This is a genomic window from Streptomyces stoeckheimensis (assembly GCF_045822005.1).
Taxonomy (GTDB): Bacteria; Actinomycetota; Actinomycetes; order Streptomycetales; family Streptomycetaceae; genus Streptomyces; species Streptomyces stoeckheimensis.
Map to the genome: position 1 here is coordinate 5315715 of NZ_CP169550.1, position 56453 is coordinate 5372167.

Annotated in this window: 52 protein-coding genes, 1 tRNA gene and 1 pseudogene (1 of these 54 only partly in view); 38 read left to right on the top strand and 16 right to left on the bottom strand. The window is 70.8% G+C overall.

Going from position 1 to position 56453, the window contains the following annotated elements; translation table 11 throughout:
- Window positions 1-32: 32 nt before the first annotated feature.
- The 8 genes from pflA (at window position 33) to ACE1OC_RS24310 (ending at window position 7724) form a co-directional block, all read left to right on the top strand.
- Window positions 33-875, top strand: a complete 843-nt coding sequence (pflA, locus tag ACE1OC_RS24275; protein WP_407838789.1) for a pyruvate formate-lyase-activating protein — start codon at window positions 33-35, stop codon at window positions 873-875.
- 105 nt (window positions 876-980) lie between these two features.
- Window positions 981-2075: an MFS transporter gene (locus ACE1OC_RS24280; RefSeq protein WP_407838790.1), complete on the top strand. Its 1095-nt coding sequence runs from the start codon at window positions 981-983 to the stop codon at window positions 2073-2075.
- Window positions 2072-4402: a molybdopterin oxidoreductase family protein gene (locus tag ACE1OC_RS24285; protein ID WP_407838791.1), complete on the top strand. Its 2331-nt coding sequence runs from the start codon at window positions 2072-2074 to the stop codon at window positions 4400-4402. The genes ACE1OC_RS24280 and ACE1OC_RS24285 overlap by 4 nt, the downstream gene beginning before the upstream one ends.
- A gap of 6 nt (window positions 4403-4408) precedes the next feature.
- Entirely contained in the window at window positions 4409-5008 is a 600-nt protein-coding gene (locus ACE1OC_RS24290) for a 4Fe-4S dicluster domain-containing protein (protein ID WP_243335392.1), read from the top strand.
- A complete protein-coding gene (locus ACE1OC_RS24295; RefSeq protein ID WP_407838792.1) occupies window positions 5005-5676 on the top strand; it encodes a ubiquinol-cytochrome c reductase iron-sulfur subunit in 672 nt (223 codons plus the stop codon). The genes ACE1OC_RS24290 and ACE1OC_RS24295 overlap by 4 nt, the downstream gene beginning before the upstream one ends.
- Window positions 5673-6041 carry a DUF6755 family protein gene (locus ACE1OC_RS24300; RefSeq protein WP_250737566.1) on the top strand — a complete coding sequence of 123 codons (369 nt, stop codon included), beginning with the start codon at window positions 5673-5675 and terminating at the stop codon, window positions 6039-6041. Before ACE1OC_RS24295 ends, ACE1OC_RS24300 begins: the two co-directional genes overlap by 4 nt.
- 2 nt (window positions 6042-6043) lie before the next feature.
- Window positions 6044-7471, top strand: a complete 1428-nt coding sequence (locus tag ACE1OC_RS24305) for a NarK family nitrate/nitrite MFS transporter (RefSeq protein ID WP_382976811.1) — start codon at window positions 6044-6046, stop codon at window positions 7469-7471.
- 37 nt (window positions 7472-7508) lie between these two features.
- Window positions 7509-7724 carry a hypothetical protein gene (locus tag ACE1OC_RS24310; RefSeq protein WP_407841665.1) on the top strand — a complete coding sequence of 72 codons (216 nt, stop codon included), beginning with the start codon at window positions 7509-7511 and terminating at the stop codon, window positions 7722-7724.
- A 54-nt stretch (window positions 7725-7778) separates the two neighbouring features.
- Here ACE1OC_RS24310 and mscL read toward each other — a convergent pair.
- From mscL to ACE1OC_RS24350, 8 genes and pseudogenes are all read right to left on the bottom strand, one after another.
- A pseudogene (gene mscL, locus ACE1OC_RS24315) lies at window positions 7779-8240 on the bottom strand (large conductance mechanosensitive channel protein MscL); the annotation flags it as partial.
- Between the two features lie 120 nt (window positions 8241-8360).
- Window positions 8361-8927 (bottom strand): hypothetical protein, encoded by a 567-nt coding sequence (locus ACE1OC_RS24320; RefSeq protein ID WP_407838793.1) that lies wholly within the window; start codon window positions 8925-8927, stop codon window positions 8361-8363.
- A 139-nt stretch (window positions 8928-9066) separates the two neighbouring features.
- Window positions 9067-9819, bottom strand: coding sequence for an orotidine-5'-phosphate decarboxylase (gene pyrF / locus ACE1OC_RS24325; protein ID WP_407838794.1), 753 nt, complete (start codon window positions 9817-9819; stop codon window positions 9067-9069).
- Window positions 9820-9836: 17 nt separating this feature from the next.
- Window positions 9837-10394, bottom strand: coding sequence for a carboxymuconolactone decarboxylase family protein (locus ACE1OC_RS24330; protein WP_407838795.1), 558 nt, complete (start codon window positions 10392-10394; stop codon window positions 9837-9839).
- Window positions 10395-10513: 119 nt separating this feature from the next.
- The gene (locus ACE1OC_RS24335; RefSeq protein WP_250737550.1) at window positions 10514-11347 is read right to left on the bottom strand and encodes an S-methyl-5'-thioadenosine phosphorylase; all 834 of its coding nucleotides are present in this window, start codon (window positions 11345-11347) and stop codon (window positions 10514-10516) included.
- A gap of 90 nt (window positions 11348-11437) precedes the next feature.
- On the bottom strand, window positions 11438-11746 hold the full coding sequence (locus tag ACE1OC_RS24340; protein WP_407838796.1) for an FmdB family zinc ribbon protein: 309 nt from the start codon (window positions 11744-11746) through the stop codon (window positions 11438-11440).
- Between the two features lie 67 nt (window positions 11747-11813).
- Window positions 11814-13154, bottom strand: a complete 1341-nt coding sequence (locus tag ACE1OC_RS24345) for an MFS transporter (RefSeq protein ID WP_407838797.1) — start codon at window positions 13152-13154, stop codon at window positions 11814-11816.
- Between the two features lie 376 nt (window positions 13155-13530).
- Window positions 13531-15024, bottom strand: a complete 1494-nt coding sequence (locus ACE1OC_RS24350) for a potassium/proton antiporter (RefSeq protein WP_407838798.1) — start codon at window positions 15022-15024, stop codon at window positions 13531-13533.
- A gap of 308 nt (window positions 15025-15332) precedes the next feature.
- Between ACE1OC_RS24350 and ACE1OC_RS24355 the strand changes: the two genes are divergently transcribed.
- Window positions 15333-18167, top strand: a complete 2835-nt coding sequence (locus ACE1OC_RS24355) for a penicillin acylase family protein (protein WP_407838799.1) — start codon at window positions 15333-15335, stop codon at window positions 18165-18167.
- A 9-nt stretch (window positions 18168-18176) separates the two neighbouring features.
- Here the strand turns inward: ACE1OC_RS24355 and ACE1OC_RS24360 are convergent, their stop codons facing one another.
- The gene (locus ACE1OC_RS24360; RefSeq protein ID WP_407838800.1) at window positions 18177-18788 is read right to left on the bottom strand and encodes a 5-formyltetrahydrofolate cyclo-ligase; all 612 of its coding nucleotides are present in this window, start codon (window positions 18786-18788) and stop codon (window positions 18177-18179) included.
- 92 nt (window positions 18789-18880) lie between these two features.
- Here ACE1OC_RS24360 and galU point away from each other — a divergent pair, with 92 nt between their 5' ends.
- The 7 genes from galU to ACE1OC_RS24395 all read left to right on the top strand — a co-directional run bounded on the left by galU (window position 18881) and on the right by ACE1OC_RS24395 (window position 24262).
- Entirely contained in the window at window positions 18881-19783 is a 903-nt protein-coding gene (gene galU / locus ACE1OC_RS24365; RefSeq protein ID WP_274553115.1) for a UTP--glucose-1-phosphate uridylyltransferase GalU, read from the top strand.
- A 4-nt stretch (window positions 19784-19787) separates the two neighbouring features.
- The gene (gene glp / locus ACE1OC_RS24370) at window positions 19788-21131 is read left to right on the top strand and encodes a gephyrin-like molybdotransferase Glp (protein WP_407838801.1); all 1344 of its coding nucleotides are present in this window, start codon (window positions 19788-19790) and stop codon (window positions 21129-21131) included.
- A gap of 73 nt (window positions 21132-21204) precedes the next feature.
- The gene (moaC, locus tag ACE1OC_RS24375; RefSeq protein WP_243335354.1) at window positions 21205-21708 is read left to right on the top strand and encodes a cyclic pyranopterin monophosphate synthase MoaC; all 504 of its coding nucleotides are present in this window, start codon (window positions 21205-21207) and stop codon (window positions 21706-21708) included.
- Window positions 21709-21764: 56 nt separating this feature from the next.
- Window positions 21765-22289, top strand: coding sequence for a MogA/MoaB family molybdenum cofactor biosynthesis protein (locus ACE1OC_RS24380; RefSeq protein ID WP_407841666.1), 525 nt, complete (start codon window positions 21765-21767; stop codon window positions 22287-22289).
- A 17-nt stretch (window positions 22290-22306) separates the two neighbouring features.
- Window positions 22307-22936 (top strand): GNAT family N-acetyltransferase, encoded by a 630-nt coding sequence (locus tag ACE1OC_RS24385; RefSeq protein WP_250737533.1) that lies wholly within the window; start codon window positions 22307-22309, stop codon window positions 22934-22936.
- Between the two features lie 157 nt (window positions 22937-23093).
- On the top strand, window positions 23094-24110 hold the full coding sequence (locus ACE1OC_RS24390; protein WP_407838802.1) for a hypothetical protein: 1017 nt from the start codon (window positions 23094-23096) through the stop codon (window positions 24108-24110).
- 78 nt (window positions 24111-24188) lie between these two features.
- A tRNA-Ala gene (locus ACE1OC_RS24395) sits at window positions 24189-24262 on the top strand.
- A 134-nt stretch (window positions 24263-24396) separates the two neighbouring features.
- Here the strand turns inward: ACE1OC_RS24395 and ACE1OC_RS24400 are convergent.
- Window positions 24397-25815: a cellulose binding domain-containing protein gene (locus tag ACE1OC_RS24400; RefSeq protein ID WP_407838803.1), complete on the bottom strand. Its 1419-nt coding sequence runs from the start codon at window positions 25813-25815 to the stop codon at window positions 24397-24399.
- Between the two features lie 442 nt (window positions 25816-26257).
- Here ACE1OC_RS24400 and ACE1OC_RS24405 point away from each other — a divergent pair, with 442 nt between their 5' ends.
- A complete protein-coding gene (locus tag ACE1OC_RS24405) occupies window positions 26258-27529 on the top strand; it encodes a nucleotide sugar dehydrogenase (RefSeq protein ID WP_407838804.1) in 1272 nt (423 codons plus the stop codon).
- Window positions 27526-29367, top strand: a complete 1842-nt coding sequence (locus tag ACE1OC_RS24410; RefSeq protein WP_407838805.1) for a glycosyltransferase — start codon at window positions 27526-27528, stop codon at window positions 29365-29367. Before ACE1OC_RS24405 ends, ACE1OC_RS24410 begins: the two co-directional genes overlap by 4 nt.
- 80 nt (window positions 29368-29447) lie before the next feature.
- Here ACE1OC_RS24410 and ACE1OC_RS24415 read toward each other — a convergent pair whose 3' ends face one another.
- Together ACE1OC_RS24415 and ACE1OC_RS24420 are read right to left on the bottom strand one after the other, a co-directional pair.
- Window positions 29448-30887: a polysaccharide deacetylase family protein gene (locus ACE1OC_RS24415; RefSeq protein WP_407838806.1), complete on the bottom strand. Its 1440-nt coding sequence runs from the start codon at window positions 30885-30887 to the stop codon at window positions 29448-29450.
- A 142-nt stretch (window positions 30888-31029) separates the two neighbouring features.
- Entirely contained in the window at window positions 31030-31530 is a 501-nt protein-coding gene (locus ACE1OC_RS24420; RefSeq protein WP_407838807.1) for a GNAT family N-acetyltransferase, read from the bottom strand.
- 38 nt (window positions 31531-31568) lie between these two features.
- Here ACE1OC_RS24420 and ACE1OC_RS24425 point away from each other — a divergent pair, with 38 nt between their 5' ends.
- A complete protein-coding gene (locus tag ACE1OC_RS24425) occupies window positions 31569-32372 on the top strand; it encodes an exodeoxyribonuclease III (protein WP_407838808.1) in 804 nt (267 codons plus the stop codon).
- On the opposite strand, the gene ACE1OC_RS24430 is transcribed toward ACE1OC_RS24425, so the two are convergent.
- Entirely contained in the window at window positions 32354-33031 is a 678-nt protein-coding gene (locus ACE1OC_RS24430; RefSeq protein WP_407838809.1) for a MerR family transcriptional regulator, read from the bottom strand. The two genes, ACE1OC_RS24425 and ACE1OC_RS24430, sit on opposite strands and share 19 nt — an antisense overlap.
- Window positions 33032-33250: 219 nt before the next feature.
- On the opposite strand from ACE1OC_RS24430, the gene ACE1OC_RS24435 reads away from it, so the two are divergent.
- The 4 genes from ACE1OC_RS24435 (at window position 33251) to ACE1OC_RS24450 (ending at window position 36899) form a co-directional block, all read left to right on the top strand.
- Window positions 33251-34828 (top strand): flavin-containing monooxygenase, encoded by a 1578-nt coding sequence (locus tag ACE1OC_RS24435; RefSeq protein ID WP_407838810.1) that lies wholly within the window; start codon window positions 33251-33253, stop codon window positions 34826-34828.
- Complete coding sequence (locus ACE1OC_RS24440; protein WP_407838811.1) at window positions 34825-35772, top strand: alpha/beta fold hydrolase; 948 nt, start codon at window positions 34825-34827, stop codon at window positions 35770-35772. The genes ACE1OC_RS24435 and ACE1OC_RS24440 overlap by 4 nt, the downstream gene beginning before the upstream one ends.
- Window positions 35769-36653 carry an SDR family oxidoreductase gene (locus ACE1OC_RS24445; RefSeq protein ID WP_407838812.1) on the top strand — a complete coding sequence of 295 codons (885 nt, stop codon included), beginning with the start codon at window positions 35769-35771 and terminating at the stop codon, window positions 36651-36653. Before ACE1OC_RS24440 ends, ACE1OC_RS24445 begins: the two co-directional genes overlap by 4 nt.
- A 78-nt stretch (window positions 36654-36731) precedes the next feature.
- Window positions 36732-36899 carry a hypothetical protein gene (locus tag ACE1OC_RS24450; RefSeq protein WP_407838813.1) on the top strand — a complete coding sequence of 56 codons (168 nt, stop codon included), beginning with the start codon at window positions 36732-36734 and terminating at the stop codon, window positions 36897-36899.
- 68 nt (window positions 36900-36967) lie between these two features.
- Here the strand turns inward: ACE1OC_RS24450 and ACE1OC_RS24455 are convergent, their stop codons facing one another.
- The gene (locus ACE1OC_RS24455) at window positions 36968-40276 is read right to left on the bottom strand and encodes a S41 family peptidase (protein WP_407838814.1); all 3309 of its coding nucleotides are present in this window, start codon (window positions 40274-40276) and stop codon (window positions 36968-36970) included.
- A 209-nt stretch (window positions 40277-40485) separates the two neighbouring features.
- Between ACE1OC_RS24455 and ACE1OC_RS24460 the strand changes: the two genes are divergently transcribed.
- Together ACE1OC_RS24460 and ACE1OC_RS24465 are read left to right on the top strand one after the other, a co-directional pair.
- On the top strand, window positions 40486-41076 hold the full coding sequence (locus ACE1OC_RS24460) for a TetR/AcrR family transcriptional regulator (RefSeq protein ID WP_407838815.1): 591 nt from the start codon (window positions 40486-40488) through the stop codon (window positions 41074-41076).
- Window positions 41077-41235: 159 nt separating this feature from the next.
- Window positions 41236-43443, top strand: coding sequence for an MMPL family transporter (locus ACE1OC_RS24465; RefSeq protein WP_407838816.1), 2208 nt, complete (start codon window positions 41236-41238; stop codon window positions 43441-43443).
- A 97-nt stretch (window positions 43444-43540) separates the two neighbouring features.
- On the opposite strand, the gene ACE1OC_RS24470 is transcribed toward ACE1OC_RS24465, so the two are convergent.
- A complete protein-coding gene (locus ACE1OC_RS24470; protein WP_407838817.1) occupies window positions 43541-43993 on the bottom strand; it encodes an SsgA family sporulation/cell division regulator in 453 nt (150 codons plus the stop codon).
- 195 nt (window positions 43994-44188) lie between these two features.
- Here ACE1OC_RS24470 and ACE1OC_RS24475 point away from each other — a divergent pair, with 195 nt between their 5' ends.
- From ACE1OC_RS24475 to ACE1OC_RS24495, 5 genes are read left to right on the top strand one after another with little or no spacing between them, the layout of a single operon-like run.
- A complete protein-coding gene (locus ACE1OC_RS24475; RefSeq protein WP_407838818.1) occupies window positions 44189-45244 on the top strand; it encodes an energy-coupling factor ABC transporter permease in 1056 nt (351 codons plus the stop codon).
- A gap of 1 nt (window position 45245) precedes the next feature.
- On the top strand, window positions 45246-46007 hold the full coding sequence (gene cbiQ / locus ACE1OC_RS24480; RefSeq protein ID WP_407838819.1) for a cobalt ECF transporter T component CbiQ: 762 nt from the start codon (window positions 45246-45248) through the stop codon (window positions 46005-46007).
- Window positions 45995-46777 (top strand): energy-coupling factor ABC transporter ATP-binding protein, encoded by a 783-nt coding sequence (locus ACE1OC_RS24485; RefSeq protein ID WP_407838820.1) that lies wholly within the window; start codon window positions 45995-45997, stop codon window positions 46775-46777. Before cbiQ ends, ACE1OC_RS24485 begins: the two co-directional genes overlap by 13 nt.
- A 28-nt stretch (window positions 46778-46805) precedes the next feature.
- Window positions 46806-47963 (top strand): serine hydrolase domain-containing protein, encoded by a 1158-nt coding sequence (locus ACE1OC_RS24490; protein WP_407838821.1) that lies wholly within the window; start codon window positions 46806-46808, stop codon window positions 47961-47963.
- A gap of 55 nt (window positions 47964-48018) precedes the next feature.
- Window positions 48019-48498, top strand: a complete 480-nt coding sequence (locus ACE1OC_RS24495; RefSeq protein WP_407838822.1) for a YbaK/EbsC family protein — start codon at window positions 48019-48021, stop codon at window positions 48496-48498.
- A gap of 29 nt (window positions 48499-48527) precedes the next feature.
- Here ACE1OC_RS24495 and ACE1OC_RS24500 read toward each other — a convergent pair whose 3' ends face one another.
- A complete protein-coding gene (locus ACE1OC_RS24500) occupies window positions 48528-49247 on the bottom strand; it encodes a 4'-phosphopantetheinyl transferase family protein (RefSeq protein ID WP_407838823.1) in 720 nt (239 codons plus the stop codon).
- A gap of 113 nt (window positions 49248-49360) precedes the next feature.
- Here ACE1OC_RS24500 and fabG point away from each other — a divergent pair, with 113 nt between their 5' ends.
- From fabG to sbnA, 8 genes are all read left to right on the top strand, one after another.
- Complete coding sequence (gene fabG, locus ACE1OC_RS24505; RefSeq protein WP_407838824.1) at window positions 49361-50107, top strand: 3-oxoacyl-[acyl-carrier-protein] reductase; 747 nt, start codon at window positions 49361-49363, stop codon at window positions 50105-50107.
- Window positions 50104-50871 (top strand): thioesterase II family protein, encoded by a 768-nt coding sequence (locus ACE1OC_RS24510; protein WP_407838825.1) that lies wholly within the window; start codon window positions 50104-50106, stop codon window positions 50869-50871. Before fabG ends, ACE1OC_RS24510 begins: the two co-directional genes overlap by 4 nt.
- A 37-nt stretch (window positions 50872-50908) precedes the next feature.
- Window positions 50909-51844, top strand: coding sequence for a TauD/TfdA family dioxygenase (locus ACE1OC_RS24515; protein ID WP_407838826.1), 936 nt, complete (start codon window positions 50909-50911; stop codon window positions 51842-51844).
- Between the two features lie 130 nt (window positions 51845-51974).
- Entirely contained in the window at window positions 51975-52889 is a 915-nt protein-coding gene (locus ACE1OC_RS24520; protein WP_407841667.1) for a TauD/TfdA family dioxygenase, read from the top strand.
- Between the two features lie 40 nt (window positions 52890-52929).
- The gene (locus ACE1OC_RS24525) at window positions 52930-53886 is read left to right on the top strand and encodes a beta-ketoacyl-ACP synthase III (protein ID WP_274553091.1); all 957 of its coding nucleotides are present in this window, start codon (window positions 52930-52932) and stop codon (window positions 53884-53886) included.
- A gap of 83 nt (window positions 53887-53969) precedes the next feature.
- Window positions 53970-54215 (top strand): acyl carrier protein, encoded by a 246-nt coding sequence (locus ACE1OC_RS24530; protein WP_274553090.1) that lies wholly within the window; start codon window positions 53970-53972, stop codon window positions 54213-54215.
- A 3-nt stretch (window positions 54216-54218) separates the two neighbouring features.
- Complete coding sequence (locus ACE1OC_RS24535; RefSeq protein WP_407838827.1) at window positions 54219-55616, top strand: condensation domain-containing protein; 1398 nt, start codon at window positions 54219-54221, stop codon at window positions 55614-55616.
- Window positions 55613-56453, top strand: partial view of a 2,3-diaminopropionate biosynthesis protein SbnA gene (gene sbnA, locus ACE1OC_RS24540; RefSeq protein WP_407838828.1) — the 5' portion only. The gene runs 173 nt beyond the window's last position; 841 of the gene's 1014 nt are visible here — the first part of the coding sequence; its start codon is at window positions 55613-55615; its stop codon lies off the right edge, out of view. The genes ACE1OC_RS24535 and sbnA overlap by 4 nt, the downstream gene beginning before the upstream one ends.

Sequence of the window (56453 nt, forward strand, 5' to 3'; positions counted from 1 at the left end):
GCCCACGGAATCTGGAAGCTGGAGCACCTGCCATGACCGTCCTCTTCGGTACGAGCCTCCCCGTCGGCCACGCCAACGCGATCAGCGTGGGCCCCGGCCAGCTCAGCGCCGGCCAGACGCCCGCCGCCGCCGCGACCCAGCGGCCGAGCGAGGGCACGGTGCACTCCTGGGACCTGTCCACCGGGGTCGACGGCCCCGGGACCCGGTTCGTGACCTTCCTGTCCGGCTGCCCGCTGACCTGCCTGTACTGCCACAACCCCGACACCATGCGGATGCGCAACGGCAAGCGCACCTCGGCCGACGACGTCATCGCAGAGGCCCGCAAGTACACCAAGTTCATCGCCGCCTCCGGGGGCGGTGCCACCATCTCGGGCGGCGAACCGCTGCTCCAGCCCGTCTTCGCCGGCGAACTGCTGCACCGGATGAAGAACGACCTCGGACTGCACACCGCGCTGGACACCTCCGGTTTCCTCGGCGCCCGCGCCACCGACGCGCTGCTGCGCGACGTGGACCTGGTCCTGCTCGACATCAAGTCCTGGGACCGCGAGACGTACAAGAAGGTGACCGGCCGCCCGCTGGAGCCCACCCTCGACTTCGCCCGCCGCCTCGCCGACCTCGGCAAGGAGGTGCACCTGCGGTTCGTGCTGGTGCCGGGACTGACCGACGCCCGGGAGAACGTCGAGGGCGTCGCCGCCTTCGCCGGGACCCTCGGCAACGTCTCGAGGGTCGACGTCCTGCCCTTCCACAAGCTCGGCGAGAGCAAGTGGGAGGCGCTCGACATGAAGTTCACCCTCCACGACACGCCGTCGCCGACCGCCGGACAGGTCGCCGAGGCGAAGGCGGTATTCGCCGCGCAGGGACTGCACGCGGTCTGAGGGTCGGGGGCCCGCGCGCGGGCCCGCCCGAGCCTTCACTCGAACGGCGCACCGGTACGCTCCATATAACGGGCCAAATCGGTACAGACCACCTAGCGTGGTGCTGTGTCCGAGCCCTCAGATGTCATCGACGCCGCGCCGCCCCCACCGGCGCCCGAGACCCCGCCGCCGGCCGGGCGGTCCGTCACCGCACGGGCCACCCTGGCCGGCACCGTCGTCTCGCTCCTGCTCATCGTCGCGATCGTGCTCGGCAGCAGACTGTTGCGGGACTTCGACTCGGCCCTGCTTCCCTACGCCGTCGCCACCGTCTTCCTGGCCTTCGGCGTGGCCTACCGGTACACCGTGTGGGTCTCGGCCCCCGGCGCGCGCCGCCTGTTCAAAAAGGGCTTCGGCAGCTTCTTCTCGGCAGACAACTTCCGCAAGGCGCCCACCGCCGTGCCGAAGATGATCGCCACCTACCTCGGCTTCCAGAAGTTCCTCGGTGCCCGCTCGCGCCCCCGCTGGATCGCCCACCAGCTGATGTTCTGGGGCTGCCTGCTCGCTGCGGCGATCACCTTCCCGCTGACCTGGGGCTGGTTCACCTTCACAGGCGACAGCGCGACGGGCCCCGGGTACGAGATGCGGATCTGGGGCATCAAGGTCCTCGGATTCAACTCCCTCAACATCCTGGGCTGGCTGATGTTCCACGGCCTGGACATCGCGGCCGTCCTCGTCATCCCCGGAGCCTCGTACTTCCTGTACCGGCGGATGAGGGACCGCGGGGCCATGACCGGCCAGCGCTTCGCCTACGACCTGCTGCCGCTGATCTGCCTGATCGTCATCTCCGTGACCGGTCTGCTGCTGACCTTCTCCTCGATCTTCCTGCACGGCGGCGGATACGAGTTCCTCGCGATCCTGCACATGGTGTCGGTGGTGTTCACCCTCATCTACATCCCGTTCGGGAAGTTCTTCCACATCGTCCAGCGCCCGGCCGCCGTCGGCATGCAGCTCTTCAAGTACACGGCCCGCCAGGACGAGCAGGTCTTCCTCTGCAAGCGCTGCGAGGAGCCCATCGACACCACCCCGTACGTCGAGAACCTGCGCGGCACCATGCAGGACCTCAACCTCGACTTCAACGCCTTCGTCGAATACTGCCCGCGCTGCAAGCGGGTCCTGCGCGGCAACGCCTACCTGAGCCACGTCAAGAAAGGGTTCAAGTGACCGCGACCGACCCCGCCAAGGCCGCGTCCCGGCCCGTACGCGTCTCCATCGACCCCTCCATCGCACCGCCCGGCACCCGCAACTTCCGCGACGCCGGGGGCATCCCCGCCGACCAGTGGCACGCCGACCAGAACGGCGAGACCCTGGTCCCCACCCACTGCTGCTTCTGCGGGGTGCAGTGCGGGATGTACCTGCGCGTGGACAAGGGCGGCAAGGTCTTCGGCGTGGAGCCCCGCAACCACGACATCAACCGGATGCGGCTGTGCCCCAAGGGCATCAACGCCTACCAGCAGGTCAACCACCCCGACCGGCTGACCGCCCCGCTGATGCGGCGCTCCCGGGACGAGGAGTTCAAGGAGTGCTCCTGGGACGAGGCCCTGGACTTCACCGTCTCCGAGATCCGGCGCATCCAGGCGGCCCACGGCAACGACGCCTTCGGGCTGCTCGGCGGGGCCAGCCTGTTCTCCGAGAAGACCTACCTGGTCGGCAAGTTCGCCCGGGTCGCGCTGAAGACCAAGCACGTCGACTACAACGGCCGCCTGTGCATGGTCAGCGCCGCCGGAGCCAACAAGCTCGCCTTCGGCATCGACCGGGCCGGAAACCCCTTCTCCGACATCCTCCTCACCGACTGCCTGCTCATCGCCGGGTCGAACGTGGGGGAGTGCTTCCCCGTGATGACCCAGTACCTATGGGGTGCACGGGACCGCGGCGCCTCGCTGATCGTGATCGACCCGCGCGAGACGGCCATCGCCCGCACCGCCGACATCCACGTCGCGATCAAGCCGGGCACCGACTCGGCCTTCTTCAACGCCGTGCTGAACGTGGTCATCGCCGAAGGCCTCACCGACGAGGCCTACATCGCCGCGAACACCACCGGCTGGGACGAGGTCAAGAAGACCGTCGCCGAGTACCCGCCGTCCCGGTCCGCGGAGATCTGCGGGGTACCGGCCTCGCAGATCGTCCAGGTGGCACGCGTCTTCGCCGGCGCGGACAAGGCCATGGCCTGGCACGCCCGCGGCATCGAGCACCACTCCCAGGGCGTCGAGAACTGCCTGTCCGTCATCAACCTCTGCGTGGCCACCGGCCACATCGGCAAGCCCGGCGCCGGCTACGGCACCATCACCGGCCAGGGCAACGGTCAGGGCGGCCGCGAGCACGGCCAGAAGTCCGACCTGCTGCCCGGCGGCCGCTCCATCACCAATCCGGAGCACCGCAAGCAGATCTGCCAGATCTGGGGCATCGAGGAGTCCGAACTCCCCGGCGCCGGCACCTCCATGATGGAGATGGTCTGGCAGATGCAGCGGAGGGAGATCCGCGGCCTCATCGGCATCTGCAACAACCCGTTCGTCTCCCTCCCCAACTACGCGGTGGTCAAGGACGGCTACGACACCGCCGAGTTCCACGCCCAGTTCGACTTCTTCCTCTCCGAGACCGCGGCCAACGCCCATGTGGTCTTCCCCGTCACCACCTGGGCCGAGGACGAGGGTGTGATGGCCAACGCCGAGGCCCGCGTGGTCAAGCACAACAAGGCCCAGGAGCCCCCGGCCGGAGTGCGCACCGACACCTGGGTCATCTGCGAGCTCGCGCGACGGCTCGGCGCCGGGAAGCACTTCGACTTCCCCGGCTCCCGCGAGGTGTTCGAGGAGCTGCGCGTCGCCTCCGCCGGCACGGTCAACGACTACTACGGCATCACCTACGACCGCCTCGACGAGACCGGCGGGATCGTCTGGCCCTGCCCCTCCACCGAGCACCCGGGCACCCCCCGGCTGTTCGAGGACGGCCGGACCTACCACCCCGACGGCAAGATCCACATGCAGGTCGTGGAATGGCATCCGCCCATGGACGCCTACACCGAGGAGTACCCCCTCTCCCTCACCACCGGCCGCACCGTCGCGCACTTCCTCTCCGGCAACCAGACCCGCCGCCTCGGCGCCCTCGTCGAGCAGACCCCCCGCCCCTGGGTGGAGGTCCACCCCTCGCACGGCTTCCGCAACGGCGAGCCGGTCCGGGTCGTCACCCGGCGCGGCAGCGAGGTGTTCCCGGCCCTGGTCACCGAGGCGATCCGCCCCGACACCGTCTTCATCCCGTACCACTGGCCCGTCCCGACGGCCGCGAACGCCCTGACCATCGACGCCCTCGACCCCCGCTCGAAGATCCCCGAGTACAAGGTCTGCGCCGCCCGGATCGAGGCCGCCGAGCGGGTCGACGAGGTGCCCGCGCCGCCCACCCCGCCGGGCCGTGAGGCCTATCCGGAGGCCCAGGTCTCCCGCACCGACCCCCTGCCCCCCACGTCCCCGCAGGGCCGTGGCACGGCAGAGAGGAGCTGACCCGCCATGATGGGCCGCACGATCTTCATCGACCCGGGTCGCTGCATCGGCTGCCAGGCGTGCGTCTCGGCGTGCCGCGAGTGCGATTCGCACCGCGGCAAATCGATGATCCACCTGGACTACACCGAACCCGGCATGTCCGTCGCCTCCCTCCCCAGCGTCTGCATGCACTGCGAGGACCCGGTCGCGCCCTGCGCCGAGGTCTGTCCCGCCGACGCGATCCTGGTGACCGCCGACGGGGTGGTCCAGCAGGCCGACACCACCCGCTGCATCGGCTGCTCCAACTGCGTCAACGCCTGCCCCTTCGGCATCCCGAAGATCGACCTCCAGGCGAAGCTGCAGATGAAGTGCAACCTCTGCTACGACCGCACCGCCTACGGCCTCGCCCCGATGTGCGCGACCGTCTGCCCGACCGGGGCCCTCTTCTACGGAACCCTCGAAGAGCTCCAGGCCGAGCGCCCCGGCGTCCAGGTGGCCGACTCCTTCGTCTTCGGCGACGTCGTCGTCCAGACCGGCGTGGCCATGGTCGTCCCCGCCGACAAGGTCCAGTGGCCCGTCCCCGGCGGCCTGCCCGTCGTCGAGATCAACGGAAGGGACGTCCGATGAGCGTCACCGAGCAGCCCCCTCCACACCCAGGTCCGGCACCCGACGGCGGAGCGGCCGCCGACGCCGCGATCGAGCAGCTGCGCGACCGGATCAGCGCCGACTCCCTCACCACCCGCCGGGACTACCTGCGGATCGTCGCCACCGTCTCCGGAGGCCTGGCCATCGGCGGTGTCGGCGTCGCCGCCGGCATCCTGCACCGGCACGGGGACAACGAGGGCCTGCCCGATCCGAAGAAGGTCGCCGACCGGCTGGCACCCGGCGAGTCCGTGGCCTTCCGGTTCCCCGGCGAGGACGACCGGGCCCTGGCGGTGCGCCTCGGGGACGGCTCCCTCGTGGGCTACTCCGCCGTCTGTACCCACCTGGCCTGCGGCGTGCTGTGGCGCAAGGACCGCGGCCCCGACGGGGAGCTGTACTGCCCTTGCCACGAGGGTGTCTTCGACGCCCGCACCGGCGAGGTGACGGCCGGTCCGCCGCCGCGCCCGCTGCCGAGGATCTACCTGACCGAGCAGGCCGACGGCAGCGTCTGGGCCGTCGCCACCGCCCGGTCGGGCGAGCCGGCCAAGGACGCGCTCTGCCGGCAGTTCGGCGACTCCCACCCCGTGGAGTCCGCCCGCCTGGGCTGCCCCGGCTCGGCCAGGGCGGGATCCACCGAGAGGAGGCCGACATGAGCGAGACACCGCTGCCGCCCCGCCCGGAGTACCACCCGGGCAGTGCCCAGCCGAGGCTCAACCGCCCGGTGCAGGAGAGGTACCCGCAGATCCGCTCCACCAGCGGGTACGGGGACCCCCGGATCCGGAGCACGGGCCCGGGCCCGGGAGCCGGCACCGAGCAGGAGCCCGAGCGCTCCTCACGGCTCAACGCACGCCTCGCCCTGGCCCTCACGGTCGTGATCGGCCAGCTCTGGGCGCTCACCGTGACCGTCAACGAGTGGATGAAGGGAAACACCGGCACGGCCTGGTGGGGAGCGGGATTCCTGATCCTGTCCTTCCTCGTCGTGATCGGACTGTGGCTCCTCGACCCGAAGGACCGATGACCATGTCGATACCCACGCCGACTTCGTCGGCGCCGCGCAGCCACCGCGCAGAGAGCTACAAGCCCGGGGCCACCATCGCCGACTGGCGGCCGGAGGACGAGGGCTTCTGGCAGTCCAAAGGCCACCGGGTCGCCCAGCGCAACCTCTGGGTCTCGATCCCGGCCCTGATGCTCGGCTTCGTGGTCTGGCAGGTCTGGTCGGTGACCGTGGTCAGGCTGAACGACGTCGGCTTCGGCTTCTCGAAGTCGCAGCTGTTCTGGCTGACCGCCATCCCCGGCATCACCGGCGGCACCTTCCGGATCCTCTACACCTTCATCGGGCCGATGTTCGGCGAGCGGAAGTTCACCGCCTTCAGCACGATCATCCTGATCGCGCCGATGCTGTGGCTGGGCTTCGCGCTCCAGGACACCGGTACGCCGTACTGGGAGCTGGCCCTGATCGCGGCCGTGTGCGGCATCGGCGGCGCGAACTTCGCCTCCTCGATGGCGAACATCGGCTTCTTCTTCCCCAAGCGGGAGAAGGGCAGTGCCAACGGCCTCAACGGCGGCCTCGGCAACCTCGGCGTGAGCGTGGTCCAGCTGATCGCCCCGCTGGTCGTCACCGCGGCCGTCCTGGGCGCCCCGGCGGGCGGACCCCAGCACGACGCGAAGAAGAACACCGACGTCTGGTTGCAGAACGGCGCCTTCCTGTGGGTGCCGCTGCTGGTCATCATGGCGCTCGCCGCCTGGTTCCTGATGAACGACCTGAAGGTGGCCGCGGCCCCCTTCAGCCAGCAGAAGATCATCTTCAAGCGCAAGCACAACTGGCTGATGACCTGGCTGTACGTCGGAACCTTCGGGTCCTTCATCGGCTTCGCGGCCGCCCTGCCGCTGCTGATCAAGAACAACTTCGAGGGGCAGGGCTACCAGGCCACCACCTACGCCTGGATCGGCCCGTTCATCGGGGCCCTCACGCGCTGGGGCGGCGGCTGGCTCTCGGACAAGATCGGCGGAGCCAGGGTCACCATCCTGTCCTTCATCGGCATGGCGGCGGCCCTCGTCGTGGTGATCTTCGCGCTGCCGTCCGGTGGACAGGAGGGCGACTTCTGGCCCTTCTACATCGGCTTCCTGGTGGCCTTCGCCTTCTCCGGCCTGGGCAACGGCTCGACCTTCCGGCAGATCCCGGTGATCTTCCGGGACCACCACATGAAGCAGGCCGAGGGCAAGGGCCCCGAGGCGCAGGCCGCGGCGCTCAAGCAGTCGGAGATGGAGTCGGGCGCCGTCACCGGCTTCTCCTCGGCCATCGCGGCCTACGGCTTCTTCTTCATCCCCGCGATGTTCGCGGCCATGGCCGTGACCAACGCACTGTGGATCTTCATCGGCTTCTACGCGACGTGCCTGGTGGTGTGCTGGTGGTTCTACGCCCGCAAGGGCGCCGAGGCTCCCAGCTGAGCGGGGCCGGCGGCGGGGGCGGCCGTACCCTGGAGGCATGAGCGACGCCCCCGCCACCGACCCGCACGCACCGAAGACCGACCCGGAATCCCAGCCGAAGTCGCGGCCGAAGCCGCGCCTGGACTTCGGCGACCCGCTGGACCAGCAGTCCTCGGACGACACCGACCGGGGCTGGGGCGAGCGGCCGCCCGCCGGCGGAAGCGCGGCCGACCTGGCCCGCTTCCTCGACGAGAAGCCTCCGCACCACGTCTGACCGCAGGGCCCGCCTAGAGCCGGGGCTCGGAGCGTCGGAGTGGACGTTCCCGCCACCCGCGCCGCGCTGGGCGATCAGCTCGTCGCGGATCTCCTTGAGGACCACCAGCTCGGTGATCTCCATGGTCTCCTGGACGCCTTCCTTCGCCTTGCGGCGCTGCTCCACCTTGGCGAGGTACTTCGCCATCGGCAGGACCATCAGGAAGTAGACGACCGCGGCGGTGATCAGGAAGGTCAGCGCGGCGTTGAGCACCGAGCCCCAGAGGAGCTCCACGCCCGTCGGCTTGCCGTCCGCGCCGATCCCGCAGGGGTCCTTGATGCAGCTCTTGTAGGCGTCCAGACTCTGCGTGCCGACGAGGCCGATCACCGGGCTGATCAGGCCCTTCACGACGGAGTTCACGATGTTCGTGAACGCGGCACCGATGACCACGGCGACCGCCAGGTCGACCACGTTGCCGCGCATCAGGAAGGCCTTGAAGCCTGCCAGGATGCTCTCCTTCTTCTTCTCGCTCACCACTGAGCCTTTCTTCGCATCTGCCGAACATGGAGCCAACGGTTCCGAAAGCTACGGCAGTTTGGGCCCGGGGTGTCCAATCGACCCCCACCTCGAGGTGACTTGACTGCACGTTCGTGCGATTCAACACAACGTCACCGCCAGTCGGGACACGGTCCCCGCTCCCACGAGAGCCCGCGCGGTGTCCCGGGGCACGGACAGCACCACCAGCGCCCCGCCGTCCCCAACGCCCGGCTCCGGAGCGGGTACTTCGGCGACCCGGGCCCCCGCCGCCACCACCCGGGGCGGCCCGCCGCGCTCCGCCGCGACCACGTCCACCCGGTCCCCGGGGCGCAGCAGCCGTACGGTCGCCGCGTCCGCGATCCGCACCGGCGCCGACACCAGCCGCACCGCCGCCGGAGGGGGCTGTGCCGGCGGAGGTGCGGAGCCGCGCGAGGCACGCGCCTCGGTGCCGCCCACGGCCAGCACGGCCGCCACGACGGCCAGCCCGGCCGCGGCCCCGCGCCGCCGGCGCCGCACCGCCCTGCGCAGCCGGTCCCCGGCCCGCCCCACGCGGAGCGGGGCGAAGAGGGGAACGGAGCGTGCCGGGGGACACGGAGCGGAAGGGGAGGGGCGGGGGACGGGGGAGGTGCGGGCGGGGGTGTGGACGTGGGGTGAGGAGAAGGAGGGGACGCGGGAGTGCGCGGTCATGAGGGCCACCACCAGACGGAGCGAGATCCGATGCCCGGACCCGGCGCCCGGACACCCCACACGATCCGCCGCCCCGCCGGATCCCGCTCGGACCTGTGGACCGTCCCCAGCTTGTGGATATCTCCCTCACCCGCAGGAGTTACAAGGGCCGCCCGGCCCCGATCCGCCGCAGTGCCGCCACCGGATCCGCCGCCCGGGTGACCGACCGTCCCACCACGACGTGCGAGGCCCCGGCCGCGAAGGCGGCCCACGGGGTATCGGAGCGGGCGTGCCCGCCGGTCTGAGCGCCCGTCGGCGTACCGGTCTGCGCACCCGTCGGCGTACCGGTCTCCGCGCCCGTCTCCCCACCCGGCAGCGTCACCCCCGGCGTGACGATCAGCCGGTCCGACCCCAGCAGCTTCCGCAGCGGGCCGGCCTCCCGGGGTGATCCGACGACCCCGTCGCATCCGGCATCCGCCGCCAGCCGGGCCAGCCGCAGCACCTGCGCGTCGGTGCCCGCGCCGATCCCGATGTCGGCGAGGTCGCTCCCGGTCATGCTCGTGACCACCGTCAGCGCGAGCACCCGTAGCCCGGGGAACTCCCGGGCGGCGTCCACGGCGGCCGTCATGATGCCCGTACCGCCCATGGAGTGCACGGTCACCATGGACGCGCCCAGGGCGCCCGCGGCGCGGACGGCGCCGGCCACGGAGTTCGGGATCTCGAAGAGCTTCAGGTCGAGGAAGACCTCGTGGCCCTGATCGACGAGCCCGCGCACGAGGTCCGGCCCGGCGGCGGTCAGGAGCTCCAGGCCCACCTTGTAGAAGCCGCAGGCGCTCCCGAGGCGCGCCACGAGGGCTTCGGCGGCCCGCCGGTCGTCGAAGTCGAGGGCGACGATCACCTGTCTGCTGTCCATGGCCCCCATGATCGGGGTCAGCGCTCGGCGGGGATCTCGCAGGACTCCTTGAAGCCCTGGCTGGTCAGGCCGAAGGCGCTGTTGACGCGCGAGCGCATGTTCTCCAGCGCGACCATGGCGGTGAGTTCGACGAAGGCGGCCTCGCCGAGGCGCTCGATCAGTTCGGCGGCGAGTTCGTCCGTGACGGCCGGCTCGGTCTCGGTCATGGCCTCGGCGTATTCCATGACGAGCAGTTCCAGCTCAGTGAAGGCCTCCCTGGCCTCGCGCCACACCGGAACCTTCTCGACCTTCTCCGGGGCGATCCCCTTCTCCTGGCCCTCCCAGTACCCGAAGTCCATGCACCACGAGCAGTTCATGCGGGCGGCGGCGGCCATCACCGCGAGGTGCTTCAGGCCGCCGTCGAGGGCGTTCCACTTCGCCGCCTGCTGTTCGAGGCGCACGTAGGTGAACAGCACGCGCCCGTTGTGCCCGTAGGCCAGTCCCGGTTCGAGGACCTTGCCGTAGGCGCGGCGCGAGTACCAGGCGCCGAAGCGGTTGAGGAGGGTGCGGGGCGGGGTGAGCGAGATGCGTGCCATGGCGGGTGCCTCCTGGAGCCGGGTCCGGCCGGGCGCCTTTCGCCCGGCCTTCACCAACTGAGACCGGCAGGCCCCGCGAAACGTGACACCGTCCGGAAACTTCTTCTGCGGCAGCTCGGCTACGGCAGCTCGATGCCCAGGTCCCAGCCGTCGTGCGCGTGGGTGCACAGGCAGTCGCGGGACTCCGTCGGGGGCAGGGCGGCCACCGCGTCGAAGAGGACCTCGCGCAGCCGCCCGACGTTCTCGCCGAAGACCTTGAGGACCTCCGTGTGGGAGACCCCGTCGCCCGTCTCCGCGCCCGCGTCCAGGTCCGTGACCAGCGCCATCGAGGTGTAGCAGAGCCCCAGCTCGCGCGCGAGGATCGCCTCGGGGTGGCCCGTCATGCCGACCACCGACCAGCCGGCCGCGGCGTGCCACTGCGATTCGGCGCGGGTCGAGAAGCGGGGCCCCTCGATGACGACCATGGTGCCGCCGTCCACCGGCTCCCAGTCCCGCCCGCGCGCCGCGGCCAGTGCCACCGAGCGGCCCACCGGGCAGTAGGGGTCGGCGAAGGTGGTGTGCACGACGTTGGGGACCGAGCCGTCCGGGAGGGGCTCCCCGTCGAAGAAGGTCTGGGCGCGGGACTTCGTACGGTCGACCAGCTGGTCGGGAACGAGCAGCGTCCCCGGGCCGTACTCGGGACGCAGGCCGCCGACCGCGCAGGGGCCCAGCACCTGGCGCACGCCCACGGAGCGCAGCGCCCACAGGTTGGCCCGGTAGTTGATCTTGTTCGGGGGAACGGTGTGGCTACGGCCGTGCCGGGGCAGGAAGGCCACGGTCCGGCCGGCGAGCTCGCCGAGGTAGAGGGAGTCGCTGGGGGGCCCGTAAGGCGTCTCCACCTGGATCTCGGAGACGTCCTCCAGGAAGGAGTAGAAGCCCGATCCGCCGATGACACCGATCTCTGCATTCGCCATGCCGCCACCCTAACGGGGCATGCCGAAGGCCCCGCTGTCCCGTGGGGACTTGCAGAGCCTCGGATGGAGCCGGGTGGAGCCTGGAGCGCGTCAGGCGGCCGACGAGCTCGACGACGACGAGGAGGTCGAGGTCGAGGACGACGAAGCCGAGGACGAGGACGCAGCCGGGGTGGCGGCCGGCGTCGACGAGGGCTTCGAGGCAGGGGTGCTGCTCGACGAAGCGCCGCGGCTGTCGTTCCGGTAGAAACCGGATCCCTTGAAGACGATGCCGACCGCGGAGAACACCTTCTTCAGGCGTCCGTCACAGCTCGGGCACACGGTCAGCGCGTCATCGGTGAACTTCTGCACGGCCTCAAGGCCCTCACCGCACTCGGTGCACTGGTACTGGTAGGTCGGCACGAATTTCCTCCTGGCACTCTCACTCAATGAGTGCTAACGACGCTCCATGGTGACGTATTCCGGCGGATCAGTCCACCGTCACCGGCACGCGGTGACCCAGACCACGCTCGTTCACACCCGCGGCGGGTGCCGCGGAGGTGGCCGAAGCGGCCGGCTTGGACGAGCTGACGATCCGGCTCGGGGCCTTCGGGGCCAGCTTCGCACGCAGCGCCAGCAGGATGGCCAGGGCGAGGGCGGTGGCCACCATGGGCACGAGGAACCCGTACGAGGACCCGTGCGCGTCCGTCAGACGGCCGGCCAGGGTCACGGCACCGGCCTGCCCGAAGGCGACGCCTCCGGTGAGCCAGGTGAAGGCCTCGGTCCGCGAGGCGGCCGGGACCAGCTGCTCGATCATGGTGTAGCCGGTGATCAGCGCGGGGGCGATGCACAGACCGACGACCAGGCCGAGCGCGCCGAGCAGGATCATCGAGTTCGCGGCCCACAGGACCGAGGCGGCCGCGGTGAGGCCGATGTAGCCGAGGATCAGGCGGCGGCGCGGGCCGATCTTCCAGGCGATCGCACCGCAGGCGATGCCCGCGATCATGTTGCCCGCGGCGAAGACGCCGTAGAGCAGACCGTTGGCGCCCGGGTTGCCGATCTCCTCGGAGAAGGCGGCGAGCGAGACCTGCATGCCGCCGAAGACGGCGCCGATGCCGATGAAGGCGACGATCAGGACGCGCAGGCCGTGGAACGACAGGGCCGGGGCGTGCTTCTCGCCGTGCGCCGGGCGGGCGACGGGCTTGGGCTGCGTGGCGCGCTGGGCGGCGAAGAGCAGGCCGCCGATCAGGGTCAGCGCGGCCTCGGTGACCAGACCGGCCGCCGGGTTGATGCCGGTGCACAGCGCGGTGGCGAGCACCGGGCCGACGACGAAGGTGAACTCGTCGGTGACGGACTCGAACGCGGCGGCGGTGGGCAGCAGCGGGGAGCCCTCGAGCTTGGCCGCCCAGCGGGACCGGACCATGGGTCCGACCTGCGGGACGGATGCACCGGCGGGGACGGCCGCCAGTGCGAGCGCCCAGACGGGCGCACCCAGCAGCGCGAACGCCACCAGGGAGCTGACGGCGGTGGCGTGTACGAGGGCCACCGGGACCAGGACGGCGCTCTGGCCGTGGCGGTCGATGAGCTTGCCCATGACCGGGGCGAACACGGCCATGGAGATACCGGTGAAGGCGGCGACGATGCCGGCGCTTCCGTAAGAACCGGTGGTGTGCTGGACCAGCAGCAGGATGCTGATCGTCAGCATGCCGAAGGGGAGTCGCGCGGCGAATCCCGGGAGAACGAAGCCGAGGGCGCCGGGCGTGCGCAGGAGCTGCCCGTAGCCGGGTCGGGTGGACGTGGCGGACTTGTCGGTCGTGACCGCGGATGTCACGGCCTGGCCTTTCCGCTGCCTGGTAGAACTCCCCGTCTGCGGACGATGCGGCGCCTTGTGAGCGATCGCACCCGTACATGTGGGAGCCCCGAGAGCTGTCCTCTTGCGCAAAACCGAGTGATACCTGGGCGCCCACTGCGGGAGGGTGCCACGGCCGCTTTGCGGTCGCGCCAGCTCTGCGTCAGGCAGAGTTGGTTCGATGTGTTGTTCCTTAATCGTACAGGTAGATCGACCGATACACCCTGTGATTCGGGCTACAAGGCGTGTCTTCACCTGCGATTAACTGGAATTTCGCATTCAAGCCCCACTCAAACAGGGGTGAATGTGGACAAAAGTCATCGAAAATACTGAATTAGAGCGACGCTCTAACGGCGCTCTAGCCCTTCCTGGGGCGCTTCGCAGGGCCCTGGTCCCCGCCCGTCCCCAGCCAGCCCGCCAGCTTGCCGCCCCGGGCCACCGCCCGCAGCCGCGCCTCCGCCGCGTCCCGCACCGGGTCCGTGGCCACCACCAGCAGCTCGTCCCCGCGCCGCAGCACGGTCGACGGCGCCGGTACGAAGCTGCGCGCGTCCCGTACGACCAGCGTGACGGAAGCCCCCGGCGGCAGCCGCAGCTCGCTCACCTCGACGCCGTGCATCCGCGAGGCGGGCGGGATCGCGAAGGACAGCAGGTGCCCGCGCAGCTTCTCCAGCGGCGCCGACTCGATCCCGAGGTCGGAGGCGGTCTCGTCGCTGTTGCCCAGCTTCAGCTTGCGCGCGAGCCACGGCAGGGTCGGCCCCTGGACCAGGGTGTAGACGACGACCAGGACGAAGACGATGTTGAAGACCCGCTCGCTGCCCTCGATCCCGGACACCATGGGGATGGTCGCCAGGATGATGGGCACGGCCCCGCGCAGGCCCGCCCAGGACATGAGCGCCTGCTCCTGCCAGGGCAGCCGGAAGGGCAGCAGGGAGACGAAGACCTCCAGCGGCCGGGCCACCATCGTCAGCACCAGCCCGATGATCACCGCCGGCCAGAAGTCGTGCACCAGCTCGTGCGGGGTGACCAGCAGGCCCAGCAGGACGAACATGCCGATCTGGGCGATCCAGCCGAGCCCGTCCGCGAATCCCCGGGTGGCGGGCCAGTGGGGGAGCTTCGCGTTCCCGAGCACCATCGCCGCCAGGTACACCGCGAGGAAGCCGGAGCCGTGCGCCATGGCGCCGGCCGCGTAGGCGGTGATCGCGATCGCCATCACCGCGATCGGGTAGAGGCCCGAGGCGGGCAGTGCCACGTGCCGCAGCCCGTACGAGCCCAGGAAGCCCACCGCCAGGCCGATGGCGACGCCGATCGCCAGCTCCAGCGCGATCTTGCCTATGAGGACGTACCACTCGTCGACCGGTCCGACGGTCGCGAAGGCCACGACCAGGATGACGACGGGAGCGTCGTTGAAGCCGGACTCGGCCTCCAGCACACCCGTGACCCGGGAGGGGAGCGGGACCTTGCGCAGGACCGAGAAGACGGCCGCGGCGTCGGTCGAGGAGACGACCGCGCCGATCAGCAGGGCCTGCCGCCATTCGAGTCCGACCAGGTAGTGCGCGCCCGCCGCGGTCACGCTCACGCTGACGGCGACGCCGACCAGCGACAGCACGATCGCGGCCGGCAGGGCCGGCTTGATCTCTTTCCACTTCGTGCCCAGACCACCCTCGGCGAGGATCACCACGAGCGCGGCATAGCCGATCACCTGGGTCAGCTCGGCGTTGTCGAACACGACGTTGCCGATGCCGTCCTGGCCTATCGCAACACCTATGCCGAGGTAAATGAGCAGGCTGGGGAGGCCGCTGCGCGAAGAGACGCGTACCGCCGCCACGGCGACGAGCAGCACGAGCGAGCACACCAGCAGGAGCTCATTCAGCGTGTGGACAGTCAGCGGGCGGCCCTTTCCTCGACGTGCCTGCGATGACGGAACGAGGCGCGTCGGACTGACGCATCGTTCCGGCAGGGGCACGGACGGCAAGTACTTCGTTACCTTACCTAATCTTTGACGCGCCCTTTACTCGATAGCCACATTGTGAAACGCCTGAGGGGCTCTGTCCTCATGACCTGTCGTCATGAGCTCGACCCCTGACGGATCAACGCACCCGGTCCTGCGCCTATGGTTGCTCCCAGCACTCCCAGGACCACCCTGCCCCTCTAAGGACAGCGATGCCCGCCAACGAAACCGCCCCTTCCGTCAAGAAGAAGGGACGACGCGCCCGTCTGATCGTGCTCGTCCTGGTGCTGGCGCTCTTCGCTGGCCTCGGGTACGGGGCGTACTGGAGCGTGGACAGCGTGCGGGCCTCGTTCCCGCAGACCACCGGCTCCCTCAAGGTGCCCGGCCTGACCGGGACCGTCGACGTCAAGCGCGACGCCAACGGAATCCCCCAGCTGTACGCCGACTCCGACGAGGACCTCTTCCGCGCACAGGGCTTCGTGCACGCGCAGGACCGGTTCTGGGAGATGGACGTACGCCGCCACATGACCTCCGGGCGTCTCTCGGAGATGTTCGGCGCCGGCCAGGTCGAGACGGACGCCTTCCTGCGCACGCTCGGCTGGCGCCAGGTCGCGCAGCAGGAGTACGACACCAAGCTGTCGGCCGAGACGAAGAAGTACCTGCAGGCCTACGCCGACGGGGTCAACGCGTACCTGAAGGGGAAGTCCGGCAAGGACCTCTCCGTCGAGCACGCCGCCCTCAAGCTCAGCGACTCCTACCAGCCCGAGCAGTGGACCCCGGTCGACTCGGTGGCCTGGCTCAAGGCGATGGCCTGGGACCTGCGCGGCAACATGCAGGACGAGATCGACCGTGCGCTGATGACGGGCAAGCTCTCGCAGACCCAGATCGACGACCTCTACCCGCCGTACCCCTTCGACCGGAACCGTCCGATCGTCGAGGGCGGCACCGTCAAGGGCGGGAAGTACACCCCCGCGGCCGGTCCCGGCTCCGGCAGCCCCGTGGGCTCCGGCGGCGCCACCGGCTCCCAGGCCTCCGCCCAGACCGGCGGCGCCGAGCCGCTGACCGGGCTGGCCGGCAACGCCACCGCCCAGGGCGCCACCGTGGGGCTGCGCACGCAGCTCGGCGCGCTGGCCGACACCCTCGACGAGATCCCCGCGATCCTCGGCCCGGCCGGCAGCGGCATCGGCTCGAACTCCTGGGTCGTCGCGGGCAAGTACACGACCACCGGGAAGCCGCTGCTCGCGAACGACCCGCACCTCTCCCCGCAGCTGCCCTCGGTCTGGTACCAGATGGGCCTGCACTGCCGGGCGGCCTCGACCACGTGCCAGTACGACGTGGCCGGCTACACCTTCTCCGGCATGCCGGGCGTGGTCATCGGCCACAACGCCGACATCGCCTGGGGCATGACCAACCTCGGCGCCGACGTCACCGACCTCTACCTGGAGCAGGTCAAGCCCGAGGGCTACGTCTACGACAACAAGGTGCTCCCCTTCACCACCCGCGAAGAGGTCATCAAGATCGCCGGCGGCGGTGAGAAGAAGATCACCGTCCGGTCCACCAACAACGGCCCGCTGATCTCCGACCGCAGCGACGAGATCGCCACGGTCGGCGCCCGCGCCCCCGTGAACAGCGCCGCCCCCGACCGCGGCAACGGCTACGGGGTCTCCCTGCGCTGGACCGCGCTGGACCCGGGCAAGTCGATGGACGCCGTCTTCAAGATCAACCGGGCCAAGAACTTCCAGGACTTCCGCACCGCGGCCCGCGACTTCGAGGTCCCCTCGCAGAACCTGATCTACGCGGACAACAAGGGCCCCAACGGCAACATCGGCTACCAGGCCCCCGGCCGCATCCCGATCCGCACCACCGGCGACGGCAAGATGCCCGCCCCCGGCTGGGACTCCAAGTACGCCTGGAAGGGCGGCAAGGACGGCAACGCCGGCTATGTCCCGCAGGACGAGATGCCGTGGGCCTACAACCCGGACCGCGGGTTCATCGTGACCGCGAACCAGGCCGTCGCCGAGAGCGGCCAGGGCAAGTACCCGTACGTGCTGACCACCGACTGGGGCTACGGCGCCCGCAGCCAGCGGATCAACGACCTCATCGAGGCGAAGATCAAGGACAGCGGGAAGATCTCCACCGACGACATGCGGACCATGCAGATGGACAACAGCAGCGAGATCGCCGCGCTGCTGACCCCGATGCTGGCCAAGCTCGACGTCTCGGACCCGGACGTCCGCTCCGCGCAGAAGCTGCTGGACGGCTGGAACTACACCCAGGAGCCCGACTCGGCGGCCGCCGCGTACTTCAACGCGGTCTGGCGCAACATCCTCAAGCTGGCCTTCGGCGACAAGCTGCCCAAGGAGCTGCGGGTCGAGGGCAGCTGCATGAACGTCCCCGAGCAGACCACCGGCCCGGCCGACGACCTCGCCAAGATGGTCCGCGAATGCGGTGAGCGCGGCTCCGACTCGGCGCAGCCGGACGGCGGGGACCGCTGGTTCGAGGTGGTCCGCCGCCTGGTCAAGGACGAGAACTCGGCCTGGTGGCAGTCGCCCGCCGTCGGCCGCACCGTGGCCGCCACCACCACCCGCGACCAGCTGTTCGCGCGGGCCATGAAGGACGCCCGCTGGGAGCTGACCGCCAAGCTCGGCAAGGACCAGTCGACCTGGAGCTGGGGCCGCATGCACCAGCTGATGCTGAAGAACCAGACGATCGGCACCGAGGGCCCCGGCTACCTCCAGTGGCTCCTCAACCGCGGCCCCTGGAACCTGGGCGGCGGCGAGGCCACCGTCAACGCGACCGGCTGGAACGCCTCCAGCGGGTACGGGGTCACCTGGGTGCCGTCGATGCGGATGGTCGTGAACCTCGCCGACTTCGACAAGTCCCGCTGGATCAACCTGACGGGCGCCTCGGGGCACGCGTACCACGACCACTACACGGACCAGACGACGCTGTGGGCCAAGGGCGAACTGCTGGACTGGCCCTTCGGGAAGGAAGCCGTGGACAAGGCCACGGCCGACACCCTGACCCTCCGGCCCGAGGGCTCCTGACCGCAGGGTCTAAACGCTGAAGCGGATCACCCCCGACGGGGTGGCCACCGCCCGGACGGGGTGGTCGTGCGGTTCCTCCGGGACCCGCGCGACCACCTCGTCGTCGTAGAGGAGCACGATCAGCGCGGGACGCGCCCCGGCGCGCTCCAGCCGCTCCAGCACCCGGTCGTACGAGCCTCCGCCCCGTCCGAGCCGCATCCCCCGCCGGTCCACGGCCAGTCCGGGCAGCAGGACGGCGTCGGCGCCGGTCACCGCCTCCGGGCCGAGACGGGGACCGGCGGGCTCCAGGAGCCGCATCTTCCCCGGGTGCGCGGCCTCGGCCAGGCTGCCGGGGCCTTCGTACGCCGCCCAGTCGAGGTCGTTGTCGGGCAGCAGGACGGGCAGCAGCACCCGGGTGCCGGCCGCCCGCAGGGCGTCGAGCAGCTCGCGGGTGCCGGGTTCGGAGCCGATGGAGACGTAGGCGGCCACGGTGTGGGCGGAGCCGAGTTCGGGTAGCTCCAGGGCCGAGCGGGAGAGTGCTTCGGCCGTCGTGCGCAGGGTGTCGTCGGACAAGGCGCGGCGGGCCGCGAGGAGTTCCCGGCGCAGCTCCGTCTTGGCCCTCGAAGGCTGGTTCTCTGTCACGGCTGGCTCGTATCACTTTCTATGGGGGTATACCTGATCATGTTCATCTGAAGCACACGTGGCTCACAGCACGAGCGACTATCGTTCCGCTCATGACTCAGTTGCACCCCGTGATCAAAAAGGCCGTCATCCCGGCCGCGGGCCTCGGCACTCGGTTCCTTCCCGCAACCAAGGCCACACCCAAGGAAATGCTTCCTGTGGTGGACAAGCCGGCCATTCAGTACGTCGTCGAGGAGGCCGTGTCGGCCGGTCTCGACGACATTCTCATGATCACGGGCCGTAACAAGCGTGCTCTCGAAGACCACTTCGACCGGAACTACGAGCTGGAGTCCGCGCTCATCGCCAAGGGCGACGACGACCGGCTCAAGAAGGTCCAGGAGTCCAGCGACCTGGCCACCATGCACTACGTCCGCCAGGGCGACCCCCGCGGCCTGGGCCACGCCGTGCTGTGCGCGGAGCCGCACGTCGGCGACGAACCCTTCGCCGTCCTCCTCGGCGACGACCTCATCGACCCCCGCGATCCCCTGCTGCGCCGGATGACGGAGATCCAGCAGAGCGCCGGCGGCACCGTCGTCGCGCTGATGGAGGTCGACCCCTCCCAGGTGCACCTCTACGGCTGCGCCGCAGTCGAGCCCACCGACGAGGCGGACGTGGTCCGCATCACCGGTCTCGTGGAGAAGCCGGACGCCGCGGACGCACCCAGCAATTACGCGGTCATCGGACGATACGTACTCGATCCGGCGATCTTCGGCATACTGCGGGAGACCGAGCCGGGCCGCGGCGGTGAGATCCAGCTGACCGACGCCCTGCAGAAGCTGGCCGCCGACGAGACCGTCGGCGGCCCGGTGCACGGCGTGGTCTTCCGGGGCCGCCGCTACGACACCGGAGACCGCGGGGACTACCTGCGGGCCATCGTCCGACTCGCGTGCGAGCGTGAGGACCTGGGCCCGGAGTTCCGCACCTGGCTTCACCATTACGTCACGGAGGAGATGTAGGACCTTGAGCAAGCCCGACGCACCGCAGGACGGTCACTCCCAGCGCCTCTGGTCGGTGGACGAGCACCTGGCGGACGTCCTCGGTACGGTCCGGCCGCTGGAGCCCATCGAGCTCCAGCTGCTGGACGCCCAGGGCTGCGTCCTGGTCGAGGACGTCACCGTGCCCGTCGCCCTGCCGCCCTTCGACAACAGCTCGATGGACGGGTACGCCGTCCGGACCGCCGATGTCCAGGGCGCCAGCGAGGAGTTCCCCGCGGTGCTGACGGTCATCGGGGACGTGGCGGCCGGCAGCGGAGAGCTGCCGACCGTCGGCCCCGGCCAGGCCGCCCGCATCATGACCGGCGCCCCGCTGCCCCCCGGCGCGGAAGCCGTCGTACCGGTCGAGTGGACCGACGGGGGCACGGGCGGCGGCGCCGCCTCCGGGATGACCCCCGCCAGCGAGTCGCCCGAGGGCGCCGCGGGCGAGGTGCGCGTCCACCGTGCCGCCGAGGCCCGGGCGCACGTCCGCGCGCGCGGCAGCGACGTACAGGCCGGGGACCTGGCGCTCGCCGCGGGCACGGTCCTCGGGCCGCCGCAGATCGCCCTGCTGGCCGCCATCGGGCGGGGCACCGTACGGGTGCGTCCGCGCCCGCGCGTGGTCGTCCTGTCCACCGGCAGCGAACTGGTCCAGCCCGGCGAGGCCCTGGCCCCCGGCACGATCTACGACTCCAACAGCTTCGCCCTGGCCGCCGCCGCGCGGGACGCCGGAGCCATCGCCTACCGGGTCGGCGCCGTCGCCGACGACGCCGACACCCTGCGCTCCACCATCGAGGACCAGCTCATCCGGGCCGACCTGCTCGTCACCACGGGCGGGGTCAGCGTCGGCGCGTACGACGTGGTCAAGGAGGCCCTCACCGCCGTCGCCACCGGCGACGACGATGTGGACGGCGCGGGCATCGACTTCCGCAAGCTCGCGATGCAGCCCGGCAAGCCCCAGGGCTTCGGCACCATCGGCCCCGACCACACCCCGCTGCTGGCCCTGCCCGGCAACCCGGTCTCCTCCTACGTCTCCTTCGAGCTGTTCGTGCGCCCCGCGATCCGCGCCCTCATGGGCCTGCCCGCCTCCGAGGTCAGCCGGCCGAGCGTGCGCGCGGTGCTCGAGTCGGACAAGGCCGTCGGCTCCCCGGCGGGCCGCCGCCAGTTCCTGCGCGGGAAGTACGACGCCGAGAGCGGCACGGTGAGCCCGGTCGGTGGAGCGGGCTCGCACCTGATCGCCGCGCTGGCGCACGCCGACTCGCTGATCGTCGTACCGGAGGACGTGACCTCGGTGGAGCCCGGGGCCGAGCTGGAAGTGGTCCTGCTCGGCTGAGGTCCGCCCGATGCGGGTAGCGTGTTGCACCACACAGGCCCTTGCGGGGCCCGGACGGGAGCGGCACGCAGATATGAGTACGCAGAGCAGCGCCGGCGGCGCCGCCGGCACCAGGCTGACGCACATCGACGAGGCCGGGGCGGCCCGGATGGTCGACGTCTCGGCGAAGGACGTCACCACCCGGACGGCGCGGGCCAGCGGGCGCGTGCTCGTCTCTCCCCGGGTGATCGAACTGCTGCGGGGCGAGGGCGTGCCCAAGGGCGACGCCCTCGCCACCGCGCGGATCGCCGGGATCATGGGGGCGAAGAAGACCCCCGACCTGATCCCGCTGTGCCACCCGCTGGCCGTCTCCGGGGTGAAGGTGGACCTGAAGGTCACCGACGACGCCGTCGAGATCCTCGCCACCGTCAAGACCACCGACCGCACGGGCGTCGAGATGGAGGCGCTGACCGCCGTCGCGGTCGCCGGGCTCACCGTCATCGACATGGTCAAGGCCGTCGACAAGGGCGCGGTCATCACCGACGTGCGGGTCGAGGAGAAGACGGGCGGCAAGTCCGGCGACTGGGCGCGCTCGTGAACGCCCCGCGCGGCGGCGAGGTCCACAGCCACGCCCACGCCCCTGAGCCGGAGCCGGTGACTTCCCAGGCCCCCGCGCTGCGCGCGCTGGTCGTCACGGCCTCGAACCGGGCCTCGCAGGGCGTGTACGCGGACAAGGGCGGCCCGGTGCTCGCCGAGGGCCTGAGCGCGCTCGGCTTCGCGGTGGACGGCCCGCGCGTGGTCCCCGACGGTGACCCCGTGGAGGCGGCCCTGCGCGAGGGCGTGGCCGCCGGGTACGACGTCATCCTGACCACCGGCGGCACCGGCATCTCGCCGACCGACCGGACCCCCGACGCCACCGCCCGGATCCTGGACTACGAGATCCCGGGCATCCCGCAGGCGATCCGCGCCGAGTCCCTGGCGAAGGTGCCCACCGCGGCCCTGTCCCGGGGGCTGGCGGGCGTGGCCGGCCGCACCCTGATCGTGAACCTGCCCGGTTCCACGGGCGGGGTCCGCGACGGGCTCGCGGTCCTGTCCCGGGTCCTGCTGCACGCCGTCGACCAGATCCGGGGCGGCGACCACCCTCGTCCCGAGGGCAGACCGCCGGGGAGCGCGAGCTGAACGGCCCCTCCTGGCCGGTGGTGCTGACGGACGGCGATGTATCGCTCCGGCCGATAAAGCTCCGGGACCAGGCCGCCTGGCGCGAGGTCAACCGCCGCAACCGCGACTGGCTCCGGCCGTGGGAGGCGACGATCCCGCCGCCCGCGCCCTGGGGGCCGGTGATCCAGCGGCCGACGTACCGCCAGATGGTGCGCCATCTGCGGGCGGAGGCGAACGCGGGGCGCATGCTGCCGTTCGTCGTCGAGTACCAGGGGCGTCTGGTGGGCCAGTTGACGGTCGCCGGGATCACCTGGGGCTCGATGTGCGCGGGCCACGTCGGCTACTGGGTGGACCGGGACGTGGCGGGCCGCGGAGTGATGCCGACGGCGGTCGCGCTCGCGGTGGACCACTGCTTCGGCAAGGTCGGGCTGCACCGGATCGAGGTGTGCATCCGCCCGGAGAACGGTCCGAGCCGGCGGGTGGTGGAGAAGCTCGGCTTCCGCGAGGAGGGTCTGCGCCCGCGGTACCTGCACATCGACGGGGCCTGGCGCGATCACCTCGTGTACGCGCTGACGGCGGAGGAGGCGCGGGAGGGGCTGCTGCGCCGCTGGCACCGCGAACGCCATCCGCACGGCCCCGCCGAGCCGGGGCAGCTGCCGGAACAATAGAAATCCGATATTTGTTCGAATTCCTTCGCTCGATGACCGATTCGCCCATAACCTGATCCGAAGAATCACAAAAAAAGTCCGTGATATCAGCGAGATCGTGCGACACGCCGTCCCAATTGGCGGATTCCCCCGGCCGCGCCCCTCTACGGTGTGGGGTGTGAGCAGCAGCGGCCTCATCTACGCAGTCATCGTCGGGGCCTGGGCCGCCTACTTGGTGCCCATGTGGCTCCGGAGGCAGGACGAGCTGAACGAAGCCCGTCCGACGGAACGCTTCTCCACCGCCATCCGGCTGCTTTCCGGCCGGGCGGGAATGGAGCGCCGTTACGCCAAGGGGCTGCGTGAGCGCGGTGACGAGGAGGCGCAGCCCCAGCCCCCCGCGGACCCGGACGCCGCGACGGAAACGGTGAAATCCGTGGACGCCGCCGACGCCCGGGCCGTCGTCGTGCCCCCGCCCACCCGGTCCGAGCAGAGATCGGCCGCCTCCGAGCGGGCCGACCGCGCGGAGCGGGCCCGCCGCGAGCAGCGCCTCGTCGTCCTGGCCCGCCGCCGGCGCACCACCGCGCTGCTCTTCCTGATCTTCACCCTCGGCGCGGTCGCCGCCGCCGTCGGCGGACTCCAGTACCTGTGGGCCCCGGCGGTCCCCGCCCTGCTGCTGAGCACGTACATCGTGCACCTGCGGGTCCAGGAGCGGCGCCGCTACGAGTTCACCATGGACCGGCGGCGCGCCGAGGCGGCCGCCCGCCGGCTCCGCGAGAACCACCAGCGCCGACGCCACTCCGAAGGCACCGAGGCCGCGAGCTCCGACCCGGACCCTGCGCCACCCGTCTCCCCGCAGGAGGCCGGCCGGCGCGCTCTGGTCGAGCAGACCGACCACGCCGAGTGGGTGGACCAGCAGCGCGAACGCGAGCGCGGACCCGCCCGCGGTGACAGCTGGGAGCCCGTCCCGGTGCCGCTGCCGACGTACGTGACGGCCCCGGTCGCCCCGCGCGCCACCGGCCCGGCGACCCCGGACCCCTGGAGCGCGACCCGCTCCAGCACGGCCGAGCCGACGGAACCCCGCCTGCGCGCCCAGCCGTCCACCCCGTCGCCCCGCCCCCGCCCGCGCGACGCGGCCCGTACGCCCCTCTTCGACCAGTACGAGGGCGACGAGCGCCCGCGCGCCGCGAACGAGTGATCGATGACCTGCGCGGACGCTCCCCGATACCGATTTTGGAGCACCCGCGAGGGGATGCTAATGTTTCACACGTCGCAAGGGCCTGTGGCGCAGTCTGGTAGCGCACCTCGTTCGCATCGAGGGGGTCTGGGGTTCAAATCCCCACAGGTCCACAAACGACAGTTCACGGGTTGCTCCCGAGAACGTCATGAGATCCCGCTCAGTCGAAAGACTGGGCGGGATCTCGGCGTTTGTGGCGTCCTTGAGGTCACCGGCGGAGCGCCGGTGACCTCAAGGGGACGGCCGATCAGGAAGCCGGCGCCGACACCGTGTCGAAGTAGCGCCGACCGCCGTCGCTGAACCCCTTCACAGCGGCTTCGACCTCCTGCGTGGACTGGCCGCCCGCGGCGTTGTAGTAGACCCAGTCGATCTGCATGTCCCACGCGCGGTCCCCCTTGAACGGCAGGTCCACGAACCAGGTGTTGAAGTGCACCGACATGTCGGCGCGCGGGGCGTACTTCTTGTTGTTGGTGAACAGCTTCCGGCCGTCGACCTGATAGGTGACCGAGTCGTCCGTCACCGTGAGCAGGACCGTGTGCCACCCTTCCAGGCTCTTCTCCGACTTGCTGGTGACGCGGTCGTTCTTGTCGGCGTCGTGCCAGCTCGTGGTGTCCAGCTTGGGGCCAGGTGCACCCCAACCGCCGTTGGGCATGTACTCGTAGTCCAGTTCGCTGTACTTCGAGCCGCTACCGCCGATGGTGAAGAAGGTCTGGTTGACGTGGTCGCCGTTCCTGCCGCTCGTGGGCTTGTCGCTGAAGTGGATCCGTGCGGCGAACGTGCCGGTGCGGAACTTCTGCTTCAGCGTTCCCAGAGCCGCCTGCCGGGTACCGGCCGGCGTGCCGTCGGTCTGGGCGCGCAGCTGGAGCACCTGCGCGCCCAGGGCGTCCGGAGAGGGTGGGAAGCTGATCCCGTCCGCGGACCAGGTGTTCGCGATGCCGGGACCACCCTTGCTGGTCCGCACCAGCCAGCCGTGCTTGAAGAGCGCGGGGTCCTGAGGACCGCGGTAGTTGAAGTCGTCGAACATGACCCCGGCCGGGATCGCCGGGATCGCCGGGGCCGGCGGGGAGCCGGTGGCCCCGCCCGGGGCTGCCGCGGCACCGCCCTCGGGTTCCTCCCCCCACGCGAGAGCGCCGCGCTTGTAGGCGGTGACGGTCTTCGATTCCTTGTACGTGGTCTTGCCCCCGTCGAAGGAGCGGTCGTTCGACTGCTTCAACTTCCCGTGATCCGCACGGTAGAGCTGCAGGTCGATGCCGTTGCTGTTCGCGCCCGGTTCGAGGGTGCCTGCGTCCGCGGTGAAGCCGACCTCCAGGTAGTGGTCGGCCGTGTCGGTGGGCTTGTCCAGGGCGACGACGGTTCCGGTGACCTTGGAGCAGCCCGCCGCGGCCTGCACGCAGTTGAAGGCGTACGGGGTGTCCGTGTCCGCGGTGAAGTAGTACCGAAGCCGCACGTCACCCAAGGGCACCGGCTCCTTGGACGTGTTGAAAACCTCAAGTGAAGGCTTCACCAAATCTTCCGAAACAGTATCGGTGCGGTATCGGACGATAATCTCAGAGGGGTCCGATTCTTTTGTCGGATTCCCCGTCGAGTAGAACGCAATGCCACCGCCGACGACAGTGCCCGCTATGAGCAGTGCTCCGATCGGCTGCCAGATGCGGCGGCGCTGCATAGGGGGAGAGGTACGGCGGTCTGTCGACACGGGAAAAACTCCTCGGCAGGGGGTTTCGGCCGCGCTGAGGGGCTCGTTCGATCGCCTGGATCGCCCGGATGAGCACAACGCGTGAGTGAATTGCGGCGATCTTAACCCCAAGACTTCACTCTGTGTGCGGAAGAAGGTCCGTCATGTCGTACGGCCCATCGGTCCGGCCTTCAAGGGCCAGTCGGGCCAGGGGGTTTCGCGGCCGAGGCGGGGGAGGTGAAGGGCCCGAGACAGTCGAACCGGGCCTACGGTTGTACGCGGGATCGAGTGAGATGAAACACCGATCCGGGCAGTTATTTCGGTTGCAAATCTGTTGTTAGCATTCAGACCCTATTTGACCAATTCAGGTTTGTGCCGTCGTCCGGGTGGACCATGGCGTCCGCGGCGGGGGCTGGGGCGGGGAATGATTTTTGTGAACAAGACTGAAAATATCGATCTCGTGGTGGTCGGGCTCGGGTATGTAGGGCTGCCGCTCGCCCGTTCAGCCGCTGCGGCCGGCCTGAAAGTGGTCGGCCTCGACCGCAGCCGACGTGTCGTCGACGGTCTGAACGCCGGTCGTTCACACGTCGACGACATCACCGATTCCGATGTCGAGGCGATGCTCGGCCGGGGGTTCCGGGCCGTCGACGAGGCGGGCGTCATCGCCGACGCCAACGCGGTCGTCATCTGCGTACCCACCCCGCTGACCGAGCACGGTGCCCCTGATCTCGGAGCGGTGGACGCCGCGGTGGACGACATCGCGGCCCACCTCGCCCCGGGCACCCTCGTCGTCCTGGAGTCCACGACGTATCCGGGCACCACTGACGAGGTCGTGCGGCCCCGGCTCGAAGCCGGCGGCCTCCGCGCGGGCCAGGACTTCCACCTCGCCTTCTCGCCCGAGCGCATCGACCCGGGCAACCCCACGTACGGCCTGGAGAACACGCCCAAGGTGGTCGGAGGCGTCACGCCCGACTGCACCAAGGCGGCGCGCGGGCTCTACGAGCGCTTCGTGGGGCGGGTCGTAGAGGCGAAGGGCACGCGCGAGGCCGAGATGGCCAAGCTGCTCGAGAACACCTATCGGCATGTGAACATCGCCCTCGTCAACGAGATGTCGATGTTCTGTCGGGAGATCGGCGTGGACCTCTGGGACGCGATCCACTGCGCCTCCACCAAGCCGTTCGGGTTCGCCCCGTTCTTCCCCGGCCCCGGAGTCGGCGGCCACTGCATACCGATCGACCCCAACTACCTTTCGTACAAGGTGCGGTCGCTGGGGATCCCGTTCCGCTTCGTGGAACTGGCTCAGGAGATCAACCAGCGAATGCCCGTACACGTGGTCGCCCGGGCCGCCGACCTCCTCAACGACCAGGGCAAGGCCGTGCGCGGCGCGCGCGTCCTCCTGCTCGGCGTCACCTACAAGCCGGACATCTCGGACCAGCGGGAGAGCCCCGCGCGGGCCGTGGCGCACAACCTGCTCGCGAAGGGTGCCGAACTCGTCTACTTCGACCCGCGCGTCGACGAGTGGACCGTGGACGGGCTGCGTGTCGAGCGGGTCGAGGACTACCTCGCGGGCGCCGAGGAGGCGGACCTCACCATCCTGCTGCAGCCCCACCGGGAGATCGAGCTCGGCCTGCTCGCCGACCGCGCCCAGGCGCTCTTCGACACCAGCGGCAAGTCCGAGGCGCACCCCTGCGTGGTCAAGCTGTGACCACCCGGGACACCTATGTGGCGGGTGCCGTCGATTCCGGCGGCCACCAGAAGCACCGCAAGCGCAGACACCTGAAGGTCTCCTACTTCGTCTTCGCGGGCCTCGCCGCGCTGATCGCGACCCGGCTCGACACCGGTTCGCTGCACCTCTACTCGCTCGGCGCGCTGGGCCTGCTGTCGCTGAAGATGTTCGGGGCGCTGTTCTACCGGCCGGCCAAGGCCGACCAGGCGCAGCTGGAGTACCTGGAGAGCCGCTGGGTCACGGCGGTCATCCCGATCTACAACGAGGACCCCGTGATGTTCGAGCAGGGGATGCGCAGCCTGCTCGCGCAGAGCCGGCTCCCCAACGAGGTCCACATCATCGACGACTGCAGCGCGGACCCCGGCGGCATCCGTGCGGCCAAGAAGATGCGCCGCGAGTTCGAGGCGCGCGGGGTGAAGTACACCGTCAGCGTGCAGCCGGAGAACAAGGGCAAGCGCGAGGCGCTCGCCCGCGGCTTCGTGGCGGCTCCGTACACCGACCTCTTCCTGTGCGTGGACTCGGACACGATCCTGTCCCGGGACACCGTCCGCGAACTGCTGCTGCCCATGGCCGACGAGAAGATCATGGCCTCGACCGGCATGGTCCTCGCCCTCAACCACGACAGCAACATCTTCACGCGCCTGCAGGATCTGCGGTACGGCAACTCGTTCCTCTTCGAGCGGGCCGCCTACTCGCGGCTGAAGTCCGTGCTCTGCTGCTGTGGAGCACTGTCCGTCTACCGCGGCACGCTGGTGCGCAAGTACCTCGACGACTTCCTCAACCAGCAGTTCCTGGGCAAGCCCGCGGTGTTCGGCGACGACCGCCGCATGACCAACTACTGCCTCATCGAGGGCCAGGTCGTCTTCCAGGAGACCGCGGTCGGCTACACCGCGGTGCCGGAGAAGCTGCCGCACTTCCTGCGCCAGCAGGTCCGCTGGAACAAGTCGTTCTTCCGCGAGTCGCTGTGGGCGTTCCGCAAGCAGAAGAAGTGGCGACCCGCGTTCTGGCTGACGACCATGGAACTGATGCTGTGGCTGGTCTTCGGCTCGGCCATGTTCTACTCCATGGTCATCCTGCCGATCATGCACCCGGAGAGGTTCGTCAACCACATCGGTGACTACCTCATGTTCATGGTGCTCATGGGGTACCTGCGCAACGTCCGCTATCTCGACTTCCCGCGCCGCGGGATGGGGCTGGTCAAGCGGTTCGGAATGTTCCTGCTGGCTCCGCTCTACGGTGTCATCCAGCTGACGCTGCTCACACCGCTGCGCTTCTACGCCCTGTTCACCCTGCACAAGGGCAGTTGGGGCACGCGGCAGGCGGGTGTCGAGGTCTCGGTGGCGGGCGGCCAGGAAGGGGAGGTCGCCTCCGTGTGGGAGGAGGAGGACCCGTACTCCAGCCCGAAGGTGACCGAGACGCTGCAGATGATGCGCCTGGGAGGCAAGGCGCTCAACCGGCTCACCCAGTCCCACCAGGCCGTGGCACCGCAGCAGACGGCCGTCCTCCAGGCGCACGTCACACCGCAGTACGCTGCGGAGCCGGCCTGGGGCGAGGCCGAGGGGCGGCAGCAGGCCGGCTGGAACGCCCCCGTCCCCCAGCAGCCGGTCTCCTGGGGAAACCAGGAACCGGTCCAGCCGCGGGCCGTCGGCTTCCAGCAGCAGGCCGGTCAGCCGCAGTACGGGGAACCGGAGCATCAGCAGTACCCGCAGCCGCAGGGCAACGGGCAGGAGGAGTGGCTCGGCTGGCCGGCGCAAGGCGGTCAGGCCCAGGACCACTCCATCGATCCCTACTGGCTCCGGGACCAGGGCGGCCGGTAGCCGCGCATGCGAACAGGGGCGGTCCGCACCGAGACTCTCGGTGCGGACCGCCCCTGTTCGCATGCGCGGCGCGGCCGGGCTCAGGTGTAGTACTGCATCGCCTCCGCGACGGTCACCACGGGGATCCCGCGGGCGTCGATCTCCTTCATCATCGCGTCGAAACCCTTCCGGCTGATCTCCGTGCTGGATGCGGGGGCGCCCTCGACGATCTTGTGCATGCAGAGAATGAGCCAGTCACCGTTCTTCGCACAGCGGTCCAGCTTGCCGCCGAGGCCCGTCACCTTCGACAGCTGCGTACCACCGATCCCCGCACCGTCATTGATACCGGTGAGTGCCTTGAGGCGGTACGGCATGGCCGGGGCGTACGACTCGATCGTCTCGGAGATGATCGAGCGAGCCGTGCTGAAGTGCCGGCTCGCGAGCAGGTCGACCGGGACGCCGTCGGACGTCTTCTGGAACGCCCCGTGCGGGTACGCGAAGTGCTCGCTGGTGAAACCGTTGGACACCAGCCACTCGCGCAGGCGACGGAAGTCGTCGTCCGCCTGCTGCGCCGTGAGCTTGGGGTAGCTCGCCGTGTGAGTGGCGGTCGCGTACGAGTGACCGGCCATCTCCCAGCCGGACGTGTCCTGCATCGACCGCATCTGGTCGATTGTGAGGAAGTCCTTGGTGCCGATCGCATCGGCGATGTTGTAGACCGTGCCGGAGTATCCGTGGGCGTCCATCGCGGGCCGCGCCAAGTCGTGGATCGACTTGTGGGAGTCGTCGAAAGTGATCGACACCGCGCCGTTCGGGAAGACCGAGCTGGTGTCCGGAACCAGCTCGACGGCCTGGAGGTGGTAGGTCACCTGGCCGGCCGAGTCGTCGTACGCCGCGAAGGAAAGATCGGTGATGCCCGTTCTCGTGGACGGCACACCGGAGGGCGAAATCGAGTAGGCACCCGAGGCGCCGGCGATGTCGGCCCACTGGAGATGGACGGTCACCCACTCCCCGGACTGGACGTAATTGGCCGACGTCTTGGAGTGGGCGTGGAACTGCCAGACGAAGTGGTTCGCCAGGGAGCCACTGCCCGCATAGAAATCCAGTTTGGCCAGGTGGGCCACGTCCGTCACACGGAAGACGAGTCTGATCATCTTTCCGGTCAGGTCCATCGCGGGCAGCCCGACCTTGCGTACGTACGACTGCTTGCCCGTGCCGTTCGTCGTCACCCGCACCGACTGCGTCCCCCGGACGAAGGACGCCGTGTCGTTCACGTCCGACGAAGCCGTGCCGGCACCAGCCGGAGTCCAGCCGTGCTGCGCCTGGAACTGCTGGGACCACGTTGCCCGCCGGTACTTGGGGCGGCGGCCCGTCGGCGCGAACGACGGAGTCGTCAGGCCCTCGGCCAGCTGCCCGCCCGTGACGCTCATCTCACCGGCCCCCGCGCCGGCCGTGGCGGGCTGCGCCGGCACGGTGAGCAGTGCGCCGCCGGCCGTGAGGAGCGCACCCTTGCCGGCCAGACGCAGCGCGGAACGCCGGCTCACCGGATCCGGCGGATGACGGGACGTGTCGGACCCTGCAGAGGCTCCGGATATGGATTGATCACGGCGCACGGGACTCCCCCAAAGTGGACAGTGGTCGGATTCCCGTCCGTCCGGAAGGCCGGGCGGGATCTTCCGGGTTCGGTTACGCAGGGTTCAGCGGCTTCGTCATGCAGCGGCTGGAGTCGTGGAAGCGGTAGTGGCCGAACTTGGCGTCCGTCAGGGTGTAGCCCTCGGAGAGGTAGAGGGCGATGGCTTCCGGCTGCTGGTCGCCGGTTTCCAGGGCCATGCGCAGGCGGCCGGCCGCGCGGGCGTCCGCTTCGAGGGCGGCGAGCATGCGGCGGGCCAGGCCCAGGCCGCGGGCCTCGGGGATCACGTACATGCGCTTGAGCTCGGCGTCGCCGTCGGCGTAGCCCTCGTCGTTCGCCTCGTGGCTGCGCCAGCCGCCGCTGGCGACCGGTGCGCCCGAAGCGTCGTAGGCGAGGAGGTAGAGGCCCCTCGGCGGGACGAACATCGCCGGGTCGAGGAACGTTTCGTCGCCCTCGCCCTCGTAGCGCTCCTGGTATTCGATCTGTACTTGGTCGTTGAGCTTGACCGCGTCCGGGTCGTCGTACGACACGGCGCGGAGCTGGATCTCCTGAGACATCGGAACAGCCTACGGAACGCTCCGGCTATCGTGCAGGGATGTTCTCCGTGACCTCCGTGAATGTGAATGGGATCCGCGCCGCCGCCAAGAAGGGGTTCTCCCCGTGGCTCGCCGGGTCGGATGCCGACGTCGTCTGCCTGCAGGAAGTGCGGGCCGAGGAGGGGCAGATTCCGGAGGAGGTGCGGTCGCCCGAGGGGTGGCACACCGTGTTCGCTCCGGCCGCCGCCAAGGGGCGGGCCGGGGTCGCGCTCTACACGCGGCGGGAGCCGGAGCGGGTGCAGGTCGGATTCGGGAGCGACGAGTTCGACGACAGCGGGCGGTACCTGGAGATCGATCTGCCCGGTGTGACCGTCGCCAGCCTCTACCTGCCCTCCGGGGAGGCCGGGACCGAGAAGCAGGACGAGAAGTACCGGTTCATGGAGGAGTTCCTCGGCTATCTGAAGGAGCTCAAGGCGCGGGCCGCCGCGGACGGGCGCGAGGTCGTCGTCTGCGGTGACTGGAACATCTGCCACCAGGAAGCCGACCTGAAGAACTGGAAGACCAACCGGAAGAACGCCGGCTTCCTGCCCGAGGAGCGCGAGTGGCTCGGGAAGGTGTACGACACCGCCGGGTACGTGGACGTGGTGCGGAGCCTGCACCCGGACACCGAGGGGCCGTACTCCTGGTGGTCCTACCGCGGGCGGGCCTTCGACAACGACGCCGGCTGGCGGATCGACCTGCAGGTGGCGACGCCGGGGCTGGCGGCCAAGGCCGTCAAGGCGTTCGTGGAGCGGGCCGAGACGCACCCCGAGCGGTGGTCGGACCACGCGCCCGTGACCGTGGTCTACGAGCTCGGGGTCTGAGGCACCTGAGCCGCCTGGTCCGCGGCCGGCGGGCGCAGGCGCTCCATGGCCATCGTGAGTTCCGCTTCGACCACGCTCTTGGCCAGGGGGCGCAGCCGCGGGACGGCTTCCTCCGAGATGTGGGTGGAGATGAGGTCCGCGAACAGGGCCGCCATCGCGTCCGCGTGCTCGCGCACCAGGCGGCCCGCCTCCAGGACGGCCGAGAGCGGTACGCCCTCGCGGACCAGGGCCGAGGAGACGTCCAGGAGCCGGCGGCTGACGTGGACGATCTCCTCGCCGTCGGTGGCGAGGTAGCCGAGGTCGAGCGAGGCCGCCAGGTTCTCCGGGGTGACCTCGCCCTCGAAGTAGTCGGCGAGGGCCTCGGGCGTCAGGCGGACCGGGGTCTCCTCGGACCGGTCGATGCCCAGGAGCTCACCCAGCTGGCCGACGTCGCGGCCGTTCTCGAAGGCGACGGTCAGCTCGGCGATCCCGCCGAGGGTGTGGCCGCGCTCCAGCAGGGCGGCGATGGTGCGCAGCCGGGCCAGGTGCTGGTCGTCGTACCAGGCGATGCGGCCCTCGCGGCGCGGCGGCGGCAGGAGCTTGCGCTCACGGTAGAAGCGCAGGGTGCGTACGGGTATGCCGGCGGCCTCGGCCAGCTCTTCCGTGCGGTATTCGCGCACTGTGGTCCTTGCCCCTGTCGCTTCTGCGGTTCGGATGGGGGGTGTGCCGCGTCCTGCGTCGCATTGTGCGGCACGTGCGCAGCCTAGGGCGTACTCCCGGTAACTTTCCCGGCGCGACCCCTACCCATGAGTACGGGGCTGCTCTACTCTCCCGATTGTGCCAGTGATTGCTGGCAGCATCTGAATGGGCGTTGGCATCGGCATCCGAAGGTGGCTGGCATGGGCGGTGGCATGGACGGGCGCGAGCAGGAACGCGAACACGTACGCGTGGCGGTGATCGGGTCAGGGTTCGGCGGGCTGGGCGCCGCGGTGCGGCTGCGGCGCGAGGGGATCACGGACTTCGTCGTCCTGGAGCGCGCCGATTCCGTCGGCGGCACCTGGCGGGACAACAACTACCCCGGGTGCGCCTGCGACGTGCCCTCCCACCTGTATTCCTTCTCCTTCGCTCCCAATCCCGACTGGCCCCGCACGTTCTCCGGCCAGCCCGCGATCAGGGAGTACCTGGAGCACGTGGCCGACACCTTCGGACTGCGCCGCCACATCCGGCTGAACCACGAAGTCCTGATGATGCGGTGGGACGCGGACGCGATGCGGTGGGAGATAGAGACCTCGGCCGGGGACTTCACCGCCGACGTGGTCGTCTCCGCCACCGGGCCGCTGTCGGACCCGAAGATGCCGGAGATACCCGGACTCGCCGGCTTCCCCGGCAAGGTCTTCCACTCGGCCCGCTGGGACCACGACTACGACCTGCGCGGCAAGCGCGTGGCCATGATCGGTACGGGCGCCTCCGCCATCCAGATCGTGCCCGCCATCGCGCCCGAGGTGGACCGGCTCACCCTCTTCCAGCGCACCCCGCCGTGGGTGATGCCGCGCACCGACCGGGCGATCACCTCGGTGGAGCGCTGGCTGCACCGCCAGCTCCCCTTCACCCGGGCGGCCCGCCGCGGGCTGCTGTGGGGGATCAGGGAACTCCAGGTCAGCGCCTTCACCAAGCGGCCCAACCAGCTCGGGCTGATCGAGTCCCTCGCCAAGGCGAACATGGCGCGCTCGATCAAGGACCCGGAGCTGCGGGCCAAGCTGACGCCCTCGTACCGCATCGGCTGCAAGCGGATCCTGCTGTCGAGCGAGTACTACCCGGCGCTCGCCCGGCCCAACGTGGACCTCGTGGCCTCCGGGCTGAAGGAGATCCGGGGTTCGGTGCTGGTCGCGGCCGACGGGACCGAGACCGAGGCCGACGCGATCGTCTTCGGCACCGGCTTCCACGTCACGGACATGCCGATCGCCGACCGGGTGGTGGGCGTGGACGGCAAGACCCTCGCCGAGGTCTGGAAGGACGGGATGCAGTCCCTGCGCGGGGCCACCGCGGCGGGCTTCCCGAACTGGATGACGATCATCGGGCCGAACACCGGGCTCGGGAACAGCTCGATGATCCTGATGATCGAATCGCAGCTGAACTACATGGCGGACTACATGCGCCAGCTCGGCCTCTTGGGCGGGAAGGTCGCCCTCGCCGCGCGGCCGTCCGCGGTCAACGCCTGGAACCGGCAGGTCCAGACCCGCATGCAGCGGACCGTGTGGAACACCGGCGGCTGCACCAGCTGGTACCTGGACGCGCAGGGCCGCAACACCACGGTCTGGCCGGGCACCACCGGGGAGTTCCGCAAGGAGACCCTGGGCGTGGACCTGAGCGAGTACGAGGTCGTACGCCACCGGGAGCGCGAGCGGGTGGCTGCCGTCGGCGGGGCTGAGTTCGCCTCCGGCGGGGCTGGATCTGCCGCTGAGGAGGGGGCCGCGTGAGCCGGCTGACGCACGTGACCGCCGGGCCGTACGCGCCGCCCGCCGCCCGGCGGGAGCTGGTCGCCACCTCCGCCGACGGTGCGCGCCTGCACGTCGAGGTGCACGGCGAGGACGGAGCCCCGGCCGTCGTGCTCGCCCACGGCTGGACCTGTTCCACCGCCTTCTGGGCCGCGCAGGTACGGGCCCTGTCCACCGGGCACCGGGTCATCGCCTACGACCAGCGGGGCCACGGCCGCAGCCCCGCCGGCTCCGTGTCCGGCTACGGCACCGAAGCCCTCGCCGACGACCTCGTCGCGGTCCTGGGGGCGACCCTCGCCCCCGGCGAGAGGGCCGTCGTCGCGGGCCACTCCATGGGCGGGATGACCGTCATGGCGGCCGCTGCCCGGCCGGAGTTCGCCCAGTACGTCGCCGCCGCGCTGCTGTGCAGCACCGGCAGCGCCCGGCTGGTCGAGGAGTCGCAGGTCCTGCCGTGGCGGGCCGGCCGCGCGAGGACCCGTATCACCGGGGCGGTCCTGGGATCCCGGGCCCCGCTCGGGCCCGTCACCCCCGTCGCCCGCAAGGTGCTGAAGTACGCCACGATGGGCCCCGGCTCCGCGCCCGACAAGGTCGAGGCCTGCGCGCGGATCGTCCACGCCTGCCCCACTCCGGTGCGGCACGCCTGGTCCGGGGTGCTGGCCTCCCTGGACCTCGACGCGCAGCTGGCCGCGCTCACCGTGCCCACCGCCGTCATCGGCGGCAAGAGCGACCGGCTGACACCGATCGTGCACGCCCGGGGGCTGGCGGCCGCGCTGCCGAACTGCGTGGGGCTCACCGAACTGACCGGGGTGGGGCACATGAGCCCGATCGAGGCCCCGGAGGCCGTCACCGCCGCCGTGCGCGAGCTCGCCGAGGTGTACGTCAGCCGATCCGACGTCAACGAACCCGCAAAGGAGAAGACCCCGTGAGTGCTCGCAGGAGTCTGGAAGGACAGGTCGCCGTCGTCACGGGGGCCGCGCGCGGGGTCGGCGAGCTGCTCGCCCGCAAACTGTCCGCCCGCGGTGCGAAGGTGGCCCTCGTGGGCCTGGAGCCCGAGGCCCTCAAGGAGGTCTCCGGGCGGCTGCACACCGACAGCGACCACTGGTACGCCGACGTCACCGACCACGAGGCCATGGCCCGGGTCGCGCAGGAGGTCAAGCAGCGCTTCGGCAAGGTGGACATAGTCGTCGCCAATGCCGGCGTCGCCTCCGGCGGGCCCTTCGCCGACTCCGACCCCGACGCCTGGCGCCGGGTCATCGAGGTCAACCTCATCGGCGGCGCCGTCACCGCCCGCGCCTTCCTGCCCGTACTGATGGAGAGCCGCGGCTACTTCCTGCAGATCGCCTCCCTCGCGGCGATCACCCCGGCGCCGATGATGACCGCCTACTGCGCCTCCAAGTCCGGGGTCGAGGCCTTCGCGCACTGCCTGCGCGCCGAGGTCGGCTACAAGGGGGTCAAGGTGGGCGTCGGCTACCTGTCCTGGACCGACACGGACATGGTGCGCGGCGCCGACCAGGACGAGGTCATGCGCGAACTGCGCCAGCGGCTGCCGTGGCCGTCGAACCAGACGTACCCGCTGGGGCCGGCCGTCGACCGGATCGTGGCGGGCATCGAGCGGCGTTCCGCGCACGTCTACGCGCAGTGGTGGCTGCGCGGCATGCAGGGGGTCCGCGGGTACCTGCCCGGGATCATCTCGGCAGTCGGGCAGCGCGAGATGAAGCGGTTCGAACCGCGACTGGCCAGTGTTTCCAAGGGGCTTGTGGGGGCCGGCGGGGCCGCGGACGAGCAGGAGCGCAGCCGGAACGGCTGACCGGAATGCGCTGAATGTCCATCTGGGCGAGACTGGTCGGGTTCCCCTTACCGAACACCGTTGCAGGAGTGAGGACACATGGGCATCAAGGACCAGTTCCAGGACAAGGCCAAGGAACTCGCGGAGCGGGCGAAGGCCTCCGGCAAGCAGGACGAGGTCTCGGAGCGGGCCTCGCAGGCGGCTGACCAGGCCAAGGACAGGGCCCGCGACTCCTTCGGCGGGACCGCCGAGAAATTCGACAAGTAGCGGTACCCAGCAACGCGTAGGGGTGCGACCCGCCGTCCCGGGTCGCACCCCTCTTGCGTGCCCTGCGCTCACCCCCGCGGCGGCAGCTTCGGCCGGCGCCGGTCCGGTACGTCCGTGTAGCCGGGCGGCACCGCGGCCGGGTCCTGTTCCAGCAGCTCCAGCGCCAGGTGCACGGCGTCGTCGAGCTGGGCGTGCCGCCCCTCCGCCCAGTCGAGCGGGGTGCGCAGGATCGGCAGGTCGGGCTCCACGCCGTGGTTCTCCACGGACCAGCCGTACTCGGGGAACCAGGCCGCGTTCATCGGCACCGTGATCACCGTGCCGTCGCCGAGGGTGTGCCGGCCGGTCATGCCGACCACCCCGCCCCAGGTGCGCTGGCCGACGACCGGTCCGAGCCCCAGCAGCTTGAAGGCGGCCGTGATCATGTCCCCGTCGGAGGAGGTCGCCTCGTCGGCCAGGGCCACGATCGGGCCCCGGGGCGCGTTGGAGGCGTAGGAGACGGGCTGCGCGTTGCGGGTCAGGTCCCAGCCGAGGATCGAGCGGGTCAGCTTCTCCACCACCAGCTCGCTGATGTGCCCGCCGGCATTGCCGCGCACGTCCACGAGCAGGGCCGGCTTGGACATCTCGGCGCGCAGGTCGCGGTTGAACTGCGCCCAGCCCGAGCCGCCCATGTCGGGGATGTGCAGGTAGCCGCACTTCCCGCCGCTGACCTCCCGGACCACCTCGCGGCGTTTGGCCACCCAGTCCTGGTAGCGCAGCGGCCGGTCGTCGATGAGGGGGACGACCGCGACGCGGCGCGCGCGGCCCTGTCCCTCGGCGGGTTCGAAGGTGAGCTCCACGGTGGTGCCGCCGGCCGCCGACAGCAGCGGGTAGGGCCCGGTGACCGGGTCCACCGGCCGGCCGTCCACGTGGGTGAGGACCGCGCCCTCGCGGATGCCGGTGCCCGCGAGCGGGGAGCGGGCCTTGGAGTCCGAGGACTCGCCGGGCAGGATCCGGCCGACGACCCAGGCCCCGTCGCGGGGGAAGAGGTTGGCGCCGAGCAGGCCGATGGCCCGCTGGTAGTGCGGAGGCCCTTCGTTGCGGCGGGCCGGGGACACGTACGCGTGCGAGGTGCCGAGCTCGCCGAGCACCTCGCGCATCAGGTCGGCGAACTCGTCGGGGGAGGCGACCCGTTCGACCAGGAAGCGGTACTGGCGCAGCACCCCGTCCCAGTCGATGCCGCACATCTTCGGCTCCCAGAAGTAGGCGCGGATCAGCCGCCCCGCCTCCTCGTAGGCCTGGCGCCACTCCGCCGCCGGGTCCACCTCGTGCAGGATGCGCCGCAGGTCCAGGTAGACGGTGGAGTCGCTGTCGCCCGACTCGGTCGCCGGGACGGCTCGCAGGTCGCCGTCCTCGTTGACCACGAGCCGGGTGCCGTCGCCGCTGACCGCGAACCAGTCCAGCCCGGAGGCCAACTCCGTCTTGCGGGCCTTGGTGAGGTCGAAGTACTCCAGCGTCGGCTTGCCGCTGACGTCGGCCGGATTGGCGAAGGTCTCGCCGAGCGCGCCCGAGATCGGCCAGCGCAGCCACACCAGCCCGCCGCCGTGCACCGGGTACAGGGCCGAGTACTTGGAGGCCGACACCGGGAAGGGCGTCACCCGGCTCTCCAGTCCCTCCACCTCCACGGTGACCGCGCCGTCGCCGGACTCCGAGTCCCCCTCGACCGGGTCGAGTCCGCCCGCCGCCGGGCGCCCGTCGGGGGAGAAGGCGAAGGGGGAGGGGGTGGCCGAGGACAGCGGCACCAGGTACGGGCGGCAGCCCAGCGGGAAGGACAGGTCGCCGGTGTGGACGTCGTAGACGGGGTCGAAACCGCGCCAGGACAGGAAGGCGAGGTAGCGGCCGTCCCGGGTGAAGACGGGGTTCTCGTCCTCGAAGCGGCCGTTGGTGACGTCCACGATCGTGGGGGAGCCGGGTCCGGCGATCTTGGCCATCTTGATCTGGCGCAGCGAGCGGCCGATGCCCGGGTGCGACCAGGTCAGCCAGCAGCCGTCGGGGGAGAAGGCGAGGTCGGTGACGGGCCCGTTCTCGGACCGGATCAGCTCGCTGGCCTCCCCGTTGGACTCCTCGGTGGCGTCGATCAGCAGCAGCCGGCCGTCGTTGGAGGCGATCGCGAGCCGCTCCCCGTCGGGATCGGAGAGCAGCTCCAGTACGCGGCCCAGCGCGCCCGAGGCGAGCCGGCGCGGCTCGCGGTCGCCCGAGGCGCGGGGCAGGTAGGCGATCTCGATCGCGTCCTCGCCCTCCGCGTCGGTCACGTACGCCACCTGCCCGCCGCTGCCGAGCATCTCGGGCAGCCGGACCCGTACGCCCGGGGTGTCGGCGATGGTGCGGGCGGGCCCGTCGCGGTGCGTGAGCCAGTACAGGCTGCCGCGCACGACGACGGCGCTGGCCCGCCCGGTGGCGTCGACGGAGAGGGAGTCGACGTGGCTGGCGGCCGGGACCTGGTAGGTGCGGCGGCCGGCGCGGGGTCCGCCGAGGCGGACCTCCAGCTTGCGCGGGGAGGCGCCTTCGGCCAGCGACTCCACGATCCACAGGTCGCCGGCGCACTGGTAGACGATCCGGGAGCCGTCGCTGGAGGCGTGCCGGGCGTAGAACTCCTCGTGGTCGGTGTGCCGGCGCAGGTCCGTGCCGTCGGGCAGGCAGGAGTAGACGTTGCCGATGCCTTCGTGGTCGGAGAGGAAGGCGATCCGGCCGTCCACGAACATCGGCGAGTCGAGGTGGCCCTCGATGCCCTCCAGCAGCCGCTCGCCGTGCAGCCACAGCCGGCCGGTGGCGCCGCCGCGGTAGCGCTTCCACGCGGCGGGCTCGTGCGGGGGCTTGCCGGTCAGCAGCAGGGTGCGCCGCTCGCCCGGCTCCTCCGCGTCTGCGTCAGGGCGCGCGGCGTCATCGTGGACGGCGATGTCGGAGACGGGCCCCCAGGGGAGCCGGCCGCCGGGGCTGCCGTCGGTGGGGAGGGTGTACGCCCAGGCGAAGTGGGAGAAGGGCTGGCCGTGCGAGGAGACGGCCAGGATGTCGCTGCGGCCGTCCTTGTCGGGCGGGGTCCAGCCGCAGACCCGGGTGTCGGTGGCTCCCCAGTAGCTGAGGCGGCGCGCCGGGCCGCCCGAGACGGGGGCGAGGTGGATCTCGGGGTCGAGGCTGCGCCAGGTGGTGAAGGCGATGTGCTTGCCGTCGGGGGAGAACCGGGGGTGGCCCACCCGGGTCCGGTCGACGGTGATCCGCCAGGCCCGGCCCGCGGGCTCTCCGGGAGGAACCAGGGGCGCCACCCAGAGGTCGTCCTCGGTGGCGAAGCACAGCAGATCGTCGTGGAGATGGGGGAACCGGAGGTACGCCGCGTCGTGACTCACCCCCCAATGCTTTCCGCGCGGAGGGGGGCTGGCAACTCGTACAGGTGATCCATGCGGCTTCCCGTGGGGGGTGCGGGACGCCTCGGGTGCGTGACCGACACCACGCCCCAAGCGAAACGGAACGGTTTCGTTTCGCTTGGGGCCGGGGTATGGTCGATCCGTACGAAACGGTTTCGTTCGCTTGGGCAAGGTCGGGAGGAGATGCCGAGATGGTCGAAGAGGTCATGTCGCGTCGCAGCCGGATCACCCCCGAACGGGAAGCCGAACTGCACGGTGCGGTCCTCGACCTCCTCCGCGAGGTCGGGTACGAGGCGCTGACCATGGACGCGGTCGCCGCCCGTACGAAGTCCAGCAAGGCCACCCTCTACCGCCAGTGGGGGAGCAAGCCCGAGCTGGTCGCGAAGGCCCTGCGCTGCACCCAGCCGGTCTCCCTCCGGGAGATCGACACGGGCAGCATCCGCGGTGACTTCGGGGTCATGATCGAGAACTCCGACGATGCCCAGATGGCGAAGGACACCGCGCTGATGCGGGGCCTGACCCATGCGGTGCACGAGAGCCCCGAGCTCCACAAGGCGCTGCGGGACCTGCTGGTCGATCCGGAGATCAACGGTCTGCAGGAGATGCTGCAGAGAGCGGTCGACCGGGGCGAGATCGCCCCGGACTGTCCGGCCCTGGCCTTCGTTCCGCACATGCTCATCGGGGCGTTCATCGCCCTTCCGCTCATCGAGGACCGGCCCGTCGACCGGACCTTCCTCGGTGACTTCATCGACGCCGTGGTCTTCCCCGCCCTCGGCGTCTGATCCTGCCCGGCTTCACCAGCCCGGCTGCTCACCCGGCAGCCGCCCGCCCGCGCTGTCCCCGCGCTTGATTCCTGCCTGCTCCTGACACGCCGCTCTCGTCGTCGGAACGGCATTTCATGCCCTGATCCATCCCACGACCCGAACGGGAGAACCACCGACGTGGCCACCTTCCTCTACCGACTCGGCAGGGGCGCCTTCCGGCGCCGCCGATTCGTCGCCCTCGTCTGGGTGGCGCTGCTGTTCGTCGCCGGCTTCGGCGCGGCATCCGCGTCCGCACCCACCTCAGGCTCGTTCTCCATACCCGGCACGGAGGCCCAGAGGGCCTTCGACCTGCTGGACCAGCGCTTCCCGGGGATGGCCGCCGACGGCGCCACTGCCCGCATCGTGATCAAGGCCCCGGCCGGCGAGAAGGTCGACTCCGAGGCCGTCAAGCCTCAGGTCGAGAAGATCGTCAGCGAGCTGAAGGACGGTCCGGGCAAGGACCAGATCTCCTCGGTCACCAGCCCGTACGAGGCCCAGGCCGTCAGCCAGGACGGTTCCACCGCCTACATCAGCGTCAAGTACAAGGTCAGCGGCATGGAGCTGACGGACGCCACCCGCGAGGCCCTCACGGAGTCCGCCACCGCCGCCAAGGCCGACGGCCTGAACGTCCAGATCGGCGGCGACGCCCTGCAGGCCGCCCCCGAGACGGGCTCCGGCGAGATCATCGGCATCATGATCGCCGCGATCGTCCTCGTCATCACCTTCGGCTCGCTCATCGCCGCGGGCCTGCCGCTGCTGACCGCCCTCATCGGCGTGGGCATCGGCATCTCCTCCATCACCGCGCTCGCCAACGTGCTGGACCTCGGCTCCACCACCTCCACGCTCGCGATGATGATCGGCCTCGCCGTCGGCATCGACTACGCCCTCTTCATCGTCTCCCGCTACCGCGCGGAGCTCGCCGAGGGCCGCGAGCGCGACGAGGCCGCGGGCCGGGCCGTCGGAACCGCCGGTTCCGCCGTCGTCTTCGCCGGACTGACCGTGGTCATCGCCCTCGTGGGCCTGGCCGTCGTCAACATCCCGATGCTCAGCAAGATGGGCTTCGCCGCCGCCGGCACCGTGGTCATCGCCGTCTTCGTCGCCCTGACGCTGGTCCCGGCCATGCTCGGTTTCGCCGGCAAGAAGGTGCTGCCCGCCGGCACCAAGTCCCGCATCTTCGGCAAGGGCAAGCCCGCCGCCGAAGGCGCCGACGCCAAGCCCAACGGCGGCACCCGCTGGGCCCGCTTCGTCCTGCGCCGCCCCGTCATGGTGCTGCTCGCCGGCGTGATCGGACTCGGCATCATCGCCGTCCCGGCCAGCAAGCTGGAGATGGGCCTGCCGGACGACGGCGCGCAGCCGGTGTCCACCACCCAGCGCCAGGCGTACGACCTGCTCTCCGAGGGCTTCGGTCCCGGCTTCAACGGCCCGCTGATGGTCGTCGTGGACGGGGACAAGGCGCTCGCCGACGCGACGGTCGAGCGGATCAAGGGCCTGGACGGCGTGGCCGCGGTCATGCCGGCCACCCAGAACGAGGCCAAGGACGCCGCCGTCATCACGGTCGTCCCGAAGGACCGGCCGTCCTCCGTGCAGACCGAGGACCTGGTCCACGAGATCCGCGACGGCAGCGACAGCGGCAAGGTGTTCGTCACCGGCGCGACCGCGATGAACATCGACTTCTCGCAGAAGATGAACGACGCGCTGCTGCCCTACCTGGCGCTCGTCGTCGGCCTCGCCTTCCTGCTGCTGATGCTCGTCTTCCGCTCGATCCTGGTCCCGCTCAAGGCGGCGCTCGGCTTCCTGCTCTCGGTGGTCGCCGCCCTCGGCGCCGTCGTGGCGGTCTTCCAGTGGGGCTGGCTCGGCTCGCTCTTCGGGGTGGAGCAGACCGGTCCGATCATGTCGATGATGCCGATCTTCATGGTCGGCGTGGTCTTCGGTCTGGCCATGGACTACGAGGTCTTCCTGGTCACCCGCATGCGTGAGGCGTACGTCCACGGGGAGCGGCCGGGCCAGGCCGTCGTCACCGGGTTCCAGTACAGCGCCCGGGTGGTCGTGGCTGCGGCCGTCATCATGATCGCGGTGTTCTCCGGCTTCATGGGCGCCAGCGACCAGATGGTCAAGATGATCGGCTTCGCCCTGGCGATCGCCGTCTTCTTCGACGCCTTCGTCGTCCGCATGACCATCGTTCCGGCCGTCCTCGCGCTGCTCGGCCACAAGGCCTGGTGGCTGCCGAAGTGGCTCGACCGGATCCTGCCGAACGTGGACGTGGAGGGCGAGAGCCTGCGCAAGCACCTCGACGACTCCTCGGACGGCTCCGGTCCCGACAAGGACCGCGAACTGGCAGGCGTCTGACCCCTCGGTCGGTGACAGGCACCGGGTAGGAAGAAGAACGGCCCCGCACCGGGAGGTGCGGGGCCGTTCTCGTGGGATCGGGCGGGTCCGGCTGGGCCTAACGGGTGGCCGCGGGCGCGGGCGCGTACGTACGGCGCAGGAAGCGGCGCAGGGCGGCGATGTCGAACTGGACCACCGCGACGCCCTCCGGGGAGTGGAACTCGACGACCGCCTGGACGCGCCCGCAGGGCCAGACGCGTACGTCGCCGGTCCCGGTCGGGGCCTGGAGGCCGGCTTCCAGGAGGGCGCGGGGGAAGACCCACTCGTTGTCGGTGCCCTCGGGGGAGAGGCCGGCGGGGAACACGATCCGTACGGCCAGCGGCTCGTCGGGGACGAAGCGCAGGGCGACCGGGATGGCCCGGTAGAGGGGATCGTCGGTGATCACTCGGGCCCGCACGCGCTCCTCGATCAAAGGGGCCTCGGCGAAAGGAGCCTCGACGAGGGGAGCCGTGGCGGTCGCGGCCCGGGTGGCGGTGGCACCTGCGGATGGATTCTCGGCGGCGGCTGACATCGACAAGACTCCTCGAATCGGAACATTTGAGTCCGTATTGCCCCCAGCCTCGCACATTCCCACGAATCCGCACGGGGCTATTTGTGCCGCCACCGCTCTTGCCAAGCATTCGCAAGAAGGCCCTATTCTTGAACGGTTAAAGACTTTGTCAGTTCAACGGACCGCTCGCCGGACCGCAGGAAGCGGAGCAGAACCATGCATGTGCCCGACGGCTTCATCGATGCCCCCGTCTCCCTTGCCGCAGGTGTCGCCGCCGCCGGAGCCGTGGCGGTCAGCCTCCGAGGCGCCCGCCGGGAGCTCGACGAGCGCACCGCGCCGCTCGCCGGCCTCGTCGCCGCCTTCATCTTCGCCGTGCAGATGCTCAACTTCCCCGTGGCGGCCGGAACAAGCGGCCACCTGCTGGGAGGCGCGCTCGCCGCGATCCTCGTCGGCCCCTATACGGGTGTGCTGTGCGTGTCCGTGGTCCTGCTCATGCAGGGCCTCCTGTTCGCCGACGGCGGCCTGACCGCCCTCGGCGTCAACATCGTCACCATGGGCGTCGTCACCGTGGTCGTCGCCTACGCCGTCTTCCGCGGGCTGGTCAGGCTGCTGCCCGACAGCCGCCGCTCGGTCACCGTCGCCGCCTTCGCCGGAGCCCTGCTCTCGGTGCCCGCCGCGGCCGCCTTCTTCACCTTCCTCTACGCCCTCGGCGGTACCACCGACGTCCCGATCGCCAAGGTCTTCGGCGCCATGGTCGGCGTCCACGTCCTCATCGGCATCGGCGAGGCCGTCATCACCGCCGCCACCGTCGGCGCCGTGATCGCCGTCCGCCCCGACCTCGTCCACGGCGCCCGCGGCCTGTCCGCCCCGCTGAAGCTGCGCGTCGGCGGCGAACTCGTCGACGCCCCCTCCGCCCCCGCCGGCGTGCCGGCCGCCGCCCGCTCCACCAAGCCCGTGTGGATCACCGGCCTGGTCGCCGCGCTGGCCCTGGCCGGCATCGTCTCCTTCTACGCCTCCTCCAGCCCGGACGGACTCGAGAAGGTCGCCGCCGACAAGGGCATCGACCAGAAGGTCACCGAGCACGCGGCCGCCGACTCACCCCTCGCCGACTACAGCGTCAAGGACGTCTCCGACGCCCGCCTCTCCGGCGGCCTCGCCGGGGTCATCGGCGTGGGCGCGACCGTCCTCGTCGGCACCGGCGTGTTCTGGACCGTGCGCCGCCGCCGCAGCGCCGACCTGACGGCCGCCTCCACGGCCGTACCGGCCGCCTGACATGGGCGCGGGCCACGCCCACAAGCTCTACCGGCCGGGGCGCTCGCCGGTCCACGACCTGCCGCCGCACTGCAAACTCGCCGCGACCTTCGGTTTCGTGGCCGTCGTCGTGTCCACACCGCGCGAGGCGGTGTGGGCCTTCGGCCTGTACGCCGTCCTCATCGGGGCCGCCACCGCCGTGGCCCGGATCCCGCTCGGCTTCCTGCTGCGCCGCCTCCTGATCGAGGTGCCCTTCGTCGCCTTCGCCGTCCTGATGCCCTTCGTGGCCCAGGGCGAGCGGGTGGAGTTCCTCGGCATGTCGCTCAGCGTCTCCGGCCTCTGGGGCGCCTGGAACGTCCTGGCCAAGGGCACCCTCGGCGTGGCCGCGTCCGTGCTCCTGGCCTCCACCACCGAACTGCGCGCCCTGCTGCTGGGCCTCCAGCGGCTCAAGCTGCCGCCGCTGCTCGTCCAGATCGCCTCCTTCATGATCCGGTACGGGGACGTGATCAGCGACGAGCTGCGCCGGATGTCCATCGCCCGGCGCTCCCGCGGCTTCGAGGCGCGCGGGATCCGGCACTGGGGGGTCCTCGCGAAGACCGCCGGAGCCCTGTTCATCCGCTCCTACGAGCGCGGCGAGCGGGTCTACCTCGCGATGGTCAGCCGCGGCTACGCCGGCTCGATGCCGGTGATCGACGAGGTGGCGGCCACCCGCACGCAGTGGGCGTACGCGGCCGCCCTCCCGGTGACGGCACTCGCCGTCTGTCTGATCGGATGGTCCTTGTGAACGCAGCCCCGGCCCCGGCCCCGATTCCGCCCTCGCTGGAAGTTTCCGGCCTCGCCTACGCCTACCCCGACGGCCATCAGGCCCTCTTCGGGGTCGACCTCGCCGTCGGGCGCGGGGAGCGGGTGGCGCTGCTCGGTCCCAACGGCGCCGGCAAGACCACCCTGGTGCTGCACCTCAACGGCATCCTGACCGGCGGCGTCGGCACCGTGAGCGTGGCCGGGCTGCCCGTGGAGAAGCGCAACTTCGCCGAGATCCGCCGCCGGGTCGGGATCGTCTTCCAGGACCCCGACGACCAGCTGTTCATGCCGACCGTCCGGGAGGACGTGGCCTTCGGCCCGGCCGCCGCCGGGATGCGCGGCGCCGAGCTGGAGGAGCGGGTGCGCGAGGCGCTGGAGCAGGTCGGGATGGCCGCCTTCGCGGACCGGCCCCCGCACCACCTCTCCTTCGGGCAGCGCCGCCGGGTCGCGGTGGCGACCGTGCTGGCCATGCGGCCCGAGATCCTCGTCCTGGACGAGCCGTCCTCCAACCTGGACCCGGCCTCGCGCCGCGAGCTCGCGGACATCCTGCGCTCCCTGGACGTCACCGTGCTCATGGTGACGCACGACCTGCCGTACGCACTGGAGCTCTGCCCGCGCGCGGTGATCCTCAGCGAGGGCACCATCGTGGCCGACGGCAGGACCCAGGACGTGCTCTGCGACGAGCCGCTGATGCGGGCGCACCGGCTGGAACTGCCCTTCGGATTCGACCCGCGCTCCGTATCGGTGGCATAAGCGCCGGTCAGAGGTTGTTGCACACCCCGTGGACATCAAGGGTGTGGTGGCGGAGGGCTTCGAGCCCGTCAGGGACGCGTTCGTACGCAACTTCCAGGTGCTCGGGGACCGGGGCGCGGCGGTGTCCGTGTACCGGGACGGGCGCAAGGTCGTCGACCTCTGGGGCGGGACCAAGGACGCGAACGGCACCGAACCCTGGGCCGAGGACACCGCGCAGATCGTCCGCTCCGCGACCAAGGGCGTGGCCGCCGCCGTACCGCTGCTGCTCCAGCAGCGCGGACTGCTGGACCTGGACGCGCCGGTGAGCTCGTACTGGCCGGAGTTCAAGGCGGGCGGCAAGGAGCGGACCCGGGTCCGCGACCTGCTCGCGCACCGCGCGGGCGTCCCGGCCCTGGACCGCGGGCTGACGGTGGCCGAGGCCGCGGACGGGGTCTCCGGAGCGCGTGCGGTCGCCGCCCAGCGGGCCTTCTGGGAGCCCGGCACCGAGCACGGCTACCACGCGCAGACCTTCAGCTGGCTGCTGTCCGAGCTGGTGCTGCGGGCGACCGGCCGTTCGCTGGGGGGCATCCTGGCCGAGGAGATCGCGGAGCCGCTGGGCCTGGACTTCTGGATCGGCCTGCCGGAGTCCGAGGAGCACCGGGTGGGCCGGGTGGCGCCGGTCGATCCGCCGGAGAGCGCGGGCACGCTCAGGACCCGGCCGAAGCGGAACGTTTCCGCGGCCTACGCCGATCCGGACTCCCTCACCCGCCGCGCCTTCGCGGCCATCGACCCGCTGCCCGACGAGAACGACCCCGCCTACCGGGCGGCCGAGCTGCCGGCCTCCGCGGGCATCGGTACCGCCCGCGCCCTGGCCCGCTTCTACGCGGCCACCATCGGCGTGGTGGAGGACGGCGCACGGATCTTCACCCCGGCCACCACCGCGCTGGCCGGCAAGGAGTTCTCCTCGGGACCCGACCGGGTGCTGGTGGTCAACACGCGCTTCGGCCCCGGCTACATGCTGCACGGCCCCGCGTCCCCGCTGTTGTCCCCGGCTTCCTTCGGGCACCCGGGTCGCGGCGGCTCGCTGGCCTTCGCGGACCCGGAGGCGGGCATCGGCTTCGGCTACGTCACCAACGCCCACGCCAAGTCGGTCACCGCCGACCCGCGCGCCCAGGCCCTGGTCCGGGCCTTGCGCTCGGCGCTGTAGCGGGGCCCGCGAAAGGGTGTCGCACGGGCGGGGCGGGGAGCGCTAGCGTGCCGTCATGACGACCACCACGCATCCCCTCTTCGCCGAAGCCCTCGCCGCACTGGGGCTGGAGCCGGACGTACGGAGCTTCCCCGACGGGACCCGGACGGCCGCCGACGCGGCCGCCGCGATCGGCTGCGAGCTCAGCCAGATCGTGAAGTCGCTGATCTTCGCGGCCGACGGGGTTCCCGTGCTGGTCCTGATGGACGGGGCCTCCCGGGTGGACGTGGAGTCCGTGCGCCGCGAGCTGGGGGCGGGCGCCGTGACCCGGGCGGACGCGGCCCTGGTCCGGGAGACCACGGGCTACGCCATCGGAGGGGTGCCACCCTTCGGGCACCGCACCCGCACCCGCACCCGGGTCCTCGCGGACCGCTCCCTGCTGTCCCACGAGGTGGTCTGGGCCGCCGCGGGCACCCCGCACACGGTGTTCCCGATGGATCCGCGCGAGCTGATCCGGCACGCGGGGGCCGCGCTGGCCGACGTACGCGAGAGCTGAGGGGCCGGCTGCCGCCGGTCGGCCCGCGGTCAGCACGCCGGGCCGGTGCGCCCGTGCGGGGGCACGGCGACGACGGTGAGCGCGAGGCCGTCGCGCACCTGCCAGCGGCCGTCGAAGCCGGTCAGCGGGGGGCCGGCCGTCGTGGCGCCCGGGACCAGCAGGGCGGCGGCGAAGGTGCCGTTCGGGCGCAGGGTGACGTGTGCGTCGTGGAAGCCGAGCGGGCGGCCGGTGAGCGGGGACCAGGCCTTGTAGACGGACTCCTTCGCGCTGAACAGCAGCCTGTCCCAGGGGATTCCGGGGCGGTGGGCGGCGAGCTCGCGCAGCGCGGTGCGTTCGGCGGGGAGGGTGATCAGGTTCAGCGTGCCCTCGCCCCGCAGTGGTTCGGCCGGTTCGGCGTCGATGCCGAGGGAGGCCACCGTCGTGTCCCGGGCGACGGCCGCCGCCCGGTATCCGTCGCAGTGCGTGAGGCTGCCGACCATGCCGCCGGGCCAGCGGGGCGCGCCACCGGCGCCGGGGAGGATCGGTGCGGGCGGCAAGCCGAATCCGGCCAGAGCGGCGCGTGCGCACTGGCGGACCGTGGTGAATTCGTGCCGCCGCTTGGACACGGCCTTGGCGACCAGTGCCTCCTCCTCGGGGAACAGGAAGGGTTCGGCGCTGTCGTGGAAGGTGTCGACGGCGGTCACCTGCGGGGGGAGCAGCGGGGCCAGTAACCCCGCGGGAGCCGGGCCGCCGGCCGGAAGCAACGTCATGGACGGTCACGGTACCGGGGTCCGGCGCCCGGCCCGGAGCGCCGCTGGATGCCGTATAGGCCAGATATAGCCGGTGAACGCACGCTCGACTCATTCGAACGGATGGGGGCAGCATGCCGGACCAAGAGGCACAGGTGGCACTGGTGACCGGGGGGTCGCGCGGGATCGGGCGGGCGGTGGCCACCCGGCTCGCACGCGATGGCTTCGACGTCGCCATCTGCTACCGCTCCGACGACGCGGCGGCGGAGCAGGTCGAGAAGGAGATCATGGCAGCGGGCCGGCGTGCGCTGATCCGCCGGGTCGACGTCGCCGACCGGGTCGGTGTCCGGTCGTTCGTCGCGGACGTCGAGGCGGGGCTGGGACCGGTGTCGGCGGTGGTCACCTCCGCGGGGATCACCCGCGACCGGCCGTTGGCACTGATGTCGGACGACGAGTGGGACTCGGTGCTGCGCACCAACCTCGACGGCACGTACAACCTGCTGCGCTCGGTGGTCCGCTCCATGATCCGGCGCCGTGCGGGCACCGTCGTCACCCTCTCGTCGGTGGCCGGAGTCGTCGGCAACGCGGGACAGACGAACTACTCGGCCTCGAAGGCCGGGATCATCGGACTGACGCAGGCGCTGGCCAAGGAGTTCGGCCGCTACGGGGTGCGTGCCAACGCGGTCGCACCGGGCTTCATCGACACGGAGATGGTCGCCGGTGTGCCGGAGGCCGTCGCGAAGGACGCCCTGACCCGGATCCCGATGGGATGCTTCGGCACTCCCGAGCAAGTGGCCTCGCTGGTCTCCTTCCTGGCCTCCCCGCAGGCCGAGTACATCACCGGCCAGGTGGTCCGGATCGACGGGGGCATGGCGCTGTGAGTGCGTCCTCGGAGATCTGGTTCCGCAGGTACGCGCGGACGGGCGTGCCGCGGCTGCGGCTGGTCTGCTTCCCCCATGCCGGCGGCAACGCCCAGCTGTTCCACGGCTGGTCCTCGCGGCTCCCCGCCGATGTCGAGGTGCTCGCCGTCCGGTATCCGGGCCGGCAGGAGCGGATGGCCGAGCCGTGCATCGAGTCGATGGACGAGCTCGCCGACCGGATCTCCGAGGCGCTCGTCGCGTACGGCGACCTGCCGATGGCCCTCTTCGGCCACAGCATGGGCGCCGCGGTGGCCTACGAGGTGGCGGTGCGGCAGGAGGCCGGTGCGGGTGAGGGCCCGGTCCGGGTCCTGCTCTCGGGGCGCAACGCCCCGCACCGTACGTCTCCCACGACCCTCCACAAGGCCGCCGACGACGTACTGGTCGCCGGGGTGTCGCGGCTGGGCACCCTGGGCGGTGACCCGTACGCGGTCCCGGAACTGCGGGAGCTGCTGCTGCCCGTGCTGCGCTCCGACTACAAGCTCATCGAGACCTACCACCCGCACGGCCCGGTGGCGCTGCGCGCTCCGATCGTCGCCTACCAGGGCGACCGGGATCCGGGCACCTCCCACGAACAGTTGCTGGCCTGGGGGGAGTTGACGACCGGGGCCTTCGAGGTGCGGTCGTTCCCCGGGGACCACTTCTACCTCGCCCCCCGGGAGGCGGAGCTGACCGCGGACATCGCGGGGCGGCTGGCTCGTATCCCGTCCGGCCTGCGGGCCGGATAGCCGAAGGCTTCACCACAACAGCGAGAGGAGCGACGCCGTGACGAGTCCGACGTCCTGGGCACCACTGGAGATCGAAGCGAAGGGCGAGGGCGGGACCGGCGAACTGCTGAGCCGCCTGGCCGAACTGGAGCTCGGCCTGGCCGCGACCCTGGTCAAGGAGAAGGCGCTGGTCTTCCGCGGCTTCGGGATCACCCCGCAGACGCTGGACGCGGCGCTGGACCGGCTGCTGCCGAACCGGCTGGCGTACGTGCACGGCAACTCGCCGCGCACCAAGGTCGGCGGCAACGTCTACACCTCGACCGAGTACCCGCAGGAATTCACCATCTCGATGCACAACGAGATGAGCTACGCCCACGCGTGGCCGTCCCGCCTGGCCTTCTTCTGCCAGGTGCAGCCGGGCAGCGGCGGGGCCACCCCGGTGCTGGACGCGGAGCGCTGGCTCGCCGTCCTGGACCCCGAGGTGCGCGAGGCGTTCGCCGGCGGCGTGCGCTACGTGCAGAACCTGCACGACGGCTACGGCCTCGGCAAGAGCTGGCAGGACACCTTCGAGACCGGCGAGCGCGCGGACGTGGAGGCGTTCCTGAAGAACGCCGGAGCCGAGTGGGAGTGGCGGCGCGACGGGAGTCTGCGCGTGGAGTCCCACCGGCCGTCCACCACCAGGCACCCCGTCACCGGCGTCGAGGTGTGGTTCAACCAGGCCGACCAGTGGCACCCGGCCGGCCTCGGCGACGAGACCGCGGCCGAGCTCGCCCAGATCCTGTCCGAGGACGAGATGCCGCAGTCGGTGCGGTTCGCCGACGGCAGTCCGATCCCCGCCGAGTACGTCGCCCAGGTCCGCGACCGCGGACTGGAGGCCGCCGTGGACGTCGACTGGCGCACGGGCGATCTGCTGCTCATCGACAACGTCCTGCTGGCCCACGGCCGGCGGCCGTTCACCGGGGACCGGCGCGTCCTCGTGGCGATGTCCGACTGACGCCGTCCCCGGCGGGCCGGTCGCACCGCGCCCTGTGCCCCGACTTCTTCGACCACGGAGCAAGCTGACCATGACCATCACCTCGGAAGAGACACCCGCCGGCTGGGTGGGGAGCGGAACCGTGCCCGGGATGCGACGTCCCGTGGCCCCCGGCACCGGCATCCACAGCTACATCACCGAGAACCGGGCGGAGCTGCGCGAGCTGCTCACCGAGCGCGGCGCCCTGCTGCTGCGCGGATTCGAGGTCGGCGGTGTCGACGGCTTCGACGGCACCGTCCGGGCGTTCTCCGCCGCGCCGCCGCTGGCGTACGCCGAGCGCTCCTCGCCCCGCAGCACCATCAAGGGGCAGGTCTACACCTCGACCGACTATCCGCAGAACGAGGAGATCTTCCTCCACAACGAGAACTCCTACCAGGCGGTCTGGCCGCGGACGCTGTACTTCTACTGCGTCGAGCCGGCCGTCACCCAGGGGGCCACCCCGCTCGCCGACATCCGCCAGGTGCTCAGGTCCATCGACCCGCAGGTCCGCGCCGAGTTCGAGGCGCGCGGCTGGCAGGTCACGCGCAACTTCCACGCCGGGTTCGGAGTGCCCTGGCAGGAGGCCTTCAACACCTCGGACGAGGACGCCGTCGTGGCGTACTGCAAGGAACGCAGGATCGAGGCGGAGTGGCGGCCCGACGGCGGTCTGCGCACCACCGCGGTGCGGCAGGCGGTGCACCGTCATCCGGTCACCGGCGAGGAAGTGTGGTTCAACCACGCGACGTTCTTCCACGTCAGCACCCTGGCTCCGGAGGTCGGCTCCGGTCTGCGCGCCATCTTCGCCGATGAGGACCTGCCCACGAACACCTTCTACGGGGACGGCGGGGTCATCCCCGACGAGGTGACGGATCACCTGCGCGCCGCCTACCGGTCGGCTGCGGTCCGCTTCGACTGGCAGCGCGACGACGTCCTGGTCGTCGACAACATGCTGGCCGCGCACGCGCGCGAGCCGTTCACCGGACCGCGGCGGATCGCCGTGGCCATGGCAGAGCCGTCCGACGCCTGACGGCCGACGGCTGCCGGATCTATGGGGAGTTGAGGCAGACATGTTCGAGACGTATGGATCACGCATCTCCGGACTGGCCGTGTACCGGCCGGCCCGGCTGGTGTCCAACGAGGAACTGGCACCACTGACGACGGTCTCGCCGCAGTGGATCGAGAGCCGGACCGGCATCAAGACCCGCCACCACGCCTCCGAGGAGGAGGACCTGGTCACGATGTCGGCGGCCGCGGGCGAGAAGGCCGTCGTCTCGGCCGACATCGACCCGGGGGAGGTGGACCTGACGATCGTCGCCAGCGCCACCCGCCGCGTCCGCATGCCCGGCATCGCCCCCGAGGTGGCCTCCCGCATCGGACTGCCCAACTCCGGTGCGTACGACCTCAATGCCGTCTGTGCCGGTTTCACCTACTCGCTGGCCATGGCGTCCAACGCCGTGCGGCTCGGCGAGGCGCGCAACGTCCTGGTCGTCGGCGTCGAGCGGACCAGCGACTGGATCGACCCCACCGACCCCGACACGTTCGTCATCTTCGGTGACGGCGCCGGAGCCGCGGTGGTGTCCCGCTCGGACCAGCCCGGCATCGGCCCGGCGGTCTGGGGCAGCGACGGCGCACGGCACGACGTGCTCGGCATCACCGAGAAGGCGGACGGCCGGGAGTACGTCACCATGAACGGCCCGCTCGTCTACAAGTGGTCCACGGCCACCATGCCGGACGTCGCCCACCGGGCGTGCGCCGCCGCCGGGATCACGATGCAGGACATCGACTGGTTCGTGCCGCACCAGGCCAACAACCGGATCATCAAGACGCTCGCCGCCAATCTCGACCTCCCGCCGGACCGCGTCGTCAACGACGTCGTCGACACCGGAAACACCTCGGCGGCCTCGGTGCCGCTGGCGTTGAGCAGGCTCAAGGAGAGCGGCCGCAGCACCCCCGGCGAGAACGTCCTCCTGCTCGGCTTCGGCGCCGGCCTGACCTACGCCGGCCAGGTGATCCGGATGCCGTAACCGGCTCCGGCGCACACGACCCCCCACCGCACCGCCCTCCGCACGCACATCCACGCTCACCCACCCATGGAGAGACGAAGACCATGACCAGAGACGAACTGATTGTCGAGATCATCAACCTCACGCTGCGCACGGCGCCGGACCTGGAGGGCGAGGTCACCGCCGAGTCCAGCTTCGACGAGCTCGGCATGGACTCCCTCACCCGCATCGACCTGCTGGCCGCCGTGGAGAAGGCCTTCAACCAAACGGTTCCCGACGAGCGGGTCGGTGACCTGCTGCGCATTTCCGACGTCGCGGACTTCCTGACGGCAAACAAGGCAGGAGTCTGACCCATGGGCCACACGGACCCCATAGGCGGGGCGATGCCCCTGTCGGTGGGCCAGGAGGGGCTATGGCTGCTCCACAAGCTGGCTCCCGACAGCGCGACCTACAACCTCGCGGGTGGTGTCCGGATGGAGCCCGGGCCGGACCCCGAGGTCCTGGCCCGGGCGGCCCGGGCGCTCACCGGGCGCCACCCGATGCTGCGTTCGGTGTACGTCGAGGTCGACGGGAATCCCCGCCGGCTGGTGAAGAATCCGGGCGAGATCGGCGAACTCGTCGTGCGTGACGTACCGGACGCGGACGACGCCGAGCTGCGGCGGCTCGTCACGGCGGAGGCGGCCACCCCGTTCCGGCTGTCGGAGGAGGGACCGTTCCGGGTGGTGCTGTGGCGCCGCCGTGCCGACGCCGTGCTGCTGGCACTCACCCATCACATCGCGACCGACGCCATCTCCCAGTGGCTGCTGTGGCGCGATCTCCTGGGCGCGTACGAGGCGTTCGCCGAGGGCAAGGAACCCGACTGGGCTCCCGTCGTCGTCGAGTACGACCATTTCGTCGAGAGCGAGCGGGCCCTCATCGACTCCTCGCGCGGCCGGCGCCAGGCGGAGTTCTGGCAGGAGCAGTGCGCGGGTTCCGCACCCGCCGAGCTGCTGACCGACAAGCCCCGCCCGGCCGTCGCGTCGTTCACCGGTGCCAGCCTCTTGCGACGGCTGCCCGACGAGCTCTCGGAGCGGCTCAAGCGCGCCGCCGCCGAGCAGGAGATCTCACAGTTCGCCCTGGCGCTCGGTTCCCTGCAGGCCCTGCTGAACCGCTGGACCGGACAGACCGACTTCCTCATCGCCTGCCCGGCATCGGTGCGCCGCTCGGCGGCCAAGGACGTCGTCGGCTACTACGTCAACCCGGTGCTGGTCAGGGCCGTGTTCGACAGGAACGCCCCGCTGGGCGAGGTGACGGCCGCGGCCAACGATCGGCTCAGGCAGGCGACCGCGCGGGCCACGTACCCGTTCCCGCTGGTCGCGCAGGCCGCGCCGGGGGCCGGGCCGCTGTTCCGGATCTCCATGACCATGGTCACCACGGACCGCTTCGGTTCCGAGATGGCCGGTGCGGCCGCCGGCGTACCCCTCGACGTGGCCGGTCTGACCACCACGTACCTGGAGATCCCGCACCTCGAGGGCCAGTGCGACATCACCTTCGAAGTCACCCGCGACGTGCAGGGGCTCACTCTGGCCCTGCGCTACGACACCGCACTCTTCGAGCGGGACACCATGGACCGGCTGCTCGACCAGCTCATCCGCTTCATGGCCGCTGCCGCGGACACACCCGAGCGCCCGGTCTCCCGGATCCCGCTGACGGACGCCGCCGAGAAGCGTTCGCTGCTGGCCCTGGGCAGCAACGCCGGCGACGGATCATGAAGCAACCCGTTCTCCGCGGCATCCTCGACGGCGTGGGCAACACCCACCTCGTCGAACTCGGCGGGCTGCTGCCCCGCTTCGGGTCCCGCGTCTTCGCGAAGCTCGAGGCCTTCAACCCCGGCGGCAGCGTCAAGGACAGGTCGGCGCTGTCGATGCTGCTCGGCAGGATCCGCAGCGGGGAACTGGTGCCGGGGCGGTCGACGGTCGTGGAATCCAGCTCCGGGAACCTGGGGATCGGCATCGCGCAGATCTGCCGGTACTTCGGGATCGACTTCATCTGCGTGGTGGACCCCAAGACCACCCAGCAGAACCTCGCCATCCTGCGGGCCTACCGGGTCACGGTCGAAATGGTGACCGAGGCGGACCCGGACACCCGCGCCTTCCTGCCGGCCCGTCTCGCGCGGGTACGCGAACTGCTGGCCGCCATCCCCGGCGCGTACTGGCCCAACCAGTACGCCAACCCGCTCAACCCGCGGGCCCACGTCCAGACCATGCGGGAGATCGCCGAGGCCCTGGACGACCGGGTGGACTACCTGTTCTGCTCGACCGGTACCGGCGGCACCATGACCGGCTGCGCCCAGTACATCCGGGAGCGCGGGCTCACCACCACGCTGGTGGGGGTCGACGCGATGGGCAGCGTGCTGTTCGGCGGCCCTTCGGGCCCGCGGCTGCTTCCCGGACACGGGGCGGCGATCAAGCCCCCGCTGTTCGATCCGGCACTGGCCGACGAGGTCGTGCTCGTCTCCGACCTCGACTGCGTCGTCGCCTGCCGGACCCTGACGCACCGCGAGGCGATCCTCGCGGGCGGCTCGTCGGGTGCGGTGACCGCCGCACTGG

Bases quoted from the DNA above. Each gene is read 5' to 3' on its own strand.
- ACE1OC_RS24460 (WP_407838815.1), top strand. From the start codon at position 40,486: ATGGTCGAAGAGGTCATGTCGCGTCGCAGCCGGATCACCCCCGAACGG.
- pflA (WP_407838789.1), top strand. From the start codon at position 33: ATGACCGTCCTCTTCGGTACGAGCCTCCCCGTCGGCCACGCCAACGCG.
- ACE1OC_RS24485 (WP_407838820.1), top strand. From the start codon at position 45,995: ATGGTCCTTGTGAACGCAGCCCCGGCCCCGGCCCCGATTCCGCCCTCG.
- ACE1OC_RS24300 (WP_250737566.1), top strand. From the start codon at position 5,673: ATGAGCGAGACACCGCTGCCGCCCCGCCCGGAGTACCACCCGGGCAGT.
- ACE1OC_RS24425 (WP_407838808.1), top strand. From the start codon at position 31,569: ATGTTCTCCGTGACCTCCGTGAATGTGAATGGGATCCGCGCCGCCGCC.
- ACE1OC_RS24530 (WP_274553090.1), top strand. From the start codon at position 53,970: ATGACCAGAGACGAACTGATTGTCGAGATCATCAACCTCACGCTGCGC.
- ACE1OC_RS24470 (WP_407838817.1), bottom strand. From the start codon at position 43,993: ATGTCAGCCGCCGCCGAGAATCCATCCGCAGGTGCCACCGCCACCCGG.
- moaC (WP_243335354.1), top strand. From the start codon at position 21,205: ATGAGTACGCAGAGCAGCGCCGGCGGCGCCGCCGGCACCAGGCTGACG.
- ACE1OC_RS24500 (WP_407838823.1), bottom strand. From the start codon at position 49,247: ATGACGTTGCTTCCGGCCGGCGGCCCGGCTCCCGCGGGGTTACTGGCC.
- ACE1OC_RS24475 (WP_407838818.1), top strand. From the start codon at position 44,189: ATGCATGTGCCCGACGGCTTCATCGATGCCCCCGTCTCCCTTGCCGCA.
- ACE1OC_RS24305 (WP_382976811.1), top strand. From the start codon at position 6,044: ATGTCGATACCCACGCCGACTTCGTCGGCGCCGCGCAGCCACCGCGCA.
- ACE1OC_RS24525 (WP_274553091.1), top strand. From the start codon at position 52,930: ATGTTCGAGACGTATGGATCACGCATCTCCGGACTGGCCGTGTACCGG.
- ACE1OC_RS24435 (WP_407838810.1), top strand. From the start codon at position 33,251: ATGGGCGGTGGCATGGACGGGCGCGAGCAGGAACGCGAACACGTACGC.
- ACE1OC_RS24310 (WP_407841665.1), top strand. From the start codon at position 7,509: ATGAGCGACGCCCCCGCCACCGACCCGCACGCACCGAAGACCGACCCG.
- cbiQ (WP_407838819.1), top strand. From the start codon at position 45,246: ATGGGCGCGGGCCACGCCCACAAGCTCTACCGGCCGGGGCGCTCGCCG.
- ACE1OC_RS24320 (WP_407838793.1), bottom strand. From the start codon at position 8,927: ATGACCGCGCACTCCCGCGTCCCCTCCTTCTCCTCACCCCACGTCCAC.
- ACE1OC_RS24535 (WP_407838827.1), top strand. From the start codon at position 54,219: ATGGGCCACACGGACCCCATAGGCGGGGCGATGCCCCTGTCGGTGGGC.
- ACE1OC_RS24295 (WP_407838792.1), top strand. From the start codon at position 5,005: ATGAGCGTCACCGAGCAGCCCCCTCCACACCCAGGTCCGGCACCCGAC.
- pyrF (WP_407838794.1), bottom strand. From the start codon at position 9,819: ATGGACAGCAGACAGGTGATCGTCGCCCTCGACTTCGACGACCGGCGG.
- ACE1OC_RS24450 (WP_407838813.1), top strand. From the start codon at position 36,732: ATGGGCATCAAGGACCAGTTCCAGGACAAGGCCAAGGAACTCGCGGAG.
- ACE1OC_RS24420 (WP_407838807.1), bottom strand. From the start codon at position 31,530: ATGTCTCAGGAGATCCAGCTCCGCGCCGTGTCGTACGACGACCCGGAC.
- galU (WP_274553115.1), top strand. From the start codon at position 18,881: ATGACTCAGTTGCACCCCGTGATCAAAAAGGCCGTCATCCCGGCCGCG.
- ACE1OC_RS24335 (WP_250737550.1), bottom strand. From the start codon at position 11,347: ATGGCGAATGCAGAGATCGGTGTCATCGGCGGATCGGGCTTCTACTCC.
- ACE1OC_RS24330 (WP_407838795.1), bottom strand. From the start codon at position 10,394: ATGGCACGCATCTCGCTCACCCCGCCCCGCACCCTCCTCAACCGCTTC.
- ACE1OC_RS24495 (WP_407838822.1), top strand. From the start codon at position 48,019: ATGACGACCACCACGCATCCCCTCTTCGCCGAAGCCCTCGCCGCACTG.
- ACE1OC_RS24290 (WP_243335392.1), top strand. From the start codon at position 4,409: ATGATGGGCCGCACGATCTTCATCGACCCGGGTCGCTGCATCGGCTGC.
- ACE1OC_RS24520 (WP_407841667.1), top strand. From the start codon at position 51,975: ATGCGACGTCCCGTGGCCCCCGGCACCGGCATCCACAGCTACATCACC.
- fabG (WP_407838824.1), top strand. From the start codon at position 49,361: ATGCCGGACCAAGAGGCACAGGTGGCACTGGTGACCGGGGGGTCGCGC.
- ACE1OC_RS24355 (WP_407838799.1), top strand. From the start codon at position 15,333: ATGCCCGCCAACGAAACCGCCCCTTCCGTCAAGAAGAAGGGACGACGC.
- ACE1OC_RS24400 (WP_407838803.1), bottom strand. From the start codon at position 25,815: ATGCAGCGCCGCCGCATCTGGCAGCCGATCGGAGCACTGCTCATAGCG.